This window comes from Pseudomonas rossensis (assembly GCF_039888995.1).
GTDB classification, from domain to species: Bacteria; Pseudomonadota; Gammaproteobacteria; order Pseudomonadales; family Pseudomonadaceae; genus Aquipseudomonas; species Aquipseudomonas rossensis.
On the sequence record NZ_JBBWCB010000051.1, the window covers coordinates 1 to 41172 of the forward strand.

Genomic DNA, 41172 nt, shown 5'->3' on the forward strand with positions numbered 1-41172 from the left:
CGTTTCGACTGCGCAGGAAGTGGGGCGAATTATAGACTTCCAGAATCTGCCGTCAACCCTTAATTGCGCTTTTCTATCAAACACTTGCAGTACGCCGGAAAACAGCCCGTTTCCTTTCTATATAGGGGAGCAAAACCGCTCCCTCTATATAGAAGAAATCCTCAGAGCACCCCAGCCTCTTTGAAAGCCGCCACCGCGCCAGCATCCAGCCCCAACACCCGCTGCAGAACCTCCAACGTGTGCTCACCCAATAAAGGAGGCGCATTGCGATACTCCACAGGCGTTTCGGACAGACGAATCGGACTCGCCACCTGCGGCACCATCCCGGCCAGCACATGGGGCAGCTCGATCGCCAACCCGCGCGCCTTAACCTGAGGATCCGCAAACATCTGAGCCAGATCATTGATCGGCCCACACGGCACACCTGCTTGCTCCAGCTGCAGCACCCACTCAGCAGTCGTCTTGAACACAGTCGCCTGGCGAATAAGCGGAATCAACACCGCACGATTCGCCACCCGCAACTTGTTGGTCGCAAAGCGTGGATCATCTGCCCACTGCGGCTGACCAGCCACTTCAGCAAACTTGCGAAACTGCCCGTCATTACCCACGGTGAGGATGAAGTCTCCATCCGCCGTAGGAAAGTCCTGATAAGGCACGATATTCGGATGAGCATTACCCAGGCGCTTCGGAGCATTGCCCGTAGTCAGGTAATTCATTGCCTGGTTAGCCAGACAAGCCACCTGAACATCCAACAGCGCCATATCAATATGCTGACCGCCACCGTCGTGATCCCGATGCGCAAGCGCTGCAAGGATCGCCACGGTCGAATAGAGACCGGTCAAAATGTCCGTCAGCGCCACGCCGACTTTCACCGGCCCGGCACCCTCATCCCCTTCGGGTCGCCCCGTCAGACTCATCAGACCGCCGAGCCCCTGGATCATGAAGTCATAACCCGCGCGCTTGGCGTAAGGGCCTGTCTGGCCAAACCCGGTAATCGAGCAATAGATCAGATTCGGATTGATCGCCTTTAGAGACTCATAGTCCAAACCATATGCCGCCAGCCCACCGACCTTGAAATTCTCGATCAGGATGTCCGACTTCGCCGCCAGATCACGCACCAGCTTCTGCCCTTCAGGCCGAGTGAAGTCGATGGTGACCGATTGCTTGTTGCGATTGGCCGACAAGTAATAGGCGGCCTCGCTAGTGTTCTCGCCATAAGCGTCTTTAAGGAAGGGAGGCCCCCAGGCGCGCGTGTCATCGCCATTACCCGGGCGCTCAACCTTGATCACTTCGGCGCCAAGGTCAGCAAGGATCTGCCCGGCCCAGGGCCCGGCCAGCACCCGCGATAAATCCAGTACCCGTAGATGCGAAAGCGCGCCCATGGCCGTTCTCCTATTAATAGAACGCCTGGATGCCAGTCTGCGCACGACCGAGGATCAGTGCATGGACGTCATGCGTACCTTCATAGGTATTCACCACTTCCAGGTTGACCAAGTGGCGAGCAACACCGAACTCATCGGAAATACCGTTACCCCCCAGCATGTCGCGCGCCATGCGAGCAATGTCCAGGGACTTGCCGCAGGAGTTGCGCTTCATCATCGAAGTGATCTCGACCGCTGCAGTACCTTCATCTTTCATACGACCCAGACGCAGACAACCTTGCAGTGCCAGGGTGATTTCAGTCTGCATGTCGGCCAGTTTCTTTTGGATCAGCTGAGTGGCAGCCAAAGGACGGCCGAACTGCTGACGATCCAGGGTGTATTGGCGAGCGGTGTGCCAGCAAAACTCGGCCGCGCCCAGCGCGCCCCAGGAAATGCCGTAACGTGCCGAGTTGAGGCAAGTAAAAGGGCCTTTCAAGCCACGGACATCCGGGAAGATGTTCTCTTCAGGGACAAACACGTTGTCCATGACGATCTCGCCGGTGATGGATGCACGCAGGCCAACCTTGCCGTGAATCGCAGGAGCACTCAGGCCCTTCCAGCCTTTCTCCAGAACGAAGCCGCGGATGTCGCCGGCATCGTCCTTACCCCAGACCACGAACACATCGGCGATCGGGCTGTTGGTGATCCACATCTTGTTGCCGGTGAGGCTGTAGCCGCCTTCCACTTTGCGCGCACGAGTAATCATCGCGCCCGGGTCGGAACCGTGGTTGGGCTCGGTCAGACCGAAGCAACCAATCCATTCGCCTGAAGCCAGTTTCGGCAGGTACTTCTGTTTCTGGGCTTCGGTACCAAATTCATTGATCGGCACCATGACCAGCGAGGACTGCACACTCATCATCGACCGATAGCCGGAGTCGACACGCTCGACCTCACGGGCGATCAGGCCGTAGCTGACGTAGTTCAGGCCGCTTCCACCATACTGCTCAGGGATAGTCGCGCCCAACAGGCCTATTTCGCCCATCTCGCGGAAGATTGCCGGGTCGGTCTTTTCATGGCGGAAAGCTTCGAGAACACGCGGCGCGAGCTTCTGCTGAGCGAATTGCTCAGCGGTGTCGCGGATCATGCGTTCTTCTTCGGTGAGCTGTTGATCCAGCAGCAGGGGATCGATCCAGTTGAAGCTAGCTTTACCGCCCATGAGTGTGTCCTCTCGAATCGGGTCAAATAACGTGGGCTGATCCTAGGCCGGGTTGGGCGTTACGGCAAACGAGGATTTTGCATACTGTTGTGCTAATTTCTCACTCCGAAACATCGCAAAGTAGCTTTTATGCAATGTATTAGTGAGGTTGACGTACATGCGCAGGAAAATCCCCAGCACAACGGCCCTAATCAGCTTTGAAGCGGCAGCTCGCCACGAAAGTTTTACCAAGGCAGCCCAGGAGCTTTCCCTCACTCAAGGCGCCATTTGCCGACAGATCGCCAGCCTTGAGGAGTTCCTCGGCGTAGAACTGTTCCGACGCTCGCGACGCGGAGTCAAGCTGACGGAGGCCGGTCTTTCCTACAGCCGCCGGGTGGCCACCCAACTCGATGCCGTTGAACGGGACACCTTGTCAGTGATGGGCCAGCAAGGCGCCAACGTGATCGAGCTAGCAGTGGTTCCAACCTTTGGCACTCAATGGCTGCTGCCACGACTCAAAGACTTCCAGCAAAAACACCCGGAAGTGACAGTCAACCTCACCAACCGAACGCGGCCCTTCCTGTTTGCCGACACCGACTTCGATGCCGCGATCTATTTTGGCGACGCGGACTGGTCGGGTACCGAATCCCACAGGCTGATGGGTGAAAATCCGATGCCGGTGTGCAGCCCCAACCTCCTTGGGGAAAAGACAAACCTGTCTCCCGGCGACATCGCCGAATTGCCCCTGTTGCAGCAGACCACTCGCCCTTATGCCTGGCGCCAGTGGTTCAACTCCCAAAACCTTAATATCCCTCGAGACATGACAGGGCCGCGCTACGAGCTATTCTCCATGCTTGCCCAAGCGGCCATGCATGATATGGGAATAGCGTTGATTCCACCGTTCCTGATTCAACGTGAACTGGCAGAGAAGCGCCTGGTCATTGCCAACGCGCAGGCGTTATCAAGCATCAAGGCGTATTACTTGATGATTCCCGAGAGAAAGGTCGAATCGGCCTCTTTAAGGGCATTTCGCGATTGGCTGGTCAATCAGGCACAGAGCTATAGCCTAGAAGGATAAAGGCTTTGCGCTATTAGCTGACCCCGTAGTCAGCAACATCAAAGCACTACAGATATAAGTATTTGTCGCATATTCGAAGACTGTACCGACAAGCAGCACAAACGTCCCACAAGGGCCTGAAGACGTGGCCTTGAGTCTCTATTGCGGAGCAATAACGACTCATTCACCTGACCGATGTGTAACTTCTTCAATTTTTACAAGAATCCTTACAAGGCACGGTCTGCAAGGGATTGAACCGGTCAGTTGCGACATTCGGTCACGGGGTGACTTGTAGTTAATTTTCCGTCACCCGTCATAAACCCTTGAAGGGCACTAAGTTCGCCTGCAAAATGCCGCGCCCCGCCCTGATTTGGCGGGATCGTGCTGATCGGCCGCCCCAGCAGCACCATCCGAAGTGCCTGGGTTTACTCAATAAGATCACGCAGGAGATTTGACGTGCACATTGGTGTTCCTCTCGAAACCCAGACGGGTGAAACACGGGTTGCTGCAACCCCGGAAACCATCAAGAAGCTGATCGGCCAGGGTCATAAGGTCACTGTGCAAAGCGGCGCCGGTATTAACGCCAGCGTTGTCGACAGTGCCTATGAAGCGGCAGGCGCGATTATTGGCAGCGCCAACGATGCGTTTGGTGCGGAGCTGATTCTCAAGGTGGTCGCTCCCAGCGACAGCGAGCTGACGCTCATAAAGAGCGGCACCGTTGTGGTAGGCATGCTCAACCCGTTCAGCAATGAAACCATTGCCAAGCTGGCTGAGTGCGGCATTACCGCGTTTGCGCTGGAAGCCGCGCCGCGTACCTCCCGCGCTCAGAGCCTGGATGTGCTGTCCTCCCAAGCCAACATCGCCGGTTATAAAGCCGTGTTGCTGGCCGCTCACCACTATCCACGCTTCATGCCGATGCTGATGACTGCTGCGGGTACCGTGAAAGCGGCGCGCGTACTGATTCTCGGCGCAGGTGTAGCCGGTTTGCAGGCGATCGCTACGGCGAAACGTCTGGGTGCAGTGATCGAAGCGTCTGACGTACGTCCTGCGGTAAAAGAGCAGATCGAGTCCCTCGGCGCCAAGTTCGTCGACGTACCTTACGAAACCGATGAAGAGCGCGAATGCGCCGTTGGTGTCGGCGGTTACGCGCGACCAATGCCCGCCAGCTGGATGCAACGTCAGGCCCTGGCCGTGCACGAACGCGCCAAACAGGCTGACATTGTCATCACCACTGCACTGATCCCGGGCCGCAAGGCACCGACGCTGTTGAGCGCGGAAACCGTGGCGCAGATGAAGCCGGGCTCGGTGGTCATCGACCTCGCGGCAGCCCAGGGCGGTAACTGCCCGCTGACCGTGGCCGATCAGGTCGTCGTCGAGAATGGCGTGATCATTTGCGGCCCGACCAATCTGGCCGGCGCAGTCGCAGCAGACGCTTCGGCACTGTACGCACGCAACCTGCTGGACTTCCTGAAGCTGGTCTTCAACAAAGAAGGCCAGTTCGAGATCAACCTCGAAGACGACATCGTCGCCGCGTGCCTGATGTGCCGCGACGGCCAAGTCATCCGCAAAAACGCCTAAGCAGGGATTCAGACGATGGAAGAGCTTATCTCCCCCGGTATCTACAACCTGATCATCTTCGTGCTGGCGATTTATGTCGGTTATCACGTGGTCTGGAACGTTACACCTGCACTTCACACGCCTTTGATGGCGGTAACCAACGCGATCTCGGCGATCGTGATCGTCGGCGCCATGCTGGCCGCGGCGTTGACCGTCACACCTCTGGGAAAAACCATGGGCACCCTGGCGGTAGCTCTGGCAGCGGTGAACGTATTTGGTGGCTTCCTGGTCACCCGCAGGATGCTTGAGATGTTCAAGAAAAAAGCCCCGAAAGCAGTAAAAGAAGAGGCGCCTAAGTAATGAGCATGAATCTTGTAACGACGCTCTACTTGATCGCGTCGATCTGCTTCATCCAGGCGCTTAAAGGCCTGTCGCACCCGACCACATCCCGACGCGGCAATGTGTACGGCATGCTCGGCATGGCGCTGGCGATCCTCACCACAGTGGGCCTCGTCTATAAGCTGGGCGCCGAGTTGGCCACCGCCGGAATCGGTTACGTCATCGTAGGTCTGTTGGTCGGCGGCACCGCCGGGTCGATCATGGCCAAGCGCGTTGAAATGACCAAAATGCCGGAACTGGTCGCCTTCATGCACAGCATGATCGGTATGGCCGCGGTGTTCATTGCCATCGCCGCTGTGGTTGAGCCGCAATCGCTGGGTATCGTCAAACAACTGGGTGATGCGATCCCCGCCGGTAACCGCCTGGAGCTGTTCCTCGGAGCCGCCATCGGTGCAATCACGTTCTCCGGTTCGGTGATCGCGTTCGGCAAGCTGTCGGGCAAGTACAAGTTCCGCCTGTTCCAGGGCGCACCCGTGCAGTTCGGTGGCCAGCACAAGCTAAACCTGATGCTGGGCCTGGCGACGCTGGGCCTCGGCGTGACCTTCATGCTGACCGGTAACCTGAACGCCTTCGCGCTGATGCTGGCCCTGGCCTTCGTGCTGGGCGTGCTGATCATCATCCCGATCGGCGGTGCGGACATGCCGGTAGTTGTGTCGATGCTCAACAGCTACTCCGGCTGGGCAGCGGCGGGCATCGGCTTCTCGCTGAACAACTCGATGCTGATCATCGCAGGTTCGCTGGTGGGTTCGTCCGGTGCGATCCTCTCGTACATCATGTGCAAAGCGATGAACCGTTCGTTCTTCAACGTACTGCTCGGCGGTTTCGGCAACACGGTAGATGCAACCGGCCCGGCAGGCTCGAAAGAGGCCCGCCCGGTTAAATCCGGTTCGGCTGACGACGCGACCTTCCTGCTGACCAACGCCGACACCGTGATCATCGTTCCGGGTTATGGCCTGGCGGTGGCACGCGCCCAACACTCACTGATGGAGCTGGCGGAGAAGCTGACTCACCGGGGAGTCACCGTGAAGTTTGCGATCCACCCGGTCGCCGGTCGGATGCCAGGGCACATGAACGTCCTGCTGGCCGAAGCCGAAGTGCCTTACGAGCAAGTGTTCGAGATGGATGACATCAACTCCGAGTTCGGCCAGGCCGACGTGGTGCTGGTGCTCGGCGCCAACGACGTGGTCAACCCTGCGGCAAAGAACGATCCTAAATCGCCGATTGCCGGCATGCCGATCCTCGAGGCTTATAAAGCCAAGACCGTGATCGTCAACAAGCGCTCGATGGCCAGCGGCTATGCCGGCCTGGACAACGAACTGTTCTACCTGGACAAAACCATGATGGTCTTCGGCGACGCCAAGAAAGTTATCGAAGACATGGTCAAAGCCATCGAGTAAAACCTGCTCCAACGCAATACCCAAAACCTCAGCCTTTAGTAGGCTGGGGTTTTTTATTGCCCGCTAAAAACCGACCAAAGGCTCTAAATCGGGGCTCTGCATTCGACCATGGTAGCGGGAGGAATTTTTTTGAAATCACTAGACTGCACACCTTGCTTTCGTTGCCCGAGATAACTATCCATGTACCGTGATCGTATTCGCTTGCCTTCGTTGTTGGATAAGGTGATGAGCGCCGCTGACGCTGCCGCTCTGATTGAGGACGGCATGACCGTCGGCATGAGTGGTTTCACCCGCGCCGGCGAAGCCAAAGCCGTGCCCCACGCACTGGCCGAACGCGCCAAAATCACCCCGCTGAAAATCACCCTGATGACCGGCGCGAGCCTGGGCAACGACCTCGATAAACAGCTCACCGAAGCTGGCGTATTGTCACGACGCATGCCGTTCCAGGTCGACAGCACCCTACGCAAGGCCATTAATGCCGGCGAAGTGATGTTCATTGACCAGCACCTCTCGGAAACCGTGGAGCAACTGCGCAACCAGCAGCTAAAACTGCCGGACATCGCGGTGATTGAGGCCGTGGCGATCACCGAGCAGGGCCATATCGTGCCAACCACTTCGGTGGGTAACTCGGCCAGCTTCGCGATTTTCGCCAAACAGGTGATCGTCGAGATCAACCTGGCGCACAACCCGAATCTCGAAGGTCTGCACGACATCTATATCCCGACCTATCGGCCGACCCGTACACCGATTCCGCTGGTCAAGGTTGATGATCGCATTGGCAGCACCGCCATCCCGATTCCGCCGGAAAAGATCGTCGCAATCGTGATCACCAATCAGTCTGACTCGCCGTCTACCGTACTGCCGCCGGACGTTGATACCCAGGCCATTGCCGACCACCTGATCGACTTCTTCAAACAGGAAGTGGCTGCCGGGCGCATGACCAACAAGCTCGGCCCGCTGCAAGCCGGGATTGGCAACATCGCCAACTCGGTGATGTGCGGGTTGATTGACTCGCCATTCGAAGACCTGACGATGTACTCCGAAGTGCTTCAGGACTCGACCTTCGACCTGATCGACGCCGGCAAGCTGAGCTTTGCTTCGGGCAGTTCAATCACCTTGTCGAGCCGTCGCAATACCGATGTTTTCGGCAACCTTGAGCGCTACAAGGACAAACTGGTCCTGCGCCCGCAAGAAATTTCCAACCACCCGGAAGTGGTGCGGCGGCTCGGCATCATCGGCATCAACACGGCGCTTGAGTTCGACTTGTACGGCAACGTCAACTCCACCCACATCTGCGGCACGCGGATGATGAACGGCATCGGCGGCTCGGGCGACTTTGCGCGCAATGCGCATTTGGCGATCTTCGTGACCAAGTCGATCGCCAAGGGCGGCGCAATTTCCAGTGTGGTGCCGATGGTCAGCCACGTTGATCACACTGAGCATGACGTCGACATCCTTGTCACCGAGATCGGTCTGGCGGACTTGCGTGGCCTGGCGCCACGAGAACGCGCTCGAGTCATCATCGACAACTGCGTGCACCCGGACTATCGCCAAGCCCTGGATGACTACTTCACAGCCGCTTGTGCTCTCGGCGGTCACACACCGCACATCCTGCGCGATGCCCTGAGCTGGCACATCAACCTGGAAGAAACCGGGCGAATGCTGGCGGTGTAATTGGTACAGATAGCAGCTGACGCAAACACAGTTTCGTCAGCTTGCTGCTGCCAGACCAAATCAGGAATAAAACTGTACTGCTGTACCGGTCTTTTCCTACCGTAATTGCCTACATTTCTGAGTCAATCCATCAAAAACGCACCATATGAGTGCCGATAGGTACAGTTGCCTCAATTTCGACCAGTACACCACCCTTTAACAGTTAACTGGCCCCTCACAATACAGGTGAACTGTATCTAGAGAGACTGGCCAAACGAGAGGATCATTGGCATCAGTTAAACCACTACCTAATCCCGCCATAAGCGGAAGGATGTCAACCATGGAACGTACACTCAGTTCCGAGCTGTTTTTCGAAGACAACGCTGTAAAAACCCAGGCTTCCACGCCTCTTCGCGTTCTCGCCAACCTGATGCTGTGGCAGCGCCGCATCTCCAGCCGCCATCAACTGGCTCGTCTGGATTCGCGTCTGCTGGCTGACGCAGGGATTAGCGAAGCACAACGCTACGAAGAGCTGAGCAAGCCGTTCTGGCGCTAAGTTAGCGTCGCTGGCTCTGACCCACCGGGTCCACCGCCAGCACTCCTAATTGAAAAAACAAAGCCCGTCGTGGGAAACCACGACGGGCTTTGTCGTTTTGGACCCTTTACATGGGTCATACAGAATAGATACCGCTTAATAGGTACAGTTTTAATAATTCATAAACTGAGCCAGTACAATTTCAGTGCAGTGTGTCTGTTGCGGAAGAGAGGACGGGATCACCATGAATTCCCGAACTGCCAGCAAAAGGACCGCGCAATGAATCACTTACTGGATGTTTCCGTTTCCACGCCTCAATCAACGCCTCGCTCCCACTGGGTTCGTAGATTGCTGAGGGGCCTCGCCAATAGCCTGGAAAGGGCTCGAACCCGGCGTTTGTTGGGCCAACTCAATGACCGGCAACTCTCAGACCTGAACATCAGCCGGGCGGATCGTCTCAACGAATTGGATAAACCATTCTGGCGCTAGCTTCCTGCTTGAACAGACGGGACTGTGCGAACCGATACTCATAGGCCTATATTCAGATGGAACGTGGCGAACGCTGCACGACTGGCGTCTGAATCAACAGACACTGCGCCACCTCTCAATCGGTTTTCCCAAAGGAGTTTCACCATGTCCCGTCTTCGTCTGCTCAGCGCTGCAGCCCTGCTTGCCGTGGCTGCCAATTCCCACGCCACCAGCTTTATCGTGACCACCGACGCCGTCGTCGGTGCGCTCAAGGCCACGTCCGATGCGACCTCAGATGTCACCTCTTCCTTTCGCGATGACAAAATCGTGCGCGCCGCCCGTGACGACGCCGCCAGCTTCGTGGCCAGCGAAGGCGCTATTCGTGGCGTGAAACTGGAAAGCGCACTCGACCATATTCGCCACCAGGCACCTCAGCTGAACGCGACTGACGCACAACTGGCGCAAGCCATACTGACAATCTAAGCGACACCACTGACGTGGGACACGCCAGCCGTGTCCCAATGTTTCGGCGCTGGCTCTAGACCGGGCGTTGCGCTAGCCTTGCGACTCGCCTTCAGCTTTCGAGTCTCATGCGTTTTCTTTCAAATCTGTTGATCTCTCCGCTTTTCGTGGCAGCCTGCTGGGTGGACTCGGTCCATGCCTATGACGCCTTCAATCTGTCTACACAAGGCATCGTGGCCACCGGCTACGCCACAAGCATGGTGACCTCCGCCCCCTTCGACCGTAAGCTGCTAGTCGCGGCACACGATGACGCTGCAGCGTTCATCGCCAGCGACGGCCAACTGCGAGGAGCCCAACTGGAATCCGCCCTGATTTATCTGCGCCGGACCCAGTCAAAACTTCGTGCCAGCGACCTTGAACTGGCGCAGGCAATTCTCGTCCAATAGTTATCCTTGTTCTTACGGAGTCGTTCCATGCGTAACCCTCTGATTGCTGCCGCCCTTGGCCTGCTGTTATCGACCGGTGTGGCCCAGTCGCACACTCTGGTCGCCACCAGTAACATCATCATCAATGCCACCCAACGCACGCTTGATTTCACTTCCGATACCACGACGTCCATCCGTGACTCGAAGATCGTTCGTGAAGCCCACGACGATGCGGCCAGCTTCGTCGCCAGCGATGGCGAGATTCGTGGCGCGCACCTGGAAGCGGCCTTCAACACGTTGCGCACCCGCGTGCCGGAAGCTCGCGACGCCAGTGATCAGGTTCTCGCCGAAGCCATCCTCGCACTGTGAGGTCGCCAGTCGCCTGGCTGTTGGCTGGGGTCATGTTGCTGCTCGGCAACACGGCCCAGGCTGACTTGCAATTAAGGCTTAAAACCGAAGGCCTCAGCCCCGCTCAACAACAGGCCAGTCAGGCGTTGCTAAATGAAGCCATGCAGGCGCTGCCGCCGCGGTTCATCGAGCAGCTCGACCGACGCATCGACGTCGGCTGGACCGATGACATGCCGAGCAACGCTTACGGCCAGGCGTCGCTGGTGTCCGAGCTCGATCTGAACCGCAACCTGCTTGCCAGCCTCACTGACGGCAGCGCCGCGACCAAAAAGACTTATCGCCCCCATGGCACCGTGCGCCGCGAAATGCTTGCCACGGTGTTGCACGAACTCACCCACATCTATGACCGCTCGCGCCTGTGGCCAGACGCAGAGCGCACGCTGATTCAGCGCTGCACCCGGCGCAACAGCAGCACAGGGCTAATTGGCATTCCCGATCAATGCCGCGGCCAGTCCGACCGACGCTTTACGCTCAGCGACGACCCGCACCTGCTCGACCTCGCCGGCTGGCCACAATATGTCGGCCGTCGTGGCGAACGCGAACAGCACAACCGGCAAATTGCCCGCAGCCCGGATATTTACGAGACGAGCAGCCCCAAGGAGTTCGTCGCGGTCAACATGGAGTATTTCCTTCTCGACCCGGCCTACGCCTGTCGCCGACCTGCGTTGTACCGCTACTACAAAGAACATTTCGGCTGGGCGCCCGCCGCTAAAGACACCTGCGGCAAAACCTTCTCCTTTCTCAATGCCGGCAACGATTTCGCCAAAACACCACTGGGCCAGGTCGATCCGGAACGGGTCTACGCCGTCGACTATCTGTTGGCTGAAGCCAACCAGAACTGGGTCAGCCGCTGGGGTCACAGCATGTTGCGGTTGGTGATCTGCGCACCCGGCCGCCCCCGTGGGCCGGATTGTCGGCTGGATCTGGATCAGCATCTGGTGTTGTCCTACCGCGCCTTCGTCGGTGACGTGCAGCTGTCGAGCTGGGACGGACTGGTGGGCAAATATCCGTCACGCCTGTTTGTCCTGCCGCTGGCGCAGGTGATCGACGAATACACCAAGACCGAACTGCGCAGCCTGGCTTCGGTGCCGCTGAACCTGTCGCGCAACGAGATCGAAGACGTGGTGGAGCACGCCGCCGAAATGCACTGGAGTTACGACGGCAACTACTTCTTCCTGTCCAATAACTGCGCTGTAGAAGGCCTGAAGCTACTGCGTAGCAGCACCAACAATACAAAACTGGTCGGGTTGGACAGCATCATGCCCAACGGTTTGCTGGAAGTGCTCAAGGGCCGCGGGCTGGCGGACACCAGCGTGCTGGATGATCCCCGCGAAGCGCTGCGCCTGGGCTATCGATTCGACTCCTTCCGCGATCGTTATCAAGCGATGTTCGAAGTGCTGAAGAAGCACTTGCCGATCAAGCAGGAAAAGGTCGAAGACTGGCTCTCCCTGAAAGCTGAAGAGCGTCGGCAATGGATCGACCAAGCCGATTTGCGCACCAGCGCAGCATTACTGTTACTGGAGCAGGCAGCCTTCCGCCAACAATTGGTGCTGGCCCAGGACGAAGTAAAGCAGCGCTATCTGGGCGCCCGGGAATTGAAGAACGGCGGCATGGACAAGGCCAACGCAACTTTGCAGCAAATTCTTGCCAACAGCGGCTTCCTCAGCCGTCCGGCTGAGCTGCTCGGCACCGGTGGTTATGGATTGCCGCAGCCGAGTGAGTGGCAGCGTCTGGAATCGGAAAGCAGTCTGCGGCAGAAGCAGCTTCAGGCGCTGACAGGCGATCTGGACAAAGAAGTGAGAGCGCTGCTCGAACCGAGCCGTGCGGCCGAAATGGCCGCCAATGAAGCCAACCTGAAGCAGGTTGGCGAGCATCTGAGGAAGTTGCACAAGGCGGCGGGCGGGTTGGAGTTGCCGTAAACAACAGGCTTCGCGGCTAATCCGCGAAGCCTTCAACGCCTACCTGCTATTCAAAGCACCCCTTCGAGAATTTCATAAACGATCCCGGTTTCTACGGCTGATCAGCACTCGCATTCAGCAACGGGGTGGCACTGAGCATCAGCACACCCAGGCTGGCAATCAGACGTTTCGGCATTTTCATCGGGTCTTTCCTCACTGCACATACAGCAAAAAGGGCTTCAGAACGTAGTCCTGAAGCCCTCGGTCTTGCTGTTTAGTCTGTACCGCGAGGCTCTAATTCCTCTGTATCAGGAACTTTACCTTCAGCTGACGCGGGCTTTACGCACGCCGTCTGCCAGAGCCGAGCAAAGGCTCAACACGCCATCAACTGCCTGATCCGGCGTCGAGGCATTGGCGATGTGATCGATCAATGCTGAACCCACCACCACGCCATCAGCCAGACGCGCGATGGACGCCGCTTGCTCCGGTGTACGAATACCGAAACCGATGCTGATCGGCAGATCGGTGTGGCGACGCAGACGCGCAACCGCTTCTTCGACATGCTCCAGCGTCGCCGCGCCCGCACCCGTCACACCGGCAACAGACACGTAATAGACGAAGCCTGAGCTGCCGTTCAGAACGGTCGGCAGACGCACATCATCGGTCGTTGGGGTGGTCAGACGGATGAAGTCCAGACCCGCTGCCTGAGCCGGGTCGCACAGTTCGCCGTTATGCTCGGGCGGCAAGTCGACCACGATCAGACCGTCAACACCGGCCTCTTTGGCGTCGGCGATGAAACGCGGCACGCCATACATGTGGATCGGGTTGAAGTAACCCATCAGCACCAGCGGCGTCTCGGTATTGCCTTCGCGGAACTCGCGAACCATTTGCAGGGTTTTCGCCAGGTTCTGCTTGGCGCCGAGGGCGCGGATGTTGGCCAACTGGATTGCCGGGCCATCGGCCATTGGATCGGTGAAGGGCATGCCCAACTCGATCACGTCGGCACCCGCTCCGGGCAAGCCTTTGAGGATCGCCAGCGAGGTGTCATAGCTCGGGTCGCCAGCGGTCACGAAGGTCACCAGGGCGGCGCGATTCTGTTCCTTGAGTTCGGCAAAACGCGTTTGCAGGCGGCTCATCAGTGTTTCTCCTGCTTGGATTGCTCTTGTTGAGAGTGTTCCATGTGGTGCATTACCGTTTGCATGTCTTTGTCGCCACGACCGGACAGGTTGACCACCATCAGGTGATCTTTCGGCAGCGTCGGTGCGCGCTTGAACACTTCGGCCAGGGCATGGGCGCTTTCCAGTGCAGGAATAATCCCTTCCAGGCGGCAGCATTTGTGGAACGCGTCGAGGGCTTCGTCGTCGGTTACCGAGGTGTACTGTACGCGACCGATGTCATGCAACCATGCGTGTTCCGGGCCAATGCCTGGATAGTCGAGGCCGGCAGAGATCGAGTGAGCGTCGATGATCTGGCCATCGTCGTCCTGCAGCAGGAAGGTACGGTTGCCGTGCAGTACGCCCGGTACGCCGCCGTTCAGGCTGGCCGCGTGCTTGCCGGTTTCGATGCCGTAGCCGGCCGCTTCAACGCCGATGATCTCGACGCTCTTGTCATCAAGGAACGGGTGAAACAGGCCCATGGCGTTGGAGCCGCCTCCGATGCACGCCACCAGGCTGTCTGGCAGACGACCTTCCTGGTCTTGCAGTTGAGTACGGGTTTCTTTGCCGATAACAGCCTGGAAGTCGCGAACCATGGCTGGATAGGGGTGCGGACCGGCCACAGTGCCGATCAGGTAGAAGGTGCTGTCGACGTTGGTCACCCAGTCACGCAGGGCTTCGTTCATCGCGTCCTTCAGGGTGCCGGTACCGGCCACGACCGGGATCACTTCGGCGCCCAGCAGCTTCATGCGGAATACGTTGGCCTGCTGACGTTCGATGTCAGTGGTGCCCATGTAGATTACGCAATCGAGGCCAAAACGCGCAGCCACGGTGGCGGTCGCCACACCGTGCATGCCAGCGCCGGTCTCGGCAATGATGCGTTTCTTGCCCATGCGTCGCGCCAGCAGAATCTGGCCGATGCAGTTGTTGATCTTGTGCGCGCCGGTGTGGTTCAGCTCTTCGCGCTTGAGGTAAATCTTCGCGCCGCCGCAGAACTCTGTGAGACGTTCGGCAAAGTACAGTGGGCTTGGACGACCCACGTAGTCGCGCTGGAAGTAGGCCAACTCTTCTTTGAATGCAGGATCATCCTTGGCCAATTCGTATTCACGGGCCAGATCGAGGATCAACGGCATCAGGGTTTCGGCGACGTAACGGCCGCCGAACGCGCCAAACAGGCCGTTGGCGTCGGGGCCGTTGCGCAGATTAGTCTGGGTCATGGGTCGCTCCAGTTGAATGCGTGGGAAGACAATGGGGTTAACTCTACCCCTGACGCCTCAGGCTGAAAACCGATAAGATCGCTGCAACCTGTCAGGAAAACTCACAGACCTCATGAGCCATGACCTTCCCCCGCTGAACGCCCTTCGGGCCTTCGAAGCGACTGCCCGCCTGAACAGCGTCAGCAAGGCGGCCGAACAGCTGCACGTCACCCATGGTGCGGTCAGCCGGCAACTCAAGGTGCTTGAAGAACACTTGGGCGTAAGCCTGTTTATCAAGGATGGTCGCGGCCTGAAACTCACAGATGCCGGCATTCGTTTACGCGATGCCAGCGGCGAGGCGTTCGAGCGTTTACGGACTGTTTGTGCAGAGCTGACCCAAAGCACCGCCGATGCACCGTTTGTGCTGGGTTGCTCAGGCAGCTTGTTGGCACGCTGGTTTATTCCCAGGCTGGGACGATTGAATGCCGACCTGCCTGACCTGCGCCTGCACCTGTCGGCTGGCGAGGGTGATCTCGATCCACGTCGCCCGGGACTGGACGCCTTGCTGGTGTTTGCCGAGCCACCGTGGCCAGCGGACATGCAAGTCTATGAGTTGGCGAGCGAACGAATCGGCCCGGTCATGAGCCCGCGATTCGCGGGCTACGAACGACTGCAAAACGCACCGCCCGCAGCGCTGCTGAGCGAGCCATTGCTGCACACCACCTCACGCCCGCAGGCCTGGCCAAGCTGGGCACAGCAAAGCGACCTCGACACCAAAGCATTGAAGTACGGACAGGGTTTCGAGCATTTGTATTATTTGCTGGAGGCAGCCGTGGCCGGCCTGGGTGTGGCGATTGCGCCCGAGCCGCTGGTGGCAGAGGACTTGAAGGCCGGGCGCCTGGTTGCGCCATGGGGCTTCAGTGAAACCCCGGCGCAACTGGCGTTGTGGCTACCCAAGCGCGCCGCGGACGGGCGCGCTCGGCAACTGGCGCAGTGGCTCAAAAACGAGCTGCGCCAGACGGATTAGTCACCGCGTTTGAACAGCAGATAAGCCGCGAGCAGACCCAATGCACCGACGGCCACACCCGCTGTCGTCCAAGGGTGTTCCTGGGCGTAGTCCCGCGTGGCAATCCCGGTTTCACGGGTTTTGACTTTGACTTCTTCGTACGCATCGCTGAGCAGATGGCGCGAATGCTTCAGCGCGTTCTCGGCGTTGCTTTTCAAGGCTTTAAGGGTTTTACGCGACTCGTCCGAGGCGTCGTCCTTCAGGTTTTCCAAAGACTTCAGCAGACTCTCGATCTCGGCTTCCATGCTTTGCAATGAGGCTTTACGTAAAGAGGTGTTGGCCATGGTGGCTCTCCTGCATTGATTGAGTTGCGTGTGTTGGTTGGGACTTCAGGGGTTCGAGAAAGTGCAGTAAATCTGAACTTCCACTTCGGATTGGCCGACAGAAGTAATACGAAAAATCACTGCTAGTCTGTATTTCACACCCTGAGGAGAACGCCATGACTGACCATCACACCTACAAGAAAGTCGAACTCGTCGGCTCGTCCACCAGTAGCATTGAAGACGCCATCAACAACGCACTGGCCGAGGCCAGCAAAAGCCTCAAATATATGGAATGGTTTGAAGTGACCGAAACCCGCGGGCACATCAAGGACGGTAAGGCAGCGCACTTTCAGGTGACGCTCAAAGTCGGGTTCCGGATTGCCAGTAGCTGAGTTTGAGCTAATCTTCTGAGTCTGCGCGCTGGCCGAGCGCCATAGGGAATGGCAAAGTGCTACATATGTAAATCCGGCTGATTGCTGGGTGCCCCTATTGATCCGACCAGGGAATGCGACCGATGAAGAATTTTATTTTGGCAGTAGGCTTGTTGAGTCTCGCGGGAACAGCCCTGGCTCATGGCAAGTCGTGCGAAGAGCTGAAAGCCGAAATCACCGCGAAACTTGATGCCAAGGGCATTTCTAATTATTCACTGGAAATCGTCGATAAAGGCGCTGCCGCTGACGGCAAAGTCGTCGGCACCTGTGAAAAAGGTTCCAAGCAAATCGTCTACAAGCAGGGCTGAACTCCCTCGAAATTAAAAAAGCCGACGCAATGACGTCGGCTTTTTTGTGCTCGCTATTTGAGCGTCAGCCCTTCATGACCTGGGCCAGCAGCTCATAGGAGTGCACACGATCAGCATGCTCGTACAGGTCGCAGGTAAAAATCAGCTCGTCCGCCTGGGTCTGCTCGATCAGCACCTCCAGTTTGGCGCGGATTTTCTGCGGACTGCCAACCATCGCCAGACCAAGGAAATCGCCGACCGCCTCTTTCTCATGAGGCAGCCACAGGCCGTCCATGGTTTTTACCGGCGGACGTTGCACCAGGCTCTGGCCACGCATCAACGCCAGGATGCGCTGATAGACCGAGGTCGCCAGATAATCGGCCTGCTCGTCGGTGTCGGCAGCCACCAAGGGCACACCGAGCATTACGTAGGGCTTATCCAATATTGCTGAAGGCTTGAAGTGATTGCGGTAGACGCGAATGGCCTCATGCATGAAGCGCGGTGCGAAATGTGAGGCGAAGGCGTAGGGCAAACCGCGTTCACCCGCCAGTTGTGCACTGAACAGGCTGGAGCCCAGCAGCCAGACCGGGACATTGGTACCGGTGCCTGGCATTGCGATGATCCGCTGGTCCGGGGTCCGCGGGCCGAGGTAACGCATCAGTTCGGCCACATCTTCCGGAAACTCGTCGGCGCTGCCGGAGCGTTCACGACGCAAGGCGCGGGCGGTCATCTGGTCGGAACCGGGTGCACGGCCCAAGCCCAGGTCGATCCGGCCCGGGTACAGACTTTCGAGCGTGCCGAACTGCTCGGCGATCACCAGCGGCGCGTGGTTGGGCAACATCACACCGCCCGAGCCAACACGAATGGTCGAGGTGCCGCCAGCCAGGTAGCCAAGCAGTACCGAGGTCGCCGAACTGGCAATGCCATCCATGTTGTGGTGCTCGGCAACCCAGAAGCGGTTGTAGCCGAATTTTTCGACGTGTTGCGCCAGGTCCAGGGAATTGCGCAGCGACTGGGCCGCGCTGCCGTTCTCCCGCACGGGCACCAGATCGAGGGTCGAGAACTTGATATCGGACAGTCGTTTCATAAGCCTGCTTCTCCAATTGAGGGCGCAGGTTTTTTCTTACAAACGAAAACCTGCCGAATCTATAAGCGTGATTCATGCAATGAGGGCATATACCCGAGTTTCAATGGCAGAGCCAAAATTCCTACGAAATAAGAGGACCGATCAGATCATGTGAACTTTGCACCACGGTCTATCCTCAGAACCCTAGCAACCGAAAACCATAAAGGCGCGACGCTTCGCGCCGGATCTTGAGGAGGCAGACATGGCTATTACGAAGAAAGCATCGGCTCATTGGGAAGGTGACCTGAAAACCGGCATCGGCTCGATTTCCACGGAAACCGGTGTCCTCAGAGAAGCACCCTACGGCTTCAAGGCGCGCTTCGAAGGCGGCAAGGGTACCAATCCGGAGGAGCTGATCGGCGCAGCACACGCAGGCTGCTTCTCCATGGCGTTTTCGATGATTCTCGGCGATGCCGGTCTCAAGGCTGACAGCATCGATACCAATGCCGAAGTCACCCTGGACCAGGTGGACGGCGGTTTCGCAATCACGGCAGTGAAATTGATCCTCAAAGCGAAGATTCCTGGGGCGACTCAGGCTCAATTTGAGGAACTGAGCAATAAAGCCAAAGAAGGCTGCCCGGTTTCCAAAGTGTTGAATGCGAAAATCAGCCTGGATGCAACGTTGGTCAGCTAGATTCGCGTTGAAACGAAAAGATCGCAGCCTTCGGCAGCTCCTACAGATCACTCGATCCATGTAGGAGCTGGCGCAGCCTGCGATCTTTTTTGCGCTAAAACAAAACCTGGCTGGCGTAACTGTGGTCGAATAAATGACAGCAGCAGAAACGCATCTACGTGCGCGCTGCCTCAAAGGAGCTTCAACCATGAAACGTTTTGCCTTGGCGATTATCTGTTGCGCGCTGGCCACATCGGCCCTGGCGGCAACGAAATCCTGTGAAGAACTCAAGGCCGAGATTGAAGCCAAGATCCAGGCCAATAACGTCTCGTCCTACACGCTGGAAATCGTCACCAACGACGAAGTACACGATCAGAATATGGTCGTTGGCTCGTGCGAAGGGGGTACGAAGAAAATCATCTACCAGAAGAACGACCGCTGATTCACCTCATATGAGGCAATAGGACTCTCGATCTTCCGCGACGATTTCACGCTTGGCGTTGTACAACCGGGCGCCGGGGGTGAACGCTATCGAACGGCCTTCCAGCACATAACGCTGGCCGGCTTCGAAATGATCGTAGTTGATGGTCAGGTAGCACAAGCGTTCCGAGGGGCCGTTCATCATGCCCAGGCCCCCACCACCGGGCACTTCAAAGTCGAATCGAACAATCAGCTCATGGCTACCGGGGGTGACTTGGAAAAAACGCCCGTCGCGCAACCGCTGATTGTCCAGTCGTTCGGCCATCAGCAATTTATCGTTGGGGAATGGCGTAGAAAACTCGACCCAGGCCATCTGCGGATTAACCGCTGGCAACGGGCTCTGGCAGCCAGCAACGATGCTTGCAGCAAGTAACAGCGTTAACCTGCGCATGATGATTTTCTCAAGGACTAGTCCTTTAGAATAACGCCGATCAGGTGCGTTGGCAGCCTGCCGGTACACCCTGGCCAATCACTTTTCGCTGCTGATCATAGAGTTTTGCCCACGGCCGAAAACCGATATTCCCCGCTTGCAGCTGATACCGCTCGCCGGCATTGAAGTCCTTGAATTTCACGTTCAACTGGCAATCACGCCATAGCGGCTCTGCGTCTGGTCCGATGTTGGTTGGTGCGACCGGGAATTGGTAACGAACCGTCAACTCATGGCTACCCGGCTGAACCTCGAAATAGCGCTTGTCGGTGGCGGCTTTGTCATCGACTTCCAGCGCTTGCAGCGCGGTGTCTTCCTGCTTCGAATCCAGGTCGATCCACGCTTGAGCCGGATCATGGGGGGGTAAACCGAATCCAGCACAACCTGCCAGCATCAGCAGGCTTCCTGTCAGCATCAACGTGCGCATAGCGGAGCTCCAGTCAGGCGGGATAGTCTTGCGGGCAGACTCTCCAGGGATGATTCATTTTGATCAGGCCGCTTCCAAGCCTTGGGTTACTTGATCGCGTTTTACGCATTTTGTTTCCGGGCGTGTTGTTTTTGTTTCTCAACGGTTGCGCCGGCGTCAGCTATTACGGCCAATTGGCCAGTGGTCAGCTGCAATTGCTGCGGGCACGCGAGCCGGTTTCCAGAGTGATTGCCGATCCCGGTCGCGATCAACTATTGCGTGCGCACCTGACTCAATCGCAGAAGGCCCGCACGTTCGCCAGCCAACAGCTGCAGCTGCCGGATAACCAGAGTTACCGTGTGTACGCCGACATTGGCCGGCCGTTCGTAGTCTGGAACGTGTTTACCACGCCGGAATTTTCCCTGACACCACAGAACCATTGCTTCCCGATCGCCGGTTGCGTCGCCTACCGCGGTTATTACAGTCAGAGCGCGGCCCGCGGTGAAGCTGCATTGCAACGATTGCAAGGTATGGACGTGTCGATCGGCGGCGTCGAGGCTTATTCGACGCTCGGCTGGTTCAACGATCCGATTATCAGTTCGATGATGGCCTGGGGTGACGAACGATTGGCCACGCTGATCTTCCATGAACTGGCGCATCAACGTTTTTATGTGAAGGACGACACCGAGTTCAATGAGTCTTTCGCCACCTTCGTCGAACAGGAAGGCACCCGCCAATGGCGTGCATTCCGCGGCCTGGCGCCAGACAGCGGCGCGCAGGTGCAGCAACGGGACCAGTTCATTCAATTGGTTCTGGATACCCGCACGCGACTCGAACGGCTGTACACCCTGCCCCTGCCCGCCGACCAGATGCGCCAGCGCAAAGCCGACGAGTTCGAACGATTGCGGGGTGAATACCGGCAACTGCGCGACAGCCAATGGGCTGGGGACAAACGCTATGACGCGTGGATCAATGCGCCAATGAACAATGCCCGGCTGTTGCCATTTGGGCTGTACGACCAATGGGTGCCGGCGTTTGCGGCGTTGTTCAGACAGGCGGGAGGGGATTGGATGAAGTTTTATGCGGCAGTCGAGAAGCTTGGTGCGTTGCCGGTTGCAGAACGTAAGGCGGCTTTGAAGACATTGGTTGGAGCATAAAACTTCAGTGGCGGAGCGGGCCTCTTCGTCGGAACGCCGCCCGGAGCAAGCTCGCTCCCACATTAGATTTGTAAACACTGGTCCACTGTGGGAGCGAGCTTGCTCGCGATGGCGATCGACCTAACGCTGCAAAAACGCCTGATGCATCTCTTCCAGCGTCTCGAAGTGATAAGCCGGGGCTTCAGCACTCAACTCTTCCCGACTGCCAAAACCATAACCCACCGCCACCGCATCCAGCCCGTTGCTGCGTGCACCGATCAGGTCGTGTTTACGGTCGCCGATCATCAGGGTGTTGGCCGGGTCCAGGCCTTCTTCGGCCATCAAGTGGGCGATCAGCTCGACTTTGTTGGTCCGGGTTCCATCCAGTTCGCTGCCATAGATCACTTTGAAGTGCTTGGCGAAGTCGAAGTGCCGGGCAATTTCCCGGGCAAAAATCCAAGGTTTGGACGTCGCGATGTACAGCTGTCGCCCCTGCCCGCCGAGGGTTTCCAACAGTGGTGTGACGCCGTCGAATACGCGGTTCTCATACAGACCGGTGACCTTGAAGCGTTCGCGATAGAAGTTGACCGCTTCCCAGGCCTTGGGCTCGTCGAAGTCGTAGAACTGCATGAACGCCTGCAACAACGGCGGGCCAATGAAGTGTTCAAGTTTGGTCAGGTCGGGCTCATCGATGCCCAGTTTGCTCAAGGCGAACTGGATCGAACGGGTGATGCCTTCCCGTGGATCCGTCAGCGTGCCATCGAGGTCGAACAATACGGTTTGGTAATGCATGAAAATTCCTGAGCAAGTGCCGGACGCTTTTTGTTACTAGGGATTTAGAGCTGATCGTAGCCTTCGGCCAGATGCAAATTCTTGAGCTTCACGTAATTCGCCGCGCTGTAGGTGAAAAAGGCTTTTTCCTTGTCAGTCAGCGGCCGAACCTGTCTCACCGGGCTACCCACATAAAGGAAGCCGCTTTCCAGGCGCTTGCCCGGCGACACCAGGCTGCCAGCACCGATGATCACATCGTCCTCGACCACCGCGCCGTCCATGACGATGCTGCCCATGCCGATCAAAACCCGGCTGCCCACGCTGCAACCGTGAAGCATCACTTTATGCGCGATGGTCACGTCGTCGCCAATCAACAACGGAAAGCCATCGGGATTGAACGGCCCGGCGTGGGTAATGTGCAGCACGCTGCCATCCTGAACACTGGTGCGCGCACCGATGCGGATGCGGTGCATGTCGCCGCGGATCACCGTCAGCGGCCAGACGGAGCTGTCTTCGCCGATTTCGACGTCGCCGATCACCACCGCCGAGCCGTCGACAAAAGCGCCTTTGCCCAGCAGCGGCGTGTGGTTCTGATACTTGCGAAGGGTCACGATAGGATCTCTCTCTTTTGCTGATAGCTGCGGTGAACGTCGATTGTAATTAAGATGGCGCAATGTTTCTTCCAGCCAAGGTGCCAACCGTGAGCGTGAACAACCCTCTTTTGCAGTCCTACGACCTGCCGCCGTTCTCGGCGATCCGTGCCGAACACGTGCAACCGGCCATTGACCAGATCCTGGCTGACAACCGCACCGCCATTATCGAAATCCTCAAAACCCAGGGCAAACAACCGACCTGGGCCGGCCTGGTGCTGGCGATGGACGAGCTGAATGATCGACTGGGCGCCGCCTGGAGCCCGGTCAGCCACCTCAATGCCGTGTGCAACAGCGCCGAACTGCGTGAAGCCTACGAGTCCTGCCTGCCGGCGTTGAGCGCCTACTCCACCGAATTGGGCCAGAACCGCGAGTTGTTCGAGGCGTTCGAAGCGCTGGCTAACAGCCCCGAAGCTGCCGGTTTCGAGGTGGCGCAGAAAACTATCCTGGAACACTCCCTGCGTGACTTCCGTCTGTCGGGTATCGACCTGCCGGAAGCCGAACAGAAGCGTTACGCCGAAGTGCAGAGCAAATTGTCGGAGCTGGGCAGCCGCTTCTCCAACCAGCTGCTCGACGCCACTCAGGCCTGGACCAAGCACGTCACTGATGAAGCCGCCCTCGCCGGCCTGACCGATTCGGCCAAGGCGCAAATGGCCGCGGCTGCACAGGCCAAAGGCCTGGACGGCGTCCTGATCACCCTGGAATTCCCGAGCTACTACGCGGTGATGACCTACGCCCAGGACCGCGCCCTGCGCGAAGAAGTCTACGCCGCCTACTGCACCCGTGCGTCGGACCAAGGCCCGAATGCCGGTCAGAATGATAATGGCCCGGTCATGGAAGAAATCCTCGACCTGCGTCAGGAACTGGCCAAGCTGCTCGGTTTCGCCAGCTTCTCGGAGCTGAGCCTGGCCACCAAAATGGCCGAATCGAGCGATCAAGTGCTGAGTTTCCTGCGCGATCTGGCCAAGCGCAGCAAGCCGTTCGCCACCCTGGATCTGGAACAGCTCAAGGCGTACGCCGCCGAACAAGGCTGCCCGGACCTGCAAAGCTGGGACAGCGGTTTTTACGGTGAAAAGCTTCGCGAGCAGCGCTACAGCGTGGCCCAGGAAGCCCTTCGCGCTTACTTCCCGATCGATAAAGTGCTGGGCGGTCTGTTCGCTATTGTCCAGCGTCTGTACGGCATTGAAATCGCCGAGCAGAAAGGCTTCGACACTTGGCACCCGGATGTTCGCCTGTTTGAAATCAAGGAAAACGGCCAGCACGTCGGCCGCTTCTTCTTCGACCTCTACGCCCGCGCCAACAAGCGTGGCGGTGCCTGGATGGACGGCGCCCGTGACCGTCGCCGCACGATCAGCGGCGTATTGCAAAGTCCGGTGGCGAACCTGGTGTGCAACTTCACCCCGGCCGACAGCGGCAAACCAGCGCTGCTGACCCACGATGAAGTGACCACCCTGTTCCACGAATTCGGTCACGGCCTGCATCACCTGTTGACCCGCGTTGAACACGCCGGCGTATCCGGCATCAACGGCGTGGCCTGGGATGCGGTGGAGCTGCCAAGCCAGTTCATGGAAAACTGGTGCTGGGAGCCGGAAGGTCTGGCGCTGATTTCCGGCCACTACGAAACCGGCGAACCGCTGCCTCAGGACCTGCTGGAGAAAATGCTCGCCGCGAAGAACTTCCAGTCCGGTCTGATGATGGTCCGTCAGCTGGAGTTCTCGCTATTCGACTTCGACCTGCACGCCACCCACGGTGACGGCCGTAGCGTGGCGCAGGTACTTGAAGGTGTGCGCGACGAGGTGTCGGTCATGCGTCCACCGGCCTACAACCGTTTCCCGAACAGCTTTGCGCACATCTTCGCCGGCGGTTATGCGGCGGGCTACTACAGCTACAAATGGGCTGAAGTGCTGTCGGCAGATGCCTTCTCGAAATTCGAAGAAGAAGGCGTGCTCAACGCCGAGACAGGCCGCGCCTTCCGCGAAGCGATCCTGGCGCGCGGTGGCTCCCAGGAACCGATGGTGCTGTTCGTCGACTTCCGCGGACGCCCGCCGTCGATTGACGCACTCTTGCGCCACAGCGGCCTGAGTGAGGTCGCTGCAGCATGAGTGAGGGGCCTGTGATTACCAAAAAACGCTTTATCGCCGGGGCGGTCTGCCCGGCCTGCAGCGAGCCGGACAAGTTGATGATGTGGAACGAAGACGAAGTCCCGCATCGTGAGTGCGTGGCCTGCGGATATTCCGACACGCTGAATGAACAAGGCCTGTCCGTGCCCAAGGAATTGGGCACGCGAGTCAACACTTCAGCGCTGAAAGTACCGGACGCCAAGGTTCAGGCCGTGCAGTTTTTCCCGAACCCGAAGCTGAAGAAAAAGCCTGACGAGCAACACTGAGTCACCGCCACCACCACACCTTGCGGTGTGGGGGTGGTAACTATCTACCACCTTTCCCCTGCGCTTCCTTTATAGGCTGACCACATTCAGCCTCTGCTCAAGGAAGACGCCATGCCCGATACCAATCCGCTTTTACAGGCCTGGGACCTGCCGCCCTGGTCGGAGGTCCGCACCGAACACCTCGTGCCGGCAATCACAGCCATCATTACCGACAACCGGCAGGTCATTGCCGAAACCATCACCAGCCAATCCGTATTCCCCAATTGGGATGACCTGGTTCTGGCCATCGATGAAATCGATGCGCGCCTGGGCGAGGCTTTGGGCATCATCCAGATCCTGTCGATGGCGAAACACAACGATACCGCCTGGAACACGGCAGCTGCTGTATGCAGCGACGCCGGGGCGCAGTACCGATCCGAAAGAATGAACAATCGTCCGTTGTTTGATGCATACCAGCGGTTGGCGAACAGTTCGATCGCCCTCAACTTCGACGAACCGCGCAAGGCTGCGCTGGCCAAGATTCTGCGCAAATTTCAATTGTCGGGAATCGACTTGCCCCTGACGCAACGGGAAAAGCTGGCCCGATTGAACCTCGACATTGATCGGCTCGAAGAGCTGTTTCTCATCCATCTGAAAAGCGCCAACGCTGCATGGACCAAGCACGTCGATGACGTTGCGGTACTGGAAGGTTTATACCCCACCGTAAAAAATCGTCTGAGACACCTGGCCAAAGAAGCAGGACATGAAGGCTGGCTGATTCCCCTGGATGAAAACACCTACCAGCAAATCATGAGGTACGCCGAAAATCGGGCATTGCGAGAAGAATATTTCGTGGCGTACTCCACGCGCGCGTCCGATCAAGGCCCGCATGCCGACGAGTTCGATAATGATCCTGTACTGACGTTGCTGCTTTCGCTGCGCCACCAGAAAGCCAAACTGCTAGGTTTCGATAATTTCGCGCAACTGCGTCTGGCCACCGCAGCGGCCGAGTCCACCGATCAAGTTCGTAGTTTCCTGCGTCGGCAAGTGACATTGAACACACCGCCCCTTGCACGGGATTCAAAGGAGCTACAAGAGTTTGCGCTCGAACGGGGCATCTCTGAAGTACACGCCTGGGACCACGAATTTCTCGCTGAACAACTGCGCCACCATCGTTTCCCTGAAGCCCTGAAGAATCTGCGCGACTATTTCCCTCTGGACGGCACCTTGCGACGACTCTGCCTGTTCTGCGAACGGCTGTTCGGGATCCGGATCCTTGAGCAGGCTGAATTCAGTCGCTGGCATAACGACGTGCGCCTGTTTGAGATCAGCGAGCATGGTCAGACCATCGGGCATATTTATCTTGACCCGTTCCACCGCAAAGAAGCTCCGGATTACGCCTGGACCGGCACGCTGCGAAACCGACGAAGAAACGCCGAAGGCCGCGTAGCGCTACCGATTGCCGATCTTCACTGCAACTTCACGCCTGGGGTCGACGGCCATCCGTGCCTGCTTGAGCACAAGGATCTGCGGACGCTTTTTCATGAATTCGGTCACTGTCTGCAACACGTGCTGACGAGTTCGCCGCATCACAACCTTTCCGGCATTTCCCAACTGGGGCGCGATACGGTGGAGTTCGCAGGGCAAGTATTCGAGCAGTGGTGCCTGTCACGGGAGTTTCTATTATGGCTGGGTGCCCACCACCAAAGCGGTGAACGCTTGACCGAGGCGCGGGTAGACGCGGCACTGGCAGCCCTCGAAACCCAGACCAGCCGACAAGCCGCACTCTTGCTGACGGGTGCAATGTTCGATTTCGAAGTGCACCACAGCCAAGGCGATGGTCGTAGCACCCAGCAAGTATTCGAAGACGTTCAGCGGGAGGTTCCCCACGTGCAACTGCCGTCTTATTGTCGGTTCGCAAACAGCTTTGACTACATGGTGACCGGTTACGCAGCCTCCGTTTACGCCTACACGTGGTCAGGCGTACTGGCCATCGAAGCCTTCAAGCGATTCCGTCAGGATTGGGTCTTCAATGCGCAAACAGGGCGAGCCTTTCGCGAGGCGTTTTTTTCTCCGGGCGATTCGCGCTCCTTGCTGACCGCCCTGGAAGCGTTTCTTGAACGGCCGATCGCCGAAGATCTGTTCGCGCTTTCGTCAGAGGCCGTTACCCGCTGAGGCAACGGTTTACTCGACGTGGGCCGATTTGAACCAGCTCTTCATCGAACAACTGGCGAACGGACTCGTGCTGCAATCGCCGTTGGCCAACGCGGTGCGGAGCTTGTCGACATCGACCTGCATCATGTAACGGACGCCGTCCTTGAAATGAGTGCTGTCACCAAAGCCGCCCTGGGTCATTTCGTTCAGGGCGTCTTCCTTGCTCCAGCCCTGCACCACGACCCGGTACATGGCCGCCATCAGGCCCGTGCGGTCCGAACCATGTTTACAGTGCATCAGCACCGGTCCCTTGGCTTCGGCAGTCTGGATCGCGCGAAGGGCTTTGAGTACATCCGCATCATCCACATGGTTGGTGCGATAGGGCAGCTGTACCTGTGCGATACCTGGCGTCGACAACCAGCTTGAATCCGACTCGGGCAGGAACGTGATTACCGTCCCGACCTTGAGTTTTTCCAGTAACGGCACGGAGCCTCTGTCGGGCAATGCACTGCGATAGAGCGTCGGGGACATTTTGAAAAGGTTGTATTGCACCTCGACCGATTGAGCCCACTCCGCAGGTCGGGGCAACGCACTGTCGTCGGCAAGGGCCAGCGGCAGGTTCAAAAGTGCGGCCAGCGACAGGTAAATCGCTAAGACAAAACGCAGTAGAGACATGCTGGGAGTGACCGTTCAGGAAGAATCGGGAAGATGACGCCCAGCTTCAACCCCGAGCGGTCAAAGGCCTGTGACCCCTCTGTCAAAGAATCGTGAATCAGCCGATCGCTTTCGTCGCAAAACCGAGGTTTTTTAGCTGAATCGGTTCATCTTTATGCTTAGCCTGCTACCATTTGTTACTCCATATTACCGATGCGCCCTATTGCTCTTCGCTTGTTGGCGATCTGCATCGGTGCCAAAACGAAAAGTCGTCCTGCGAGACGGCTGAAAAACCGCTACTGCCTGATGAGGTGCCCTCCTATGTCCGATCAAGATCGAGACAACTCGCGGCGTGAGTTTTTGCGCAAATCCCTGACCTTGATCCCGGTGGTCACCGTTGCCAGCACCGGTCTGGGCAGCACGGTCCTGATGGCCGCGCCCGAAGCAGCCCCGGCCAGTTCCGGCAAAGCGCCGGTCAGCACCAGCACATATGAACCAAGCTACTTCACCGCCGAAGAATGGACGTTCATCCAGGCGGCTGTCGCCCAGCTGATTCCAAGCGATACCCAAGGGCCAGGCGCCCTGGAAGCCGGTGTGCCCGAATACATCGACCGCCAGATGAACACGCCTTACGCGGCCGGCGCGCTGTGGTTCATGCAGGGACCGTTCAACGCAGACGCCGCTCCAGAAATGGGCTGGCAGAGCAAGTTGGTGCCCAAAGAGATTTATCGCCTGGGCATCGCCGCTACGGATGCTTGGTCGAAAACGTTCAACGGTAAAGTATTTGCTGAGCAAGACAGCGCTACCCGAGACGATTTGCTCAAACAACTCGAGGCCGGAAAACCTCAGTTCGACAGTGTTCCAGCGAAGATTTTCTTCAACTTGCTGCTGCAAAACACCAAAGAAGGGTTCTTCTGCGACCCGATTCATGGTGGCAATAAAGGCATGGTCGGCTGGACCATGATCGGCTTCCCCGGCGCCCGCGCCGATTTCATGGATTGGGTGGAACGCAACGAACAATACCCCTTCCCGGCAGTTTCGATTCGCGGCGAGAGGGCGTAAGCATGGCAACGGTAATGAAGAAGGTCGACGCAGTGATCGTCGGTTTTGGCTGGACGGGCGCAATCATGGCCAAGGAGCTGACAGAAGCCGGCCTGAATGTGCTGGCGCTGGAGCGCGGGCCGATGCAGGACACTTACCCCGATGGCAACTATCCACAGGTCATCGACGAACTCACCTACAGCGTGCGTAAAAAACTCTTCCAGGACATTTCCAAAGAGACCGTGACCATTCGCCATAGCGTGAATGACATCGCGTTGCCGAACCGCCAACTGGGCGCTTTCCTGCCCGGCAATGGTGTCGGCGGCGCCGGTTTGCACTGGTCCGGCGTGCACTTTCGGGTCGACCCGATCGAGTTGCGCATGCGCAGCCACTACGAAGAACGCTACGGCAAAAGCTTCATCCCCAAGGACATGACCATCCAGGACTTCGGCGTCAGCTATGAAGAGCTGGAACCGTTTTTCGATTACGCCGAGAAGGTCTTTGGCACGTCGGGTCAGGCCTGGACGGTGAACGGTCAGTTGGTCGGCGAAGGCAAGGGCGGCAACCCGTACGCGCCGGATCGTTCAAATCATTTCCCGCTGGAATCGCAGAAGAACACTGTTTCCGCACAGCTGTTTCAGAAAGCGGCCACCGCAGTGGGTTACAAACCCTACAACCTGCCCTCTGCCAATACGTCAGGCCCCTACACCAACCCCTACGGCGCACAGATGGGCCCGTGCAACTTCTGCGGTTTTTGCAGCGGCTATGTCTGCTACATGTATTCCAAGGCATCGCCGAACGTAAACATTCTGCCGGCGCTCAAACCGCTGCCCAATTTCGAGCTGCGGCCCAACTCCCACGTATTGCGGGTCAATCTCGACAGCACCAAGAGCAAGGCGACAGGCGTCACCTACATCGATGGCCAGGGCCGGGAGATCGAGCAGCCCGCAGACCTGGTGATCCTCGGTGCCTTCCAGTTCCACAATGTGCGGCTGATGTTGCTTTCGGGTATCGGCAAGCCGTACGACCCGATCAGCGGCGAAGGCGTTGTCGGCAAGAACTTCGCTTACCAGAACATGGCCACCATCAAGGCCTACTTCGACAAAGACACCCACACCAATAACTTTATGGGTGCCGGCGGTAACGGCGTGGCGGTGGACGACTTCAACGCCGACAACTTCGATCACGGCCCCCATGGTTTCGTCGGCGGCTCGCCGATGTGGGTCAACCAGGCAGGCAGCCGACCGATCGCAGGCACATCCAACCCGCCAGGCACCCCGGCCTGGGGCAGTGCCTGGAAACGTGCCACCGCCGATTACTACACCCATCAAGTGTCGATGGATGCCCACGGCGCGCATCAATCCTACCGCGGCAACTACCTCGATCTGGACCCGGTATACCGCGATGCCTACGGCTTGCCGCTGTTGCGGATGACCTTTGACTGGCAGGAAAACGACATCAAGATGAACCGCTTCATGGTCGAGAAAATGGGCAAGATCGCCGAAGCGATGAGCCCCAAGGCCATCGCCGTACTGGGCAAGAAGGTTGGCGATCACTTCAACACTGCGTCTTACCAGACCACCCACCTTAACGGTGGCGCGATCATGGGCACCCATCCGAAAACCAGCGCCCTGAACCGTTACTTGCAGAGCTGGGACGTACACAACGTTTTCGTCCCCGGAGCGTCAGCTTTCCCACAAGGTCTGGGCTACAACCCTACCGGCCTGGTGGCAGCTTTGACCTACTGGTCGGCCCGGGCGATCCGCGAGCAGTACCTGAAAAACCCCGGCCCGCTGGTGCAGGCTTAAGGAGCGATGACCATGAAAGCACTTGTTATCGCGACCCTGGCGCTGCTCGGTTGTGGCTCGATCAACGCCGCAGAAATCGATCAAAACCTGATCAAACAAGGCGAGTACCTTGCCCGTGCCGGCGACTGCGTGGCTTGCCACACCGCCAAGGATGGCAAGCCGTTCGCCGGTGGTTTGCCGATGGAAACGCCGATCGGCACGATCTACTCCACCAATATCACTCCGGATAAAACCGGGCTGGGCGACTACAGCTTCGAAGAATTCGACAAAGCCGTGCGCCATGGTGTCGCCAAAAACGGTAGTACGTTGTACCCGGCCATGCCGTATCCGTCCTACGCCAGCGTCAACGAAACCGACATGAACGCCTTGTACGCCTACTTCATGCACGGCGTGGCGCCTGTCGCTCAGGAGAACAAGGCCAGCGACATTCCCTGGCCTTTGAGCATGCGCTGGCCGCTTTCGGGCTGGCGCTGGATGTTTGCCCCGGCTGTGGCGGACTACAAAGCGGCACCCGGCGAAGATGCCGTGGTCAGTCGTGGGGCTTATCTGGTGGAAGGCCTCGGACATTGCGGCGCGTGCCATACGCCGCGTGCCCTGACCATGCAGGAAAAAGCCCTGAATGCAGGCGAAGGCAGCGTATTTCTGTCAGGCAGTGCGCCATTGGAAGGCTGGATCGCGAAAAGTCTGCGGGGCGATCACAAGGACGGCCTCGGTAGCTGGAGCGAAGAACAACTGGTGCAGTTCCTCAAGACCGGTCGCAGTGATCGCAGCGCAGTGTTTGGTGGCATGAGTGATGTGGTGACGCACAGTATGCAATACATGACCGACAACGATCTGACCGCGATTGCCCGTTACCTCAAGTCCTTGCCGGCGAATGATCCCGCCGACCAGCCGCACCAGTACGACAATCAGGTCGCACAGGCGCTGTGGAACGGGGACGACAGCACGCCCGGCGCTTCGGTGTACATCGACAACTGCGCGGCCTGTCACCGTACCGATGGCCATGGCTACACCAAAGTGTTCCCGGCGCTGGCAGGCAACCCGGTGTTGCAGTCGGAGGATCCGACGTCGCTGATTCACATCGTGCTCAAGGGCGGTACGCTGCCGGCGACCCACATGGCGCCTTCGACCTTCACGATGCCGGGGTTCGCCTGGCGCCTGTCGGATCAGGAAGTGGCGGATGTGGTCAGTTTTATCCGCAGCAGCTGGGGCAACGGCGGCTCGCCGGTCAAGGCGAGCGAAGTAGCAGACCTGCGCACGAATGATATGAAGACCACGTCGGCAGACGATCTAGGGCAAGTCACCCAGAAAAACTGACTGCCCAGCGGCACTAGCCAGATGAATAACGCCCCTATACTGTATATAAAAACAGTACAGAGGCGTTTTCATGTCCACCCCTCTTCCCCCGCGCGGCCGCGGTACCGCGACCAACCCGCACAACCGCTTCGCGCCGAATCGCTCGGTGGCCGAGGATGACGGCTGGTATCAGGAAGCGCCGATCACCCAGGGCACCGAGGTGCGCATCGAAACGGCGAAAACCATCATCACTCGCAACAACTCGCCGGACTTGCCCTTCGATCGTTCGATCAATCCCTATCGCGGCTGCGAGCACGGCTGCATCTATTGCTACGCGCGGCCCAGCCACGCTTATTGGGACATGTCGCCAGGGCTGGATTTCGAAACCAAACTGATCGCCAAGACCAACGCCGCCGATGTGCTGGAAGAACAACTGTCCAAGCGCGGCTATCAATGTGCGCCGATCAATCTGGGCTCCAATACGGACCCTTATCAACCGATTGAACGCGAACACAAAATCACCCGCAAAACCCTCGAAGTGCTGCTGCGCTATCGCCATCCCGTGACCATCATTACCAAGGGCTCGCTGATTCTTCGGGATCTGGACCTGCTGGCCGAACTCGCCGAGCAAAGGCTGGTGGCGGTGATGATCAGCCTCACCACCCTGGACGATGAGCTCAAACGCATCCTCGAACCGCGCGCCGCGGCACCCAAGGCTCGGTTGCGGGCGATCCGCGTGATGCGTGAAGCGGGAATTCCGGTGGGCGTTCTGTGCTCGCCGATGATTCCGATGATCAACGACAGCGAACTCGAAAGCCTGCTCACCGAAGCTCATGCCGCGGGGGCGCAAAGTGCGGCCTACATGATGCTGCGCCTGCCGCTGGAAGTTGCGCCGCTGTTCGAAGAATGGCTGGCGGCCCACTATCCTCAGCGTGCCGCTCATGTGTTGAGCCTGATTCGTCAGAGCCGTGGTGGCGAGCTCTACGACAGTCGCTTCGGTGCCAGGATGCGTGGCGAAGGGCCGTTTGCCGATCTGCTGGCGCAACGCTTTGCCAAAACCATCAAACGCCTGGGGCTCAATCGTCGGGAAGGTTTCAATCTGGACTGCGAAGCCTTCTGTCCGCCGGGTCGCCAGATGTCGTTGATTTGAGGACAATTGGTCTATGGTTGAGTAGGGTGAAATGCACTTTGCCACTACGTCAGTCACGTTTTTTGTGACATGGAACACGCGTTCTAGAGCGTTTTATTCAGTTTGAGTTAAGTTTCGACCGCTACCTTGTTCATCGAGTGACTGACAGGTCTAGATTCTCAACCTGGATGTTTTTTAAACAGCCACTGGCTTCACACCGGAAAAAACGGGAAAATTCCCTGACTCCGCCAAAGAGGATGAATCATGAGTGACAAGGATAAACAGCCGTTGGCTGCGTCGGCTTCAGCCCAACCGGAGGCGGAAACCGCCGATGCAGCGCTGCAGCATATCGTTGACGGCTTTTTGCATTTTCATCACGAGGTTTTTCCACAGCAGGAAGAACTCTTCAAAAAACTTGCCACGGCCCAGAGCCCCAGAGCGATGTTCATCGCCTGCGCCGATTCGCGCATCGTTCCTGAGCTGATCACCCAAAGCGCCCCCGGCGACCTGTTCGTCACCCGTAACGTGGGCAACGTTGTGCCGCCTTATGGGCAAATGAACGGCGGTGTTTCCACGGCAATCGAATACGCGGTACTGGCCCTCGGCGTGCAACACATCATCATCTGCGGGCACTCTGACTGTGGCGCGATGCGCGCAGTGCTCAACCCGCAAAGCCTGGAAAAAATGCCGACGGTCAAAGCCTGGCTGCGTCATGCGGAAGTGGCAAAAACCATGGTCCAGGACAACTGCCATTGCGCTGACGAAAACGAAAGCATGCACGTCCTCACCGAGGAGAATGTGATCGCCCAGCTGCAACATTTGCGCACGCACCCGTCGGTAGCCTCGCGCATGGCCAATGGGCAGCTGTTTATCCATGGTTGGATCTACAACATCGAAACCAGCGAAATCAGAGCCTACGATGCGGACAAGGGCTGTTTCCTGCCGCTCGATGGCAGCCATCCGATTCCGGTGGCGACGCCCAAAGCGCGCTTCTAAATCTTCCTAAATTATTGTGTGGTTTAGCCAAGGCTGCTGATCAAGCAGCCTGGCTTCGCCACGCCTGAAGAAAACTTCGGGAGAGTCACCATGCGTGCTGCTCAACTTAAAGCTGTTCTGCCACGGGAGCTGCTGGCGTCCGTGGTTGTGTTTCTCGTCGCCCTGCCCTTGTGCATGGGCATCGCCATCGCCTCGGGGCTGCCGCCGTCCAAAGGCTTGATCACCGGGATCATCGGTGGCCTGGTGGTGGGCTGGATTGCCGGTTCGCCACTGCAAGTCAGCGGCCCGGCGGCCGGTTTGGCGGTTCTGGTGTTCGAACTGGTACGCCAGCACGGCGTCGACATGCTCGGGCCAATCCTGCTGCTGGCCGGTTTTCTGCAACTGGTGGCAGGGCGTTTAAAGCTGGGCTGCTGGTTTCGGGTGACGGCGCCGGCCGTGGTCTACGGAATGCTCGCCGGGATTGGCGTGCTGATCGTGTTGTCACAGGTGCATGTGATGCTCGACTCCGTGCCCAAGCCCTCGGGGCTGGATAATCTGGCAGCCTTCCCGGCTGCCGTCGTGCAGGCCTTGCCCTCCTTCGGTTGGCAAGCCGGGTTGCTCGGGCTGTCGACGATTGCGGTGATGTGGTTGTGGGAGAAATTACGCCCCCATTCCCTGCGCTTCATTCCCGGCGCACTGCTTGGGGTAGGCCTGGCGACCGTCGCCAGCCTGGTGCTCGCGTTGCAGGTCAAACGAGTAGAAGTCCCGGCCAACCTGGCGGAAGCCATCGACTGGCTGAAACCCGCCGACTTGCTCAATCTGGCTGACCCGACCTTGCTGATCGCCGCATTTGCCGTGGCGTTTATCGCCAGCGCCGAAACCCTGCTCTCGGCCGCCGCGGTGGACCGTATGCACAGCGGCCAGCGCTCCGACTTCGACCGGGAATTGTCGGCTCAAGGCGTAGGCAACATGCTTTGCGGTTTACTCGGCGCGCTACCGATGACCGGCGTGATCGTGCGCAGTTCGGCCAACGTCCAGGCCGGCGCCACCACGCGACTGTCGGCGATCTTCCATGGCCTGTGGTTATTGGCTTTCGTGTTGCTGCTGTCCAGCGTGCTGCAAAGCATTCCGGTGGCGAGCCTGGCGGGCGTTCTGGTTTACACCGGTTTCAAACTGGTCGACCTCAAGGCCTTTCGCGGTCTGGGCCGTTATGGGCGGATGCCGATGTTCACCTACGCGGCAACAGCCCTGGCGATCATCTTCACCGACCTGCTGACCGGCGTGCTGATCGGCTTCGGCCTGACCCTGGCCAAACTGGCCTGGAAGGCTTCGCGACTGAAGATAAGCCTGATCGATCTGCCCAAGGACGGCGAAATGGAGCTGCGATTGATAGGTGCAGCGACCTTCCTCAAAGTGCCGGCGCTGACCCAAGTGCTGGGGACCATTCCGGCAGGCGCGACGGTGCATGTGCCGCTCAATAACCTGAGCTATATCGATCACTCGTGTCTGGAGTTGCTGGAGGAATGGGGTCGGGCCAATGCGGCCAAGGGATCAAAACTGTTGATTGAAGCGCGGGGGTTGAAGCGCAGGTTGGAAGGGCGATTGCGAACCACGACGGGCGTCGGTTCCGCAGCCGCTTAAAAAAGATCGCAGCCAATAGGCTGCGATTTTTTTATGGGCAACGTATCAAGCGGCTGGCTGATCCAGCTCCAGGCCTACACCCAGTTGGCGCGACAGGCACGGCCAGCGTTTCCACGCAGCGCCGGTGTCCGGGCTGTTGAGCTTCTCGCGGTAGACCTCGACGGACTCCAGCGCGAAACTGTCTTCATTGAGCATCTCGTCCACGGCGTGATGCACCGCCTCATCCAGTTGATTGGCGAACTCCTCGCCGATCAGTTGGTGGGCAATCAGGTTGGCAACAGTCATGTCCAAGGGGATCAGTGGCTGGCCAAAATGCTTGATGTACAGGTCATTGACCTCTTCGACCAGGCGGTGCGCCAGATAGGCTTCGTCCAGCAGGCTGTCCAGACCGACGTGGCCGGCCATGATCGCCGGCGGCTGAAGGAAGAACTGCTCGGCGATTTTCAGCACCGGTTTGATCTGTGATTCGATACCCGCTTCCCTGGCGACTTCATTGGCTGCGTCCAGCAGGTCCGGCACTTGCTCTATATACGCGGCCACAAAACGCGTCATCACGCCGTTGGCGTCGACATCCGGCAATTGGATGGCGGAGTGAAGGTGTGGCAGTTGGGATTCCAGCTGACGAGTCAGCAGGCCGGTTTCGGCTTCGTGTTGTTGGGCTTTTTGGATCTGCTCGCGCAATGCGGCGGTGTTCATGAAAACTCCAGGAAACAAAGGCAATGAAATAGGGAAGACATAACTTAGCTGGCATACGAAAAATGCTAAGACGCATTTGTCATAATTATTTCATCCTTGAGACATCAAAGTTATATCGGTTTGCCGCCACTCGTCTGCATCCTTCTCCATTCGTGCCCTGGAACGCAAGTCCCAGCTGTTTCAGGTGATTTACGCCATCACATTGCGAGGTGGCAGTCGCTGTCTATACTCGGGTGGGAATGGAGTTAGCTGATGACGCCCGACTGCACACGCAGCAAGGCTCGGCGATTCAAGTTCGTAGTCTGAAAGCCGCTCCCTTGCCGCAGGTGAAAGCCGGCGGGATAAAAAGAACGATAAGGGGAACCCGCAATGATGCGACATCCACACGTCTGGATGGGCCTCCTGTTGTGGTCGATTTTCAGTCCGGCACACGCCGAATGGGCTGTGAATATGGCGCCGGGAGCGACTGAAATCAGTCACGCAGTATTTGACCTGCACATGACCATTTTCTGGATCTGTGTAGTAATCGGCATCATCGTCTTCGGCGCCATGTTCTGGTCGATGATTCTCCACCGCCGCTCGACCGGGCAGGTGGCCGCAAAATTTCATGAAAGCACCACCGTTGAAATCCTCTGGACCATCGTGCCCTTCCTGATTCTGGTGGCCATGGCGGTCCCTGCGACCGCAACCCTGATCAAGATGTATGACGCCAGTGAGCCGGATATCGATATCCAGGTCACCGGCTATCAGTGGAAGTGGCACTACAAATACCTGGGCCAGGACGTTGAGTTCTTCAGCAACCTGACCACGCCCGCCGATCAGATCCACAACAAGGAAACCAAGGGCGAGCATTACCTGCTTGAGGTCGACAAGCCATTGGTGCTGCCGATCGGCGCCAAGGTGCGCTTCCTGGTGACTTCCGCCGACGTCATCCACTCCTGGTGGGTGCCGGCCTTTGCGGTCAAGCGCGATGCGATTCCGGGGTTCGTCAACGAAGCCTGGACCCGCGTCGACAAGCCTGGCATCTACCGCGGTCAATGCGCCGAATTGTGCGGCAAGGACCACGGCTTCATGCCAATCGTGGTCGAGGTCAAGGAAAAGGCCGATTACGAAAAATGGCTGGGCGAGCGCAAGGCTGAAGCCCTGCAGCTCAAAGAGCTGACCAGCAAGGAATGGACCCTCGACGAGCTTAAAGAGCGCGGCGACAAGGTTTATCACACCACCTGCGTGGCCTGTCACCAGGCCGAAGGTCAGGGCCTGCCGCCGATGTTCCCGGCGCTCAAGGGCTCGAAAATCGCTACCGGACCGATCAAGGATCACTTGGGCATTGTCTTCCACGGCAAGCCCGGCACCTCCATGGCGGCGTTCGGCAAGCAGCTCTCGGAAGTCGATATCGCAGCGGTCGTGACCTACGAACGTAACGCCTGGGGCAACAACAAGGGCGACATGGTCACCCCTAAAGAAGTGCTGGAGCTGAAACAGGCGGAAAGCAAATGACCCGGTCTATTGCGCACGTAAGGAACTCGTCGGGGCATCACGCCCCGGCCTGCCCAGCCCATCTGTTTGCAGGAGACAGGACATGACTGCTGTAGTCGATGACCATGTTCATACCGGCACCGCCCACGCCCACGCCCACGGTCCCGCCAAAGGCCTGATGCGCTGGGTGCTGACCACCAACCACAAAGACATCGGCACGCTGTACCTGTGGTTCGCGTTCTCCATGTTCTTGCTTGGCGGCTCGTTCGCGATGGTGATTCGCGCCGAGTTGTTCCAACCGGGACTGCAAATCGTCCAGCCGGAATTCTTCAACCAGATGACCACCATGCACGGCCTGGTGATGGTCTTCGGTGCGGTGATGCCGGCGTTTGTCGGCCTCGCCAACTGGATGATCCCGCTGATGATCGGCGCGCCGGACATGGCCCTGCCACGGATGAACAACTTCAGCTTTTGGCTATTGCCGGCGGCGTTCATCCTGCTGGTATCGACCCTGTTCACCCCCGGCGGTGGACCGAACTTCGGCTGGACCTTCTACGCCCCGCTGTCGACGACCTACGCGCCAGAAAGCGTGACCTTCTTCATCTTCGCCATCCACTTGATGGGGATCAGTTCGATCATGGGTGCGATCAACGTGATCGCCACCATCCTCAACCTGCGCGCCCCCGGCATGACGCTGATGAAAATGCCGCTGTTCGTCTGGACCTGGCTGATTACCGCGTTCCTGCTGATCGCGGTGATGCCGGTACTGGCCGGCTGCGTGACGATGATGTTGATGGACATCCACTTCGGCACCAGCTTCTTCAGTGCCGCCGGTGGCGGTGACCCGGTGTTGTTCCAGCACGTGTTCTGGTTCTTCGGTCACCCCGAGGTGTACATCATGATCCTGCCGGCCTTCGGTGCCGTCAGCTCGATCATTCCGGCCTTCTCACGCAAGCCGCTGTTCGGCTACACCTCGATGGTCTATGCGACGGCGAGTATCGCGTTCCTGTCGTTCATCGTCTGGGCGCACCACATGTTCGTGGTCGGCATTCCGTTGGTGGGCGAGTTGTTCTTCATGTACGCCACGCTGCTGATCGCGGTGCCGACCGGAGTGAAGGTGTTCAACTGGGCCAGCACCATGTGGCAAGGGTCGCTGACCTTCGAGACACCGATGCTGTTTGCCGTGGCGTTCGTGATCCTGTTTTCCATCGGCGGTTTCTCCGGGTTGATGCTGGCCATCGCCCCGGCGGACTTCCAGTACCAGGACACCTACTTTGTGGTCGCGCACTTCCACTATGTACTGGTACCGGGGGCGATCTTCGGGATCTTCGCCTCGGCCTACTACTGGCTGCCGAAATGGACCGGCCACATGTACGACGAAACCCTCGGCAAGCTGCACTTCTGGCTGTCGTTCATCGGCATGAACATGGCGTTCTTCCCGATGCACTTCGTGGGGCTGGCGGGCATGCCGCGGCGGATTCCCGACTACAACCTGCAATTCGCCGACTTCAACATGGTGTCGTCGATCGGTGCATTCATGTTTGGTGCCACGCAGATCTTCTTCCTGTTCATCGTGATCAAGACCATTCGCGGCGGCGCGCCAGCCCCGGCCAAACCGTGGGATGGGGCCGAAGGCCTGGAATGGAGCATCCCGTCACCGGCGCCGTATCACACCTTCACCACGCCGCCGGAAGTGAAATGAACAGCCTTGCCTTTGTGGGAGCGAGCTTGCTCGCGATGAAGGTGGCGCGGTGTGTCAGATACACCGCTATCGCGAGCAAGCTCGCTCCCACAGGGTTTTGTGTGGAGGGCTTGCACCATGGCTGATTCGATTTCGTTGAAGAAGCTGGTCACGCGCCTGCTGCTGGTGGTGGTGGCGATGTTTGTCTTCGGGTTTGCCCTGGTGCCGATCTACGACGTGATGTGCAAGGCGTTCGGCATCAACGGCAAGACCGGCGGGCAGTATGAGGGCGAACAAACGGTCGACACCTCGCGGCAGGTTCGCGTGCAGTTTCTGTCGACCAATGCCGCCAACATGTCCTGGGATTTTTATCCTAAAAGTGACGAACTGACCGCCAACCCGGGGGCGGTGAACGAGATGATCTTCATCGCCCATAACCCGACCGATCGCCCGATGAGCGCCCAGGCGGTTCCGAGCATCGCGCCGAGCAATGCAGCGGCCTACTTCCACAAGACCGAATGTTTCTGCTTTACCCAGCAAGTGCTGCAGCCCGGTCAACGGATCGAGATGCCGGTACGTTTCATCGTTGACCGTGACATGCCCAAGGATGTGAAGCACCTGACGCTTTCCTACACGCTGTTCGATATCACCGCACGTCATCCACCCGCGGCTGTTGCTGCAAACACCGGTGGCTAGGCGTTAAAGCGTGCCCGATAAGGAGAACAATAAATGGCAACTCATGAACATTATTACGTTCCGGCCCAGAGCAAATGGCCGATCATTGCCACGGTCGGTATGTTCGTCACCGTGCTCGGTCTGGCCACCTGGTTCAACGACCTGAAGGCGGCGCGGCCGGAGTCCCACGGCCCGCTGATCTTTTTCGTTGGTGGCCTGCTGCTGGCCTACATGCTGTTCGGCTGGTTCGGTACGGTGATCAAGGAAAGCCGCCAGGGGTTGTACAGCGCACAGATGGATCGCTCGTTCCGCTGGGGCATGAGCTGGTTCATCTTCTCGGAGGTGATGTTCTTCATCGCCTTCTTCGGTGCGCTGTTTTATGTGCGCAACATCACCGGCCCGACGCTGAGCGGTGAAGGCGCCAACGGCATTGCCCACATGCTCTGGCCGACGTTCGAGTTCACTTGGCCGCTGCTGAACAACCCTGACCCGAAACTCTTCCCGGCCCCCAAGGAAGTCATCAGCCCCTGGGGCCTGCCGTTGCTCAATACCGTGCTGCTGGTGAGTTCCAGCGTCACCGTGACCATCGCTCACCACGCCTTGAAAAAGGGCCATCGCGGCGCGCTGAAAATATGGCTGGCGCTCACCGTGTTACTGGGCTGCGCGTTCCTTGGTTTTCAGGCCGAAGAATACATACACGCCTACCACGAACTGGGCCTGACACTCGGTTCGGGCATCTACGGCGCGACCTTCGTCATGC

The 41172-nt window shown here is 58.3% G+C and carries 42 protein-coding genes and 1 pseudogene; 30 read left to right on the top strand and 13 right to left on the bottom strand.

Features of this window, described 5'->3' with window-relative positions:
• Nucleotides 1-161: 161 nt before the first annotated feature.
• Both WLY71_RS15440 and WLY71_RS15445 read right to left on the bottom strand, forming a co-directional pair.
• On the bottom strand, nucleotides 162-1382 hold the full coding sequence (locus WLY71_RS15440) for a CaiB/BaiF CoA transferase family protein (RefSeq protein WP_123369329.1): 1221 nt from the start codon (nucleotides 1380-1382) through the stop codon (nucleotides 162-164).
• Nucleotides 1383-1395: 13 nt separating this feature from the next.
• Nucleotides 1396-2577: an acyl-CoA dehydrogenase gene (locus tag WLY71_RS15445; protein WP_123369330.1), complete on the bottom strand. Its 1182-nt coding sequence runs from the start codon at nucleotides 2575-2577 to the stop codon at nucleotides 1396-1398.
• A 157-nt stretch (nucleotides 2578-2734) separates the two neighbouring features.
• Between WLY71_RS15445 and WLY71_RS15450 the strand changes: the two genes are divergently transcribed.
• The 11 genes from WLY71_RS15450 to WLY71_RS15500 all read left to right on the top strand — a co-directional run bounded on the left by WLY71_RS15450 (nucleotide 2735) and on the right by WLY71_RS15500 (nucleotide 12836).
• Entirely contained in the window at nucleotides 2735-3634 is a 900-nt protein-coding gene (locus WLY71_RS15450) for a LysR family transcriptional regulator (RefSeq protein ID WP_347804225.1), read from the top strand.
• Nucleotides 3635-4069: 435 nt separating this feature from the next.
• A complete protein-coding gene (locus WLY71_RS15455) occupies nucleotides 4070-5191 on the top strand; it encodes a Re/Si-specific NAD(P)(+) transhydrogenase subunit alpha (RefSeq protein WP_008154472.1) in 1122 nt (373 codons plus the stop codon).
• 15 nt (nucleotides 5192-5206) lie between these two features.
• Nucleotides 5207-5530 carry an NAD(P) transhydrogenase subunit alpha part 2 gene (locus tag WLY71_RS15460; RefSeq protein WP_003187010.1) on the top strand — a complete coding sequence of 108 codons (324 nt, stop codon included), beginning with the start codon at nucleotides 5207-5209 and terminating at the stop codon, nucleotides 5528-5530.
• Nucleotides 5530-6966: an NAD(P)(+) transhydrogenase (Re/Si-specific) subunit beta gene (locus WLY71_RS15465; protein WP_347804226.1), complete on the top strand. Its 1437-nt coding sequence runs from the start codon at nucleotides 5530-5532 to the stop codon at nucleotides 6964-6966. Before WLY71_RS15460 ends, WLY71_RS15465 begins: the two co-directional genes overlap by 1 nt.
• Before the next feature lie 180 nt (nucleotides 6967-7146).
• On the top strand, nucleotides 7147-8640 hold the full coding sequence (gene scpC, locus WLY71_RS15470) for a succinyl-CoA:acetate CoA-transferase ScpC (protein WP_347804227.1): 1494 nt from the start codon (nucleotides 7147-7149) through the stop codon (nucleotides 8638-8640).
• 319 nt (nucleotides 8641-8959) lie between these two features.
• Nucleotides 8960-9175 (top strand): DUF1127 domain-containing protein, encoded by a 216-nt coding sequence (locus WLY71_RS15475; protein ID WP_008154465.1) that lies wholly within the window; start codon nucleotides 8960-8962, stop codon nucleotides 9173-9175.
• Nucleotides 9176-9433: 258 nt separating this feature from the next.
• On the top strand, nucleotides 9434-9643 hold the full coding sequence (locus WLY71_RS15480; protein WP_347804228.1) for a DUF1127 domain-containing protein: 210 nt from the start codon (nucleotides 9434-9436) through the stop codon (nucleotides 9641-9643).
• 144 nt (nucleotides 9644-9787) lie between these two features.
• Entirely contained in the window at nucleotides 9788-10105 is a 318-nt protein-coding gene (locus WLY71_RS15485; RefSeq protein ID WP_008044656.1) for a DUF2388 domain-containing protein, read from the top strand.
• Nucleotides 10106-10212: 107 nt separating this feature from the next.
• Complete coding sequence (locus tag WLY71_RS15490; RefSeq protein WP_347804229.1) at nucleotides 10213-10530, top strand: DUF2388 domain-containing protein; 318 nt, start codon at nucleotides 10213-10215, stop codon at nucleotides 10528-10530.
• A gap of 27 nt (nucleotides 10531-10557) precedes the next feature.
• A complete protein-coding gene (locus WLY71_RS15495) occupies nucleotides 10558-10878 on the top strand; it encodes a DUF2388 domain-containing protein (protein WP_347804230.1) in 321 nt (106 codons plus the stop codon).
• A complete protein-coding gene (locus WLY71_RS15500; protein ID WP_347804231.1) occupies nucleotides 10875-12836 on the top strand; it encodes a DUF7844 domain-containing protein in 1962 nt (653 codons plus the stop codon). The genes WLY71_RS15495 and WLY71_RS15500 overlap by 4 nt, the downstream gene beginning before the upstream one ends.
• Before the next feature lie 97 nt (nucleotides 12837-12933).
• On the opposite strand, the pseudogene WLY71_RS31365 reads toward WLY71_RS15500, so the two are convergent.
• From WLY71_RS31365 to trpB, 3 genes and pseudogenes are all read right to left on the bottom strand, one after another.
• Nucleotides 12934-13017, bottom strand: a pseudogene (locus WLY71_RS31365) (anti-virulence regulator CigR family protein); the annotation flags it as partial.
• Between the two features lie 121 nt (nucleotides 13018-13138).
• Complete coding sequence (gene trpA, locus WLY71_RS15505) at nucleotides 13139-13951, bottom strand: tryptophan synthase subunit alpha (protein WP_008152530.1); 813 nt, start codon at nucleotides 13949-13951, stop codon at nucleotides 13139-13141.
• Nucleotides 13951-15186: a tryptophan synthase subunit beta gene (trpB, locus tag WLY71_RS15510; RefSeq protein WP_134421205.1), complete on the bottom strand. Its 1236-nt coding sequence runs from the start codon at nucleotides 15184-15186 to the stop codon at nucleotides 13951-13953. The genes trpA and trpB overlap by 1 nt, the downstream gene beginning before the upstream one ends.
• Before the next feature lie 112 nt (nucleotides 15187-15298).
• On the opposite strand from trpB, the gene WLY71_RS15515 reads away from it, so the two are divergent.
• Complete coding sequence (locus WLY71_RS15515; protein ID WP_347804232.1) at nucleotides 15299-16192, top strand: LysR family transcriptional regulator; 894 nt, start codon at nucleotides 15299-15301, stop codon at nucleotides 16190-16192.
• On the opposite strand, the gene WLY71_RS15520 is transcribed toward WLY71_RS15515, so the two are convergent.
• Nucleotides 16189-16515, bottom strand: coding sequence for an ElaB/YgaM/YqjD family protein (locus WLY71_RS15520; protein WP_008152522.1), 327 nt, complete (start codon nucleotides 16513-16515; stop codon nucleotides 16189-16191). The two genes, WLY71_RS15515 and WLY71_RS15520, sit on opposite strands and share 4 nt — an antisense overlap.
• A 155-nt stretch (nucleotides 16516-16670) precedes the next feature.
• On the opposite strand from WLY71_RS15520, the gene WLY71_RS15525 reads away from it, so the two are divergent.
• Both WLY71_RS15525 and WLY71_RS15530 read left to right on the top strand, forming a co-directional pair.
• Nucleotides 16671-16886 carry a dodecin gene (locus WLY71_RS15525; protein WP_008027736.1) on the top strand — a complete coding sequence of 72 codons (216 nt, stop codon included), beginning with the start codon at nucleotides 16671-16673 and terminating at the stop codon, nucleotides 16884-16886.
• Between the two features lie 122 nt (nucleotides 16887-17008).
• Entirely contained in the window at nucleotides 17009-17233 is a 225-nt protein-coding gene (locus WLY71_RS15530) for a DUF1161 domain-containing protein (RefSeq protein ID WP_347804233.1), read from the top strand.
• A gap of 64 nt (nucleotides 17234-17297) precedes the next feature.
• On the opposite strand, the gene WLY71_RS15535 is transcribed toward WLY71_RS15530, so the two are convergent.
• Nucleotides 17298-18299, bottom strand: a complete 1002-nt coding sequence (locus WLY71_RS15535) for an LLM class flavin-dependent oxidoreductase (RefSeq protein ID WP_095126740.1) — start codon at nucleotides 18297-18299, stop codon at nucleotides 17298-17300.
• A 241-nt stretch (nucleotides 18300-18540) separates the two neighbouring features.
• Here WLY71_RS15535 and WLY71_RS15540 point away from each other — a divergent pair, with 241 nt between their 5' ends.
• Together WLY71_RS15540 and WLY71_RS15545 are read left to right on the top strand one after the other, a co-directional pair.
• Entirely contained in the window at nucleotides 18541-18972 is a 432-nt protein-coding gene (locus tag WLY71_RS15540) for an OsmC family protein (protein ID WP_008152515.1), read from the top strand.
• Between the two features lie 187 nt (nucleotides 18973-19159).
• Entirely contained in the window at nucleotides 19160-19393 is a 234-nt protein-coding gene (locus tag WLY71_RS15545) for a DUF1161 domain-containing protein (protein WP_074872359.1), read from the top strand.
• Between the two features lie 6 nt (nucleotides 19394-19399).
• On the opposite strand, the gene WLY71_RS15550 is transcribed toward WLY71_RS15545, so the two are convergent.
• Nucleotides 19400-19822 carry a PA0061/PA0062 family lipoprotein gene (locus WLY71_RS15550; protein ID WP_347804234.1) on the bottom strand — a complete coding sequence of 141 codons (423 nt, stop codon included), beginning with the start codon at nucleotides 19820-19822 and terminating at the stop codon, nucleotides 19400-19402.
• Nucleotides 19823-19862: 40 nt separating this feature from the next.
• On the bottom strand, nucleotides 19863-20285 hold the full coding sequence (locus WLY71_RS15555; RefSeq protein WP_347804235.1) for a PA0061/PA0062 family lipoprotein: 423 nt from the start codon (nucleotides 20283-20285) through the stop codon (nucleotides 19863-19865).
• A 59-nt stretch (nucleotides 20286-20344) separates the two neighbouring features.
• On the opposite strand from WLY71_RS15555, the gene WLY71_RS15560 reads away from it, so the two are divergent.
• Nucleotides 20345-21421 (top strand): aminopeptidase, encoded by a 1077-nt coding sequence (locus WLY71_RS15560; protein WP_347804236.1) that lies wholly within the window; start codon nucleotides 20345-20347, stop codon nucleotides 21419-21421.
• 120 nt (nucleotides 21422-21541) lie between these two features.
• Here the strand turns inward: WLY71_RS15560 and WLY71_RS15565 are convergent, their stop codons facing one another.
• Together WLY71_RS15565 and WLY71_RS15570 are read right to left on the bottom strand one after the other, a co-directional pair.
• On the bottom strand, nucleotides 21542-22192 hold the full coding sequence (locus tag WLY71_RS15565; RefSeq protein WP_347804237.1) for an HAD family hydrolase: 651 nt from the start codon (nucleotides 22190-22192) through the stop codon (nucleotides 21542-21544).
• 44 nt (nucleotides 22193-22236) lie between these two features.
• A complete protein-coding gene (locus WLY71_RS15570; RefSeq protein WP_347804238.1) occupies nucleotides 22237-22782 on the bottom strand; it encodes a gamma carbonic anhydrase family protein in 546 nt (181 codons plus the stop codon).
• A gap of 62 nt (nucleotides 22783-22844) precedes the next feature.
• Here WLY71_RS15570 and prlC point away from each other — a divergent pair, with 62 nt between their 5' ends.
• From prlC to WLY71_RS15585, 3 genes are all read left to right on the top strand, one after another.
• Nucleotides 22845-24923 carry an oligopeptidase A gene (gene prlC, locus WLY71_RS15575; protein ID WP_347804239.1) on the top strand — a complete coding sequence of 693 codons (2079 nt, stop codon included), beginning with the start codon at nucleotides 22845-22847 and terminating at the stop codon, nucleotides 24921-24923.
• On the top strand, nucleotides 24920-25207 hold the full coding sequence (locus WLY71_RS15580) for a YheV family putative zinc ribbon protein (protein ID WP_008152496.1): 288 nt from the start codon (nucleotides 24920-24922) through the stop codon (nucleotides 25205-25207). Before prlC ends, WLY71_RS15580 begins: the two co-directional genes overlap by 4 nt.
• Before the next feature lie 111 nt (nucleotides 25208-25318).
• The gene (locus tag WLY71_RS15585; RefSeq protein WP_347804240.1) at nucleotides 25319-27361 is read left to right on the top strand and encodes a M3 family metallopeptidase; all 2043 of its coding nucleotides are present in this window, start codon (nucleotides 25319-25321) and stop codon (nucleotides 27359-27361) included.
• Between the two features lie 9 nt (nucleotides 27362-27370).
• Here WLY71_RS15585 and WLY71_RS15590 read toward each other — a convergent pair whose 3' ends face one another.
• Nucleotides 27371-28015 carry a phosphatase domain-containing protein gene (locus tag WLY71_RS15590; protein ID WP_347804241.1) on the bottom strand — a complete coding sequence of 215 codons (645 nt, stop codon included), beginning with the start codon at nucleotides 28013-28015 and terminating at the stop codon, nucleotides 27371-27373.
• A gap of 300 nt (nucleotides 28016-28315) precedes the next feature.
• On the opposite strand from WLY71_RS15590, the gene WLY71_RS15595 reads away from it, so the two are divergent.
• The 6 genes from WLY71_RS15595 to WLY71_RS15620 all read left to right on the top strand — a co-directional run bounded on the left by WLY71_RS15595 (nucleotide 28316) and on the right by WLY71_RS15620 (nucleotide 35884).
• Nucleotides 28316-29056: a gluconate 2-dehydrogenase subunit 3 family protein gene (locus WLY71_RS15595; RefSeq protein WP_347804242.1), complete on the top strand. Its 741-nt coding sequence runs from the start codon at nucleotides 28316-28318 to the stop codon at nucleotides 29054-29056.
• 2 nt (nucleotides 29057-29058) lie between these two features.
• Nucleotides 29059-30843: a GMC family oxidoreductase gene (locus WLY71_RS15600; RefSeq protein ID WP_347804243.1), complete on the top strand. Its 1785-nt coding sequence runs from the start codon at nucleotides 29059-29061 to the stop codon at nucleotides 30841-30843.
• A gap of 12 nt (nucleotides 30844-30855) precedes the next feature.
• A complete protein-coding gene (locus WLY71_RS15605; protein WP_347804244.1) occupies nucleotides 30856-32160 on the top strand; it encodes a c-type cytochrome in 1305 nt (434 codons plus the stop codon).
• 70 nt (nucleotides 32161-32230) lie between these two features.
• Nucleotides 32231-33289 (top strand): PA0069 family radical SAM protein, encoded by a 1059-nt coding sequence (locus WLY71_RS15610; protein ID WP_008152485.1) that lies wholly within the window; start codon nucleotides 32231-32233, stop codon nucleotides 33287-33289.
• A 243-nt stretch (nucleotides 33290-33532) separates the two neighbouring features.
• Complete coding sequence (locus tag WLY71_RS15615) at nucleotides 33533-34264, top strand: carbonic anhydrase (RefSeq protein WP_347804245.1); 732 nt, start codon at nucleotides 33533-33535, stop codon at nucleotides 34262-34264.
• A 90-nt stretch (nucleotides 34265-34354) separates the two neighbouring features.
• Nucleotides 34355-35884: a SulP family inorganic anion transporter gene (locus WLY71_RS15620; protein WP_347804246.1), complete on the top strand. Its 1530-nt coding sequence runs from the start codon at nucleotides 34355-34357 to the stop codon at nucleotides 35882-35884.
• 45 nt (nucleotides 35885-35929) lie between these two features.
• Here WLY71_RS15620 and WLY71_RS15625 read toward each other — a convergent pair whose 3' ends face one another.
• Entirely contained in the window at nucleotides 35930-36580 is a 651-nt protein-coding gene (locus tag WLY71_RS15625; protein WP_347804247.1) for a hypothetical protein, read from the bottom strand.
• Between the two features lie 369 nt (nucleotides 36581-36949).
• Here WLY71_RS15625 and coxB point away from each other — a divergent pair, with 369 nt between their 5' ends.
• The 4 genes from coxB to WLY71_RS15645 all read left to right on the top strand — a co-directional run.
• Nucleotides 36950-38077 (top strand): cytochrome c oxidase subunit II, encoded by a 1128-nt coding sequence (gene coxB, locus WLY71_RS15630; RefSeq protein WP_347804248.1) that lies wholly within the window; start codon nucleotides 36950-36952, stop codon nucleotides 38075-38077.
• Between the two features lie 82 nt (nucleotides 38078-38159).
• Nucleotides 38160-39758, top strand: a complete 1599-nt coding sequence (gene ctaD, locus WLY71_RS15635) for a cytochrome c oxidase subunit I (protein WP_347804249.1) — start codon at nucleotides 38160-38162, stop codon at nucleotides 39756-39758.
• Between the two features lie 117 nt (nucleotides 39759-39875).
• Nucleotides 39876-40433 carry a cytochrome c oxidase assembly protein gene (locus WLY71_RS15640; RefSeq protein WP_347804250.1) on the top strand — a complete coding sequence of 186 codons (558 nt, stop codon included), beginning with the start codon at nucleotides 39876-39878 and terminating at the stop codon, nucleotides 40431-40433.
• 33 nt (nucleotides 40434-40466) lie between these two features.
• The coding region (locus WLY71_RS15645; RefSeq protein ID WP_347804251.1) for a cytochrome c oxidase subunit 3 at nucleotides 40467-41172 on the top strand (706 nt) is incomplete at its 3' end.

Coding starts and splice junctions, on each gene's coding strand:
- WLY71_RS15440 (WP_123369329.1), bottom strand. CDS start 1,382: ATGGGCGCGCTTTCGCATCTACGGGTACTGGATTTATCGCGGGTGCTG.
- WLY71_RS15445 (WP_123369330.1), bottom strand. CDS start 2,577: ATGGGCGGTAAAGCTAGCTTCAACTGGATCGATCCCCTGCTGCTGGAT.
- WLY71_RS15450 (WP_347804225.1), top strand. CDS start 2,735: ATGCGCAGGAAAATCCCCAGCACAACGGCCCTAATCAGCTTTGAAGCG.
- WLY71_RS15460 (WP_003187010.1), top strand. CDS start 5,207: ATGGAAGAGCTTATCTCCCCCGGTATCTACAACCTGATCATCTTCGTG.
- WLY71_RS15465 (WP_347804226.1), top strand. CDS start 5,530: ATGAGCATGAATCTTGTAACGACGCTCTACTTGATCGCGTCGATCTGC.
- scpC (WP_347804227.1), top strand. CDS start 7,147: ATGTACCGTGATCGTATTCGCTTGCCTTCGTTGTTGGATAAGGTGATG.
- WLY71_RS15475 (WP_008154465.1), top strand. CDS start 8,960: ATGGAACGTACACTCAGTTCCGAGCTGTTTTTCGAAGACAACGCTGTA.
- WLY71_RS15480 (WP_347804228.1), top strand. CDS start 9,434: ATGAATCACTTACTGGATGTTTCCGTTTCCACGCCTCAATCAACGCCT.
- WLY71_RS15485 (WP_008044656.1), top strand. CDS start 9,788: ATGTCCCGTCTTCGTCTGCTCAGCGCTGCAGCCCTGCTTGCCGTGGCT.
- WLY71_RS15490 (WP_347804229.1), top strand. CDS start 10,213: ATGCGTTTTCTTTCAAATCTGTTGATCTCTCCGCTTTTCGTGGCAGCC.
- WLY71_RS15495 (WP_347804230.1), top strand. CDS start 10,558: ATGCGTAACCCTCTGATTGCTGCCGCCCTTGGCCTGCTGTTATCGACC.
- trpA (WP_008152530.1), bottom strand. CDS start 13,951: ATGAGCCGCCTGCAAACGCGTTTTGCCGAACTCAAGGAACAGAATCGC.
- trpB (WP_134421205.1), bottom strand. CDS start 15,186: ATGACCCAGACTAATCTGCGCAACGGCCCCGACGCCAACGGCCTGTTT.
- WLY71_RS15515 (WP_347804232.1), top strand. CDS start 15,299: ATGAGCCATGACCTTCCCCCGCTGAACGCCCTTCGGGCCTTCGAAGCG.
- WLY71_RS15520 (WP_008152522.1), bottom strand. CDS start 16,515: ATGGCCAACACCTCTTTACGTAAAGCCTCATTGCAAAGCATGGAAGCC.
- WLY71_RS15525 (WP_008027736.1), top strand. CDS start 16,671: ATGACTGACCATCACACCTACAAGAAAGTCGAACTCGTCGGCTCGTCC.
- WLY71_RS15530 (WP_347804233.1), top strand. CDS start 17,009: ATGAAGAATTTTATTTTGGCAGTAGGCTTGTTGAGTCTCGCGGGAACA.
- WLY71_RS15535 (WP_095126740.1), bottom strand. CDS start 18,299: ATGAAACGACTGTCCGATATCAAGTTCTCGACCCTCGATCTGGTGCCC.
- WLY71_RS15540 (WP_008152515.1), top strand. CDS start 18,541: ATGGCTATTACGAAGAAAGCATCGGCTCATTGGGAAGGTGACCTGAAA.
- WLY71_RS15545 (WP_074872359.1), top strand. CDS start 19,160: ATGAAACGTTTTGCCTTGGCGATTATCTGTTGCGCGCTGGCCACATCG.
- WLY71_RS15550 (WP_347804234.1), bottom strand. CDS start 19,822: ATGCGCAGGTTAACGCTGTTACTTGCTGCAAGCATCGTTGCTGGCTGC.
- WLY71_RS15555 (WP_347804235.1), bottom strand. CDS start 20,285: ATGCGCACGTTGATGCTGACAGGAAGCCTGCTGATGCTGGCAGGTTGT.
- WLY71_RS15565 (WP_347804237.1), bottom strand. CDS start 22,192: ATGCATTACCAAACCGTATTGTTCGACCTCGATGGCACGCTGACGGAT.
- prlC (WP_347804239.1), top strand. CDS start 22,845: ATGTTTCTTCCAGCCAAGGTGCCAACCGTGAGCGTGAACAACCCTCTT.
- WLY71_RS15580 (WP_008152496.1), top strand. CDS start 24,920: ATGAGTGAGGGGCCTGTGATTACCAAAAAACGCTTTATCGCCGGGGCG.
- WLY71_RS15585 (WP_347804240.1), top strand. CDS start 25,319: ATGCCCGATACCAATCCGCTTTTACAGGCCTGGGACCTGCCGCCCTGG.
- WLY71_RS15590 (WP_347804241.1), bottom strand. CDS start 28,015: ATGTCTCTACTGCGTTTTGTCTTAGCGATTTACCTGTCGCTGGCCGCA.
- WLY71_RS15595 (WP_347804242.1), top strand. CDS start 28,316: ATGTCCGATCAAGATCGAGACAACTCGCGGCGTGAGTTTTTGCGCAAA.
- WLY71_RS15600 (WP_347804243.1), top strand. CDS start 29,059: ATGGCAACGGTAATGAAGAAGGTCGACGCAGTGATCGTCGGTTTTGGC.
- WLY71_RS15605 (WP_347804244.1), top strand. CDS start 30,856: ATGAAAGCACTTGTTATCGCGACCCTGGCGCTGCTCGGTTGTGGCTCG.
- WLY71_RS15610 (WP_008152485.1), top strand. CDS start 32,231: ATGTCCACCCCTCTTCCCCCGCGCGGCCGCGGTACCGCGACCAACCCG.
- WLY71_RS15615 (WP_347804245.1), top strand. CDS start 33,533: ATGAGTGACAAGGATAAACAGCCGTTGGCTGCGTCGGCTTCAGCCCAA.
- WLY71_RS15620 (WP_347804246.1), top strand. CDS start 34,355: ATGCGTGCTGCTCAACTTAAAGCTGTTCTGCCACGGGAGCTGCTGGCG.
- WLY71_RS15625 (WP_347804247.1), bottom strand. CDS start 36,580: ATGAACACCGCCGCATTGCGCGAGCAGATCCAAAAAGCCCAACAACAC.
- coxB (WP_347804248.1), top strand. CDS start 36,950: ATGATGCGACATCCACACGTCTGGATGGGCCTCCTGTTGTGGTCGATT.
- ctaD (WP_347804249.1), top strand. CDS start 38,160: ATGACTGCTGTAGTCGATGACCATGTTCATACCGGCACCGCCCACGCC.
- WLY71_RS15640 (WP_347804250.1), top strand. CDS start 39,876: ATGGCTGATTCGATTTCGTTGAAGAAGCTGGTCACGCGCCTGCTGCTG.